The sequence below is a fragment of the Pseudomonas sp. GM48 genome, from assembly GCF_000282335.1.
Classification (GTDB): domain Bacteria; phylum Pseudomonadota; class Gammaproteobacteria; order Pseudomonadales; family Pseudomonadaceae; genus Aquipseudomonas.
This window is the reverse complement of record NZ_AKJM01000037.1, coordinates 1-57,671: the sequence shown is the minus strand read 5'-3', so window position 1 is coordinate 57,671 and position 57,671 is coordinate 1. Positions and strand designations below refer to the sequence as shown.

Annotated in this window: 50 protein-coding genes; 28 read left to right on the top strand and 22 right to left on the bottom strand. The window is 60.1% G+C overall.

The features are described 5' to 3' along the window. The first annotated feature begins 97 nt into the window (after positions 1-97). Positions 98-577, top strand: a complete 480-nt coding sequence (rimB, locus tag PMI28_RS23780) for a retropepsin-like aspartic endopeptidase RimB (RefSeq protein ID WP_007983163.1) — start codon at positions 98-100, stop codon at positions 575-577. Further along, complete coding sequence (rimK, locus tag PMI28_RS23785; RefSeq protein WP_007972871.1) at positions 574-1,479, top strand: 30S ribosomal protein S6--L-glutamate ligase; 906 nt, start codon at positions 574-576, stop codon at positions 1,477-1,479. The genes rimB and rimK overlap by 4 nt, the downstream gene beginning before the upstream one ends. Positions 1,480-1,644: 165 nt before the next feature. Here rimK and PMI28_RS23790 read toward each other — a convergent pair whose 3' ends face one another. Together PMI28_RS23790 and ompR are read right to left on the bottom strand one after the other, a co-directional pair. Further along, the gene (locus PMI28_RS23790; protein WP_007983159.1) at positions 1,645-2,958 is read right to left on the bottom strand and encodes an ATP-binding protein; all 1,314 of its coding nucleotides are present in this window, start codon (positions 2,956-2,958) and stop codon (positions 1,645-1,647) included. A 115-nt stretch (positions 2,959-3,073) separates the two neighbouring features. Then, the gene (ompR, locus tag PMI28_RS23795; RefSeq protein WP_007983158.1) at positions 3,074-3,814 is read right to left on the bottom strand and encodes an osmolarity response regulator transcription factor OmpR; all 741 of its coding nucleotides are present in this window, start codon (positions 3,812-3,814) and stop codon (positions 3,074-3,076) included. A gap of 361 nt (positions 3,815-4,175) precedes the next feature. On the opposite strand from ompR, the gene PMI28_RS23800 reads away from it, so the two are divergent. The 7 genes from PMI28_RS23800 to tauD all read left to right on the top strand — a co-directional run bounded on the left by PMI28_RS23800 (position 4,176) and on the right by tauD (position 12,641). Further along, a complete protein-coding gene (locus tag PMI28_RS23800; protein WP_007983156.1) occupies positions 4,176-6,500 on the top strand; it encodes a Tex family protein in 2,325 nt (774 codons plus the stop codon). Further along, positions 6,500-6,883 carry a PaaI family thioesterase gene (locus PMI28_RS0128315; RefSeq protein WP_007983154.1) on the top strand — a complete coding sequence of 128 codons (384 nt, stop codon included), beginning with the start codon at positions 6,500-6,502 and terminating at the stop codon, positions 6,881-6,883. The genes PMI28_RS23800 and PMI28_RS0128315 overlap by 1 nt, the downstream gene beginning before the upstream one ends. A 305-nt stretch (positions 6,884-7,188) precedes the next feature. Continuing rightward, on the top strand, positions 7,189-8,772 hold the full coding sequence (gene gshA / locus PMI28_RS23805) for a glutamate--cysteine ligase (protein WP_007983153.1): 1,584 nt from the start codon (positions 7,189-7,191) through the stop codon (positions 8,770-8,772). Positions 8,773-9,052: 280 nt separating this feature from the next. Then, positions 9,053-10,030, top strand: a complete 978-nt coding sequence (gene tauA / locus PMI28_RS23810) for a taurine ABC transporter substrate-binding protein (protein ID WP_007983151.1) — start codon at positions 9,053-9,055, stop codon at positions 10,028-10,030. A gap of 15 nt (positions 10,031-10,045) precedes the next feature. Continuing rightward, positions 10,046-10,840 carry a taurine ABC transporter ATP-binding subunit gene (gene tauB / locus PMI28_RS23815; protein ID WP_007983149.1) on the top strand — a complete coding sequence of 265 codons (795 nt, stop codon included), beginning with the start codon at positions 10,046-10,048 and terminating at the stop codon, positions 10,838-10,840. Further along, a complete protein-coding gene (gene tauC, locus PMI28_RS23820; RefSeq protein ID WP_007983147.1) occupies positions 10,837-11,670 on the top strand; it encodes a taurine ABC transporter permease TauC in 834 nt (277 codons plus the stop codon). Before tauB ends, tauC begins: the two co-directional genes overlap by 4 nt. A 128-nt stretch (positions 11,671-11,798) precedes the next feature. Continuing rightward, a complete protein-coding gene (gene tauD, locus PMI28_RS23825; protein ID WP_007983145.1) occupies positions 11,799-12,641 on the top strand; it encodes a taurine dioxygenase in 843 nt (280 codons plus the stop codon). Between the two features lie 143 nt (positions 12,642-12,784). Here tauD and mgrA read toward each other — a convergent pair whose 3' ends face one another. Next, positions 12,785-13,822, bottom strand: coding sequence for an L-glyceraldehyde 3-phosphate reductase (mgrA, locus tag PMI28_RS23830; RefSeq protein WP_007983143.1), 1,038 nt, complete (start codon positions 13,820-13,822; stop codon positions 12,785-12,787). A 237-nt stretch (positions 13,823-14,059) separates the two neighbouring features. Here mgrA and PMI28_RS23835 point away from each other — a divergent pair, with 237 nt between their 5' ends. Next, on the top strand, positions 14,060-14,320 hold the full coding sequence (locus PMI28_RS23835) for a hypothetical protein (RefSeq protein WP_007983141.1): 261 nt from the start codon (positions 14,060-14,062) through the stop codon (positions 14,318-14,320). Positions 14,321-14,344: 24 nt separating this feature from the next. Here the strand turns inward: PMI28_RS23835 and betT are convergent, their stop codons facing one another. Continuing rightward, positions 14,345-16,306, bottom strand: coding sequence for a choline transporter BetT (gene betT, locus PMI28_RS23840; protein ID WP_162130407.1), 1,962 nt, complete (start codon positions 16,304-16,306; stop codon positions 14,345-14,347). 430 nt (positions 16,307-16,736) lie between these two features. After that, entirely contained in the window at positions 16,737-17,663 is a 927-nt protein-coding gene (gene epsC, locus PMI28_RS23845; protein ID WP_007983137.1) for a serine O-acetyltransferase EpsC, read from the bottom strand. A gap of 190 nt (positions 17,664-17,853) precedes the next feature. Here epsC and PMI28_RS23850 point away from each other — a divergent pair, with 190 nt between their 5' ends. From PMI28_RS23850 to PMI28_RS23910, 13 genes are all read left to right on the top strand, one after another. Next, positions 17,854-18,852 carry a D-cysteine desulfhydrase gene (locus PMI28_RS23850; protein ID WP_007983135.1) on the top strand — a complete coding sequence of 333 codons (999 nt, stop codon included), beginning with the start codon at positions 17,854-17,856 and terminating at the stop codon, positions 18,850-18,852. A gap of 351 nt (positions 18,853-19,203) precedes the next feature. Further along, entirely contained in the window at positions 19,204-19,998 is a 795-nt protein-coding gene (gene tcyJ / locus PMI28_RS23855; protein WP_007983133.1) for a cystine ABC transporter substrate-binding protein, read from the top strand. Continuing rightward, on the top strand, positions 19,998-20,663 hold the full coding sequence (gene tcyL / locus PMI28_RS23860; RefSeq protein ID WP_007983131.1) for a cystine ABC transporter permease: 666 nt from the start codon (positions 19,998-20,000) through the stop codon (positions 20,661-20,663). The genes tcyJ and tcyL overlap by 1 nt, the downstream gene beginning before the upstream one ends. Before the next feature lie 4 nt (positions 20,664-20,667). Continuing rightward, positions 20,668-21,423 carry an L-cystine ABC transporter ATP-binding protein TcyN gene (gene tcyN / locus PMI28_RS23865; RefSeq protein WP_007983130.1) on the top strand — a complete coding sequence of 252 codons (756 nt, stop codon included), beginning with the start codon at positions 20,668-20,670 and terminating at the stop codon, positions 21,421-21,423. A 483-nt stretch (positions 21,424-21,906) separates the two neighbouring features. Beyond that, entirely contained in the window at positions 21,907-22,671 is a 765-nt protein-coding gene (locus PMI28_RS23870) for a hypothetical protein (protein ID WP_007983128.1), read from the top strand. Positions 22,672-22,902: 231 nt separating this feature from the next. Beyond that, on the top strand, positions 22,903-24,135 hold the full coding sequence (locus PMI28_RS23875) for an SfnB family sulfur acquisition oxidoreductase (protein ID WP_007983126.1): 1,233 nt from the start codon (positions 22,903-22,905) through the stop codon (positions 24,133-24,135). Positions 24,136-24,173: 38 nt separating this feature from the next. Continuing rightward, entirely contained in the window at positions 24,174-25,367 is a 1,194-nt protein-coding gene (locus PMI28_RS23880) for an SfnB family sulfur acquisition oxidoreductase (protein WP_007983124.1), read from the top strand. Next, positions 25,368-26,720: an LLM class flavin-dependent oxidoreductase gene (locus PMI28_RS23885; RefSeq protein WP_007983122.1), complete on the top strand. Its 1,353-nt coding sequence runs from the start codon at positions 25,368-25,370 to the stop codon at positions 26,718-26,720. A gap of 119 nt (positions 26,721-26,839) precedes the next feature. Then, positions 26,840-27,649 (top strand): MetQ/NlpA family ABC transporter substrate-binding protein, encoded by an 810-nt coding sequence (locus tag PMI28_RS23890; RefSeq protein ID WP_007983120.1) that lies wholly within the window; start codon positions 26,840-26,842, stop codon positions 27,647-27,649. Between the two features lie 2 nt (positions 27,650-27,651). Then, positions 27,652-28,773, top strand: a complete 1,122-nt coding sequence (locus tag PMI28_RS23895) for a methionine ABC transporter ATP-binding protein (protein ID WP_007983118.1) — start codon at positions 27,652-27,654, stop codon at positions 28,771-28,773. Continuing rightward, a complete protein-coding gene (locus PMI28_RS23900; protein WP_007983116.1) occupies positions 28,763-29,407 on the top strand; it encodes a methionine ABC transporter permease in 645 nt (214 codons plus the stop codon). Before PMI28_RS23895 ends, PMI28_RS23900 begins: the two co-directional genes overlap by 11 nt. 537 nt (positions 29,408-29,944) lie before the next feature. Then, the gene (locus tag PMI28_RS23905; RefSeq protein WP_007983112.1) at positions 29,945-30,301 is read left to right on the top strand and encodes a DUF6124 family protein; all 357 of its coding nucleotides are present in this window, start codon (positions 29,945-29,947) and stop codon (positions 30,299-30,301) included. Between the two features lie 196 nt (positions 30,302-30,497). Further along, the gene (locus tag PMI28_RS23910; RefSeq protein WP_007983110.1) at positions 30,498-31,124 is read left to right on the top strand and encodes a class I SAM-dependent methyltransferase; all 627 of its coding nucleotides are present in this window, start codon (positions 30,498-30,500) and stop codon (positions 31,122-31,124) included. A 113-nt stretch (positions 31,125-31,237) separates the two neighbouring features. Here the strand turns inward: PMI28_RS23910 and PMI28_RS23915 are convergent, their stop codons facing one another. Genes PMI28_RS23915 through PMI28_RS23925 form a run of 3 tightly spaced genes read right to left on the bottom strand, consistent with a single transcriptional unit; the run spans position 31,238 to position 36,449 of the window. Further along, complete coding sequence (locus PMI28_RS23915) at positions 31,238-34,288, bottom strand: efflux RND transporter permease subunit (RefSeq protein WP_007983108.1); 3,051 nt, start codon at positions 34,286-34,288, stop codon at positions 31,238-31,240. Continuing rightward, complete coding sequence (locus PMI28_RS23920) at positions 34,285-35,349, bottom strand: efflux RND transporter periplasmic adaptor subunit (RefSeq protein WP_007983106.1); 1,065 nt, start codon at positions 35,347-35,349, stop codon at positions 34,285-34,287. The genes PMI28_RS23915 and PMI28_RS23920 overlap by 4 nt, the downstream gene beginning before the upstream one ends. Beyond that, a complete protein-coding gene (locus PMI28_RS23925; protein ID WP_007983104.1) occupies positions 35,346-36,449 on the bottom strand; it encodes an efflux RND transporter periplasmic adaptor subunit in 1,104 nt (367 codons plus the stop codon). Before PMI28_RS23925 ends, PMI28_RS23920 begins: the two co-directional genes overlap by 4 nt. A gap of 176 nt (positions 36,450-36,625) precedes the next feature. Here PMI28_RS23925 and PMI28_RS23930 point away from each other — a divergent pair, with 176 nt between their 5' ends. Then, entirely contained in the window at positions 36,626-37,822 is a 1,197-nt protein-coding gene (locus tag PMI28_RS23930) for an AAA family ATPase (protein WP_007983103.1), read from the top strand. Between the two features lie 438 nt (positions 37,823-38,260). Here PMI28_RS23930 and PMI28_RS23935 read toward each other — a convergent pair whose 3' ends face one another. From PMI28_RS23935 to PMI28_RS23950, 4 genes are all read right to left on the bottom strand, one after another. After that, entirely contained in the window at positions 38,261-39,043 is a 783-nt protein-coding gene (locus PMI28_RS23935; protein ID WP_007983099.1) for a MetQ/NlpA family ABC transporter substrate-binding protein, read from the bottom strand. A 254-nt stretch (positions 39,044-39,297) separates the two neighbouring features. Next, positions 39,298-40,221: a sigma 54-interacting transcriptional regulator gene (locus PMI28_RS23940; protein WP_007983098.1), complete on the bottom strand. Its 924-nt coding sequence runs from the start codon at positions 40,219-40,221 to the stop codon at positions 39,298-39,300. Positions 40,222-40,288: 67 nt separating this feature from the next. Continuing rightward, a complete protein-coding gene (locus PMI28_RS23945) occupies positions 40,289-40,870 on the bottom strand; it encodes an alpha/beta hydrolase (RefSeq protein WP_007983096.1) in 582 nt (193 codons plus the stop codon). A 485-nt stretch (positions 40,871-41,355) separates the two neighbouring features. Beyond that, a complete protein-coding gene (locus PMI28_RS23950; RefSeq protein ID WP_007983094.1) occupies positions 41,356-42,429 on the bottom strand; it encodes a fatty acid desaturase in 1,074 nt (357 codons plus the stop codon). A 100-nt stretch (positions 42,430-42,529) separates the two neighbouring features. Here PMI28_RS23950 and PMI28_RS23955 point away from each other — a divergent pair, with 100 nt between their 5' ends. After that, on the top strand, positions 42,530-43,534 hold the full coding sequence (locus tag PMI28_RS23955) for an AraC family transcriptional regulator (RefSeq protein ID WP_007983092.1): 1,005 nt from the start codon (positions 42,530-42,532) through the stop codon (positions 43,532-43,534). Positions 43,535-43,742: 208 nt separating this feature from the next. Here the strand turns inward: PMI28_RS23955 and PMI28_RS23960 are convergent, their stop codons facing one another. After that, positions 43,743-44,429, bottom strand: coding sequence for a Crp/Fnr family transcriptional regulator (locus PMI28_RS23960; RefSeq protein WP_007983090.1), 687 nt, complete (start codon positions 44,427-44,429; stop codon positions 43,743-43,745). An 84-nt stretch (positions 44,430-44,513) separates the two neighbouring features. Here PMI28_RS23960 and PMI28_RS23965 point away from each other — a divergent pair, with 84 nt between their 5' ends. After that, complete coding sequence (locus tag PMI28_RS23965; protein ID WP_007983088.1) at positions 44,514-45,038, top strand: Mpo1 family 2-hydroxy fatty acid dioxygenase; 525 nt, start codon at positions 44,514-44,516, stop codon at positions 45,036-45,038. Positions 45,039-45,129: 91 nt separating this feature from the next. On the opposite strand, the gene PMI28_RS23970 is transcribed toward PMI28_RS23965, so the two are convergent. The 6 genes from PMI28_RS23970 to dibA form a co-directional block, all read right to left on the bottom strand. Continuing rightward, positions 45,130-46,119: a sulfate/molybdate ABC transporter ATP-binding protein gene (locus PMI28_RS23970; RefSeq protein ID WP_007983086.1), complete on the bottom strand. Its 990-nt coding sequence runs from the start codon at positions 46,117-46,119 to the stop codon at positions 45,130-45,132. Between the two features lie 3 nt (positions 46,120-46,122). Beyond that, positions 46,123-46,992, bottom strand: coding sequence for a sulfate ABC transporter permease subunit CysW (gene cysW, locus PMI28_RS23975; protein ID WP_007972954.1), 870 nt, complete (start codon positions 46,990-46,992; stop codon positions 46,123-46,125). Positions 46,993-47,004: 12 nt separating this feature from the next. Next, positions 47,005-47,823, bottom strand: a complete 819-nt coding sequence (cysT, locus tag PMI28_RS23980; RefSeq protein WP_007972956.1) for a sulfate ABC transporter permease subunit CysT — start codon at positions 47,821-47,823, stop codon at positions 47,005-47,007. 182 nt (positions 47,824-48,005) lie between these two features. Further along, positions 48,006-49,019, bottom strand: coding sequence for a sulfate ABC transporter substrate-binding protein (locus tag PMI28_RS23985; RefSeq protein ID WP_007983084.1), 1,014 nt, complete (start codon positions 49,017-49,019; stop codon positions 48,006-48,008). Between the two features lie 75 nt (positions 49,020-49,094). Continuing rightward, complete coding sequence (gene oscA / locus PMI28_RS23990) at positions 49,095-49,277, bottom strand: sulfur starvation response protein OscA (protein ID WP_007975618.1); 183 nt, start codon at positions 49,275-49,277, stop codon at positions 49,095-49,097. Between the two features lie 287 nt (positions 49,278-49,564). Continuing rightward, positions 49,565-51,505: a phosphodiesterase DibA gene (gene dibA / locus PMI28_RS23995; RefSeq protein WP_007983081.1), complete on the bottom strand. Its 1,941-nt coding sequence runs from the start codon at positions 51,503-51,505 to the stop codon at positions 49,565-49,567. Between the two features lie 147 nt (positions 51,506-51,652). On the opposite strand from dibA, the gene desA reads away from it, so the two are divergent. Then, positions 51,653-52,837, top strand: coding sequence for a delta-9 fatty acid desaturase DesA (desA, locus tag PMI28_RS24000; RefSeq protein WP_007983079.1), 1,185 nt, complete (start codon positions 51,653-51,655; stop codon positions 52,835-52,837). Positions 52,838-53,108: 271 nt separating this feature from the next. Next, positions 53,109-54,098: a GGDEF domain-containing protein gene (locus tag PMI28_RS24005; RefSeq protein ID WP_007983077.1), complete on the top strand. Its 990-nt coding sequence runs from the start codon at positions 53,109-53,111 to the stop codon at positions 54,096-54,098. Between the two features lie 125 nt (positions 54,099-54,223). Here PMI28_RS24005 and PMI28_RS24010 read toward each other — a convergent pair whose 3' ends face one another. The 3 genes from PMI28_RS24010 to PMI28_RS24020 all read right to left on the bottom strand — a co-directional run. Beyond that, a complete protein-coding gene (locus PMI28_RS24010; RefSeq protein WP_007983075.1) occupies positions 54,224-55,438 on the bottom strand; it encodes a response regulator in 1,215 nt (404 codons plus the stop codon). Between the two features lie 135 nt (positions 55,439-55,573). After that, complete coding sequence (gabT, locus tag PMI28_RS24015) at positions 55,574-56,851, bottom strand: 4-aminobutyrate--2-oxoglutarate transaminase (protein WP_007983072.1); 1,278 nt, start codon at positions 56,849-56,851, stop codon at positions 55,574-55,576. Positions 56,852-57,048: 197 nt separating this feature from the next. After that, positions 57,049-57,671 (bottom strand): aldehyde dehydrogenase family protein (locus tag PMI28_RS24020; RefSeq protein ID WP_007983070.1); only part of this gene is annotated, 623 nt, incomplete at its 5' end.

The window sequence follows — 57,671 nt, the reverse complement described above, 5'->3', positions numbered from 1 at the left end:
GGGCCGTAGATATCTGTCGCCTTTTAACCATTATTCTGCGTGAATACCGCGAATTCGGCCGCATGCGGTCGGAGCGGTTTCTACCGGTTGAGCACTTTTGAAGACATTTGACCATTTGACCGTTGTCGGTCTGCGCGAGTGGGTGGCGCTCCCGGATTTGGGAGTCGCGGGCCTTCGGGCAAAAATCGACACCGGTGCCAGTACCTCAAGCCTCCACGCTACCGAAATCGAGCCATTCGAGCGCGACGGCGAACAGTGGGTGCGCTTCACCGCGCACCTGGGCTCCGTCGTGCAACTGCGTCACCGGCGCTGCGAAGCGCCGCTGGTGACGATGAAAACCATTAAAAGCTCAAACGGTCACGCGCAGGTGCGATACGTGATCAGCACCACCCTGGCCCTCGGTGACCGGGTCTGGCGGGTCGAGTTCACACTCGCCTGCCGCAAGTCCATGCGTTATCGCCTGCTGCTCGGTTCCAAAGCCCTGATCCACGGCCAGTTGGTGGTCAATCCGGGCATCAAGTATGTACAAGACAAGCCGGTGTTCCCGGTATCTACCTCCTCCACAGGTGTTGCATGAAGATCGCTGTGTTGTCGCGCAATCCGCGTCTGTATTCCACCCGCCGCCTGGTCGAAGCCGGTACCGAGCGTGGCCATGAAATGGTGGTGGTCGACACCTTGCGCGCCTACATGAACATCGCCAGCCACAAGCCGCAGATCCACTACCGCGGCAAACCGCTGGAGGGTTTCGACGCGGTGATTCCACGGATCGGTGCGTCCGTGACGTTCTATGGCTGCGCGGTGCTGCGCCAGTTTGAAATGATGGGGGTATTTCCGCTCAACGAATCGGTGGCCATTGCCCGTTCGCGGGACAAGCTGCGCTCGCTGCAATTGCTGTCCCGCCGCGGGATCGGTTTGCCGGTTACCGGGTTTGCCCACTCCCCCGATGACATTCCCGACCTGATCGAAATGGTCAACGGTGCGCCGTTGGTGATCAAGGTGCTGGAAGGCACCCAAGGCATCGGCGTGGTGCTGTGCGAAACCGCCACAGCCGCAGAATCGGTGATCGAGGCGTTCATGGGCCTCAAGCAGAACATCATGGTTCAGGAGTACATCAAGGAGGCTGGTGGCGCAGACATTCGTTGCTTCGTCGTCGGCGACAAGGTGATTGCGGCAATGAAGCGCCAGGCCAAACCCGGCGAGTTTCGCTCCAACCTGCATCGCGGTGGCAGCGCGAGCCTGATCAAGATCACTCCGGAAGAACGCATGACGGCGTTGCGCGCAGCCAAGGTCATGGGGCTGGCGGTGGCAGGCGTGGACATCCTGCGCTCCAATCACGGGCCGCTGGTGATGGAAGTGAACTCGTCACCGGGGCTGGAAGGGATCGAGACCACCACTGGCAAGAATGTCGCAGGGATCATCATCGAGCATCTGGAGAAAAATGGCGGGCCGAATATGACGCGGACCAAGGGCAAGGGTTAACCCGACTCGGTCGCCTTGTGGCGAGGGAGCTTGCTCCCGCTGGAGGCCGGAGGACTCCCGATTCCGGCAACCGTGTTGTTTCATTGAATCACGGTTGCCTGGTTTTGCGGCGGCTACGCAGCCGAACGGGAGCAAGCTCCCTCGCCACAAAGGCCTCTGTGTTTGCTAAACAGCATCCCGCGGCAACATCAACCCCAACGGCAACCGCACCCGCGCTTCCAGTCCACCGCCCGAGCGGTTGCGCAGTTCAACGTTGCCGCCATGCATCGAAGCAATCCGCTTCACGATTGCCAATCCCAACCCGGTACCCTTGCCACCCCGGGCACGGTCACCGCGGGTGAACGGGTTGAAGATCGCTTCCAGTTCCGACGGATCAATACCGGCGCCACGGTCCATGACACTCAGCACCACATACGGTGCGGCGGTGTCACCCGAGACATACGCTGCCACTTCCACACCGCTACCGGCATGATGCAGCGCGTTACCGATCAGGTTGTTCAGCAACCGCTTCATCGATACCCGACGCAGCGGAAACGGCTGGATAGGCTCCAGACGCAATCGCACTTTTTCTTCGGTCTGGTTATATGGCGCGGCGACTTCGCGAACCAGGTCGCTCAGGTCAACCTCCTCCACCGATTCGTCACGCCCGTCGCGAATGAACGCCAGGAACTGATCGAGAATGGCGTCCATGTCTTCGATGTCGCGCACCATGTCATCGGTCAGGTCGGTGCGATCGCCCATCAGTTCCAGGGACAGGCGCAAGCGTGTCAATGGCGTACGCAAGTCGTGGGATACCCCGGCCAGCATCAATTCGCGCTCTCGACCTGCCTGTTCGACGTCTTCGGCCATCTGGTTGAAGGCGCGGTAAACCTCGGTCATCTCACTCGGCGTATCGCTGATTGGCAGGCGCACGCTACGACCCTGACCGAGTTGCCGTGCGGCATACACCAGGCGCTTCAAAGGTTGATTGAGCTGGCTGACGAAGATCCAGGCCGAAGCGGTGGAAAGCAGACCAATCGCGAGGAACCAGCCCAGCACGTTCCAGATTTTCTGGCCGCGCAACGGATGGGGATAAAGCGGTACTTTCAGCCAGCCATCGCCCAGGCTTGGCGCCCGGACCCACAGCGCCGGTGGCGAATGCATGCGTAACCGGACTTCCGTGTCGGCACCCAGCTCCGCCTGCATCTGCCGCTGGTAGATCTCGCTGTAGGGCCAGTGTTGTTCGCCTTCCGGCACGCCGGCACCCACCACCCGGATCAGGGTCGCGGCTTCGGCGATCTTGCCGCGGTTTTCTTCATCGGCAGCCCAATAGGCGCGCAGCGTCAGGGCGACGCCGTGGCTGTACTGGCGGTCCACCAGCACGTCTTCGTTCATCAGTAGATAAACCAGGGTCAGCGCCTTGGAGAACAGTACGACGATCAGCACCAGCCAAAGGGTGCGGGAGAAGAAGCTCTGGGGGAACCAAACGGGGGTTTTCATGGATAACCGTTAAACACTTGCAGGAGCGAGCGATGCTCGCATATTGCGGATCGCGAGTCTGCGGACAGGATCGATTGATCCGTTGTCCGCCTGACCCGCTCCTACAAATCGCCAATCACTTGGTGGCGGTACCATCCGGAACAAACACATAACCCACGCCCCAGACAGTCTGGATGTAACGCGGCTTGGACGGATCGGGCTCGATCATCCGGCGCAGACGGGAAATCTGCACATCGATGGAACGCTCCAGGGCATCCCACTCGCGGCCACGGGCCAGGTTCATCAGTTTGTCGCGGGTCAGCGGTTGACGCGCGTTCATCACCAGGGCCTTGAGCACTGCGAATTCACCGGTGGTGAGCATGTGCACTTCTTCGCCGCGCTTGAGTTCGCGGGTAGCCAGGGACAGCTCGTAGTCACCGAAGGTCACGCTTTCGTCTTCGCTGCCCGGAGCGCCAGGCACCGGAGCCGACTGGCGACGCAACACCGCTTTGACGCGGGCCATCAACTCATCCGGGTTGAATGGCTTGGCCAGGTAATCGTCGGCGCCCAGTTCCAGGCCCTTGATACGGCTCAGCTCATCGCCCTTGGCAGTGAGCATGATGATCGGGATCTGATTGTTCGCGCCGCGCAGACGGCGGCAGGCAGTCAGGCCGTCTTCGCCGGGCAGCATCAGGTCGAGGACGACCAGGTTGAACACTTCGCGCGCCAGCAGGCGGTCCATTTGCTCAGTGTTCGGTACAGCGCGGGCGCGGTAGCCCTTGCTGACGAAAAAACGCTCCAGCAGGCTGCTGAGCCCCGGATCGTCGTCAACGATAAGAATTTTTTCGCCTTCAGCAGTTTGTGCAGTGCTGCTCATTGGATGCTCCTTTGATCTCGGCGCGCATTATGGCGTAGCTGCCGTTATACGCACCGTGTGCATTGTTAGCAGATTTTTCCTTTAGTGCCAGAAAACCGGCCACTGCACCGGCAACCCGTGATGCCCCCGAACGACAGAACGCTGGTTATAATGCGCGGCCTTTTGTGTCAGGCAACATCAGACAGGTACTACAGACAGACGCCATTTATTTTCATGGCGTCGGCAGTAATTGTTCGATTTCACGGGTCAACGGGATACCTTTTGATCCAGGTAGCGGCGCAGGCCAGGCCGCTCAACCAGACTCGCCGAGCCCTTATCCTTGCGCCTGCGAGCCTGCTTTCACAATTTGTCAGGTGGTTTTATGGACAGCATCAACAGCCGCATCGCCGAGGAACTCGGCGTACGCCCACAACAGGTCGAAGCGGCCGTCGCGCTACTCGATGAAGGCTCTACCGTTCCCTTCATCGCCCGTTACCGGAAAGAAGTGACCGGCAGCCTCGACGATACGCAATTGCGTCATCTGGAAGAGCGCCTGCGCTACCTGCGAGAACTCGACGAACGGCGCATCAGCATCCTCGCCAGCATCGAAGAGCAAGGCAAGCTGACGCCGCAACTCGAACGCGACATCAAGCTCGCCGACACCAAGACCCGTCTCGAAGACTTGTACCTGCCGTACAAGCAGAAGCGCCGCACCAAGGGCCAGATCGCCCTGGAAGCCGGCCTCGGCGAACTGGCCGACGGCCTGTTCAACGATCCGTCCCTGAGCCCGGAAACCGAAGCCGCACGTTTCATCGACGCGGAAAAAGGCGTGGCCGATGTCAAGGCTGCCCTCGAAGGCGCCAAGTACATCCTGATGGAGCGCTTCGCCGAAGACGCCGGCCTGCTCGACAAGCTGCGCAACTACCTCAAGCAGGAAGCCACCCTCAGTGCCCGCGTCATTGCCGGCAAGGAGGAGGAAGGCGCCAAGTTCCGCGATTACTTCGAACACGACGAACCGCTGAAAAGCATGCCGTCGCACCGCGCACTGGCGATTTTCCGTGGCCGCAACGAAGGCATCCTCAGCTCCGCGCTGAAAGTCGGCGACGAACTGCCGGGCACCATGCACCCGTGCGAAGGCATGATCGGCCAGCATGTCGGCATCCAGAACCAGAACCGCGCCGCCGACAAATGGCTGGGCGAAGTGGTGCGCTGGACCTGGAAGGTCAAGCTCTACACCCATCTGGAAACCGACCTGCTGGGCGAACTGCGCGATGGCGCGGAAACCGAAGCGATCAACGTATTCGCCCACAACCTGCACGACCTGCTGCTGTCGGCCCCGGCCGGCCCGCGCGCCACGTTGGGCCTCGACCCAGGCCTGCGTACCGGGTGCAAAGTGGCCGTGGTTGATGCCACCGGCAAGCTGCTGGATCACGCCACGGTTTACCCGCACGTGCCGCACAACAAGTGGGACCAGACCATCGCGGTGCTCGCCGCCCTGTGCGCCAAGCACTCGGTGGACCTGATCGCCATCGGCAACGGCACCGCCAGCCGCGAAACCGACAAACTGGCCGCCGAGCTGATCAAAAAATATCCAGCGATGAAAATGACCAAGGTCATGGTTTCCGAGGCCGGTGCATCGGTCTACTCGGCGTCGGAACTGGCTTCCAAGGAATTCCCGGACCTCGACGTGTCGATTCGTGGCGCGGTTTCGATTGCCCGTCGTCTGCAAGACCCGTTGGCCGAGCTGGTGAAGATCGATCCGAAATCCATTGGTGTCGGACAGTACCAGCACGACGTGTCGCAGCTGAAACTGGCCCGTGGCCTGGATGCGGTGGTCGAGGACTGTGTGAACGCCGTCGGCGTGGACGTGAACACCGCTTCCGTGGCGTTGCTGGCACGGATTTCCGGTCTCAACGCGACCCTGGCGCAGAACATCGTCAGCCACCGCGACGAGCATGGCGCGTTCAAGACCCGTGCCGCGCTGAAGAAAGTCGCCCGCCTGGGCGAAAAAACCTTCGAACAGGCCGCCGGATTCCTGCGCGTGATGAACGGCGACAATCCGCTGGACGCCTCCGCGGTACACCCGGAAGCCTACCCACTGGTGCAACGCATCGCCGCCGAGACCGACCGCGACATTCGCTCACTGATCGGCGACAGCGGTTTCCTCAAGCGCCTTGATCCGAAGAAATTCACCGACGAAACCTTCGGTCTTCCGACCGTCACCGACATTCTCCAGGAGCTGGACAAGCCAGGTCGCGACCCGCGTCCCGAGTTCAAGACCGCCGAGTTCCAGGAAGGCGTCGAAGACCTCAAGGACCTGCAACTGGGCATGATCCTCGAAGGCGTGGTGACCAACGTGACCAACTTCGGTGCTTTCGTTGATATCGGCGTGCATCAGGACGGTTTGGTGCATATCTCTGCGCTTTCGGAGAAGTTCATCAAGGACCCACGCGAAGCGGTGAAGGCCGGTGACGTGGTTAAGGTGAAGGTCATGGAAGTCGACATTCCGCGCAAACGCGTGGGCCTGTCGATGCGCATGAGCGACACCCCGGGCGAGAAAATCGACGGCGCTCGCGGCGCGCGTCCGGGATCGGCGCCACGCCAATCCCAGAACACCGCACCGCGCAAGGAAACCACGGCTGCAGCCCCGAGCAACAACGCCATGGCTTCGCTGTTCGCCAACGCCAAGCAGTTGAAGAAACGCTGATGGACATTCCCGCCGGGCTGACCGAAAGCGCGTTTTTCAAGCTGCTGGGTTGCCGCTTGCACAGCCTGGAAACCGGGGTGGCGCAAGTCGCCCTGGCGCTAGAGCCCGGGCTGCGCAATCGCGGCGGCAAGCTGCACGGCGGGGCCTTGTTCAGCCTGGTGGACATTGCCATGGGGCTGGCCTGTTCCAGCACCCACGGCTTTGACCAGCAGAGCGCGACCATCGAGTGCAAGATCAACTACATCCGCGCCGTATCCGAAGGCGAGGTGATGTGCACGGCGCGGGTGATCCACCCGGGTCGCCGCACCTTGGTAGTCGAGGCTGATGTGATGCAGGGCGACAAACTGGTCGCAAAAGCACAAGGCACGTTCGCTGTCCTGTAGCTAGTCGTCATCAAATTGAGTTAATTTCGACGCTGTGATCGCAGCGTCGAGCTTTTCTGTGGGAGCGCCTGTGGCGAGGGGGCTTGCCCCCGTTTGAGTGCGAAGCACTCACAATATCTTGGAACATCAGAGATTTTGGGGCTGCTTCGCAGCCCAACGGGGGCAAGCCCCCTCGCCACAGGCCCGCTCCCACATTGATTGCGGCGAGTTCCAAAACCAGGCGAAAACGCCAGTTTTAACTTCACCCTTGTAGACCGTCTTGCCCACCCCCATATTGGGGCGACTGACGCGTGAAGGAATCCAACTTGAGCGAACTTCTCAACCGCCGCCTGGCTCTGCTCGGCGAGCGCGCTAACCTCTCTCTGCTCGAACAGTGCCTTCACGGCATCGAACGTGAATGCCTGCGCGTGACCGGCGAAGGTCGCCTGGCGCAAACGCCGCACCCGGAAGAATTGGGTTCCGCGCTGACAAACGAACAGATCACCACCGACTACTCCGAGTCGCTGCTGGAGTTCATCACTCCGGCCCTGCCCGACCCGGCGGATACGTTGGCGAGCCTGGACAGGATTCATCGCTTTGCCTACAGCAAGCTCGGCAACGAGTACCTGTGGAGCCCATCGATGCCGTGCCCGTTGCCGGCCGAGGAAGACATCCCGATCGCCTATTACGGCACGTCCAATATCGGGCAGCTCAAGTACGTGTACCGCAAGGGCCTGGCCCTGCGTTACGGCAAGACCATGCAGTGCATTGCCGGTATCCACTACAACTTTTCCCTGCCGGAAAAACTCTGGCCGTTGCTCAGGCAGGCCGAAGGCTTTGTCGGCACCGACCGCGATTTTCAGTCGTCGTCCTACATCGCGCTGATCCGCAACTTCCGCCGCTACAGCTGGCTGCTGATGTACCTGTTCGGTGCTTCACCTGCGCTGGACGCCGGATTCCTGCGGGGGCGTTCGCACCAGTTGGAACAACTGGACCCGCACACCTTGTACCTGCCGTACGCCACCAGCCTGCGCATGAGCGACCTGGGTTACCAGAGCAACGCCCAGGCCGGCCTGACGCCGTGCTACAACGATCTGAACAGCTACACCGACAGCCTGCGCAAAGCGGTGGCCACGCCGTATGCACCGTACGTCGAAGTCGGCACCCACCAGGATGGCGAGTGGGTACAGCTCAACACCAACATCCTGCAGATCGAAAACGAGTACTACTCCAACATCCGTCCGAAACGCGTGACCTACACCGGTGAACGCCCTATCCAGGCACTGATGGCCCGTGGCATCCAGTACGTCGAAGTACGCTGCCTGGACATCAACCCGTTCCTGCCGATGGGCATCGACCTCACCGAGGCGCGTTTCCTCGATGCATTCCTGCTGTACTGCGCCCTCAATGACAGCCCGCTGCTGACCAACACTAGCTGCGGCAACGCGACCTCGAACTTCCTCAGCGTGGTCAAGGAAGGTCGCCGTCCGGGCCTGCAATTGCAACGCGACGGGCATCCGGTTGACCTGAAGGAATGGGCGGGTGAGCTGCTGGAAAAAATCGCGCCGCTGGCGGCGATGCTCGACCAGAGCCATGGCGGCGATGCCCACAGCAAAGCGCTGGATGCCCAGATGGCCAAGGTCCAGGACCCGTCCCTGACGCCGTCGGCGCAGGTGTTGGCGGCGATGGCCGAGCACAAGGAGAGCTTTGCCCAGTTCTCCCTGCGCCAGAGCCAGGCCCATGCCGAGTTCTTCCGCAGTGAGCCGTTGGCAGCCGAGGAACAAACCCGGTTTGAAGAACTGGCACGTTCATCGCTGGCTCAACAGGCTGAGCTGGAACAGAACGAGGTTGGTGATTTCGATGTGTTTGTCGGGGCGTACCAGGCGAGCATTCTGGCAATCAGCAACTAAAAACGAACCTTTGTGGCGAGGGAGCTTGCTCCCGCTCGGCTGCGCAGCAGTCGCAAGTGCAGTGGCCGTGTTTAATCTGACACAACATCACTGCTGGATTGGGAGTCCTTCGGCCTCCAGCGGGAGCAAGCTCCCTCGCCACAAAAAGCGGTACGCGGTAACGCCCGTCTAAATTCTTCCCCTCATAAGCTAATTCGAAAAAGTTATTTATTTTCGAATTCTTAGATCATTTAGTCTCTTTCTCATGCCGACACTCGGTCGCCTGACAAGGAGCTTTCTGATGAAACTGACTTTCCCTCTACGCTTGCTGGCGGCCGCTTCCTTGGCTACCGCAAGTTTCTTTGCCCAGGCGGCCGGTGTCACCGTCGCCTACCAGACCACCGTTGACCCGGCGAAAGTCGCCCAGGCCGACGGCACCTACGAAAAAGCCACCAAGGCCGATATCAGCTGGCGCAAATTCGACAACGGTGCCGATATCATCGCCGCCATTGCCTCCGGCGACGTGCAGATCGGCTACCTCGGCTCCAGCCCCCTGACCGCTGCAATCACTCGCAAAGTCCCGGTAGAAACTTTCCTCATCGCCACCCAGATCGGCGCCGCTGAAGCCTTGGTTGCCCGCGATGGTTCCGGGATCAAGACCCCGCAAGACCTGATCGGCAAGAAAATCGCCGTGCCGTTTGTATCCACAGGCCACTACAGCCTGCTCGCTGCACTGAAGCACTGGAACATCGACCCGTCGAAAGTCACCGTTCTCAACCTGGCGCCACCCGCAATCATTGCCGCCTGGAAACGCGGTGACATCGACGCCACTTACGTCTGGGACCCGGCCCTCGGTGTCGCCAAGGAAAACGGCAAAGTGTTGATCACCTCTGGCGAGCTGGCCAAGTTCGGCGCACCGACGTTCGATGCCTGGATCGTGCGCAAGGATTTCGCCGAGAAGCATCCGGAGATCGTCACCGCCTTCGCCAAAGTGACCCTGGACGCCTACGCCGATTACCGCAAAGACCCACAAGCCTGGCTCGCCAACCAGGGCAACGTCGACAAACTGGTGAAGCTCTCCGGCGCCAAGGCCAGCGATATTCCGCTGCTGCTGCAAGGCAACGTCTACCCGCTGGCGGCTGACCAGGTGATCACTCTCGGCGCGCCAACCACCAAAGCCATCACCGACACCGCTGCGTTCCTCAAGGAACAAGGCAAGGTCGAGGCTGTGCTGCCGGACTACGCGCCGTACGTCAGCGCCAAGTTCATCACCAACTGATCGGGAGTCAATGCGATGGCCTTGCTACAGCTGGAGCGTATCAGCGCACAGTACCCCGGCAACCCGGAACCGGTGTTGGCGGATATCTCTCTGAGCCTCGGCCCCCGGCAATTGCTGGTCGCCCTCGGCCCGTCCGGCAGTGGCAAGACTTCGCTGTTGAACCTGATTGCCGGTTTCGTCGAGCCCAGCGCCGGGCGCATCAGCCTCGATGGCGTGCCAGTCAAAGGCCCGAGCGCCGAGCGCGGCGTGGTGTTCCAGGACGACGCGCTGCTGCCTTGGCAGGACGTGCTGGCCAACGTCGGCTTCGGCCTGGAGCTGGCCGGCATCGCCCGGGACCAACGCGAAGCTCGCGCCAGGGAAATGCTCGCCCTGGTCGATCTTTGCGGTTTTGAACAGCGCCGCATCTGGCAGCTCTCGGGCGGCCAGAAGCAGCGTGTCGGCCTGGCCCGTGCCCTCGCCGCCGACCCGCGCGTGTTGCTGATGGACGAACCTTTCGGCGCCCTCGACGCCTTCACCCGCGAGCAGATGCAGGAACTGTTGCTGCAAGTCTGGCAACGCACCGCCAAACCGGTGTTCCTGATTACCCACGACATCGAAGAAGCTGTATTCCTCGCCACCGACCTGATTCTGTTGGCGCCGAACCCGGGGCAAATCGTCGAGCGCCTGAGCCTCGATTTCGGTCAGCGTTACGCCGCCGGTGAGTCGGCTCGCTCGATCAAATCCGACCCGCGTTTTATCGAAACCCGCGAACACGTACTCGCCAAAGTGTTCTCCCAACGCAGCGCCGCCCAGCGGCAGGAGCGCGCATGAGCAGTTACGAAATTCCCGTCGCGGCGATAAAACCGGGCTCAGCCGTGATTCCGGTAAATCGTCACTTGAGTACTCGCTGGATCAGCGTGCTGACACTGGCCGCGCTCGTTGCCATTTGGTGGGTCGTTACGGCGACCGGTTTGATCGAGCCGCTGTTCCTGCCGCCGCCTTCTGCCGTGCTGCAAAAAGGCTGGCTGCTGGCGACCTCGGGTTATATGGATTCAACCCTGTGGCAGCACCTCGGTGCGAGTCTGGGCCGCATCGGCCTGGGACTCGGTTTTGCGATTCTCACCGCCGTACCGGTGGGAATCGCCATCGGCGCCAACCGTATCGCCCGTGGTGTACTCGATCCGTTGATCGAGTTCTACCGGCCGATTCCGCCGCTGGCCTACCTGCCACTGATCGTGATCTGGTGCGGCATCGGCGAATTGTCGAAAGTGCTGCTGATCTACCTGGCGATCTTCGCCCCGATTGCCATCGCCACCGCCACCGGCGTGCGCACGGTCGATCCGGCAAAATTGCGTGCCGCGCAGTCCTTGGGTGCCACTCGCGCGCAGTTGATTCGCCACGTGATTTTGCCGAGTGCCTTGCCGGACATTCTGACCGGTGTACGCATTGGCCTCGGTGTGGGTTGGTCGACGCTGGTCGCCGCCGAATTGATCGCCGCCACCAGCGGTTTGGGCTTCATGGTGCAATCAGCCGCGCAGTTCCTGGTCACCGATGTGGTGGTGCTGGGAATTCTGGTGATCGCGCTGATCGCCTTCGCCATGGAAATGGGCCTGCGCGCCCTGCAACGCAAACTGGTGCCGTGGCACGGCCAGGCCCACTGAAATCATAAATGTGGGAGCGGGCTTGCTCGCGAATGCAGAGTGTCAGGCAACTTTATTGAGACTGACACACCGCTTTCGCGAGCAAGCCCGCTCCCACAAAAAGCGCATCCGAATTCAAGAGAAACACCATGAGCGAGTTGACCATCACCCCTTTAAGCTCGGCCCTCGGCGCACAAATCAGCGGCGTCGACATCAGCCAGCCGCTGAGCGCGGAACAACGCGATGCCATTGAGCAGGCCCTGCTCAAGCATCAGGTCCTGTTCTTTCGCGACCAGCCGATCACACCGCAACAACAAGCACGATTCGCCGCCTATTTCGGCGACCTGCACATTCATCCGATCTACCCCAACGTGCCGGAACAACCGCAAGTGCTGATCCTCGATACCGCCGTCACCGACGTGCGCGATAACGCGATCTGGCACACCGACGTGACCTTCCTGCCGACTCCGGCGATGGGCGCGGTGCTCAGTGCCAAGCTGCTGCCGGAATTTGGCGGCGACACATTGTGGGCCAGCGGGATTGCGGCGTATGAAGCCTTGTCGGCACCGATGAAAACCTTGCTCGAAGGCCTGACCGCCACCCACGATTTCACCCGTTCGTTCCCGCTGGAGCGCTATGGCAACACGCCCGAGGCGCTGGTCCAGTGGGAAGAAGCACGGCGCAAGAATCCGCCGCTGGCGCACCCGGTGATCCGCACCCATCCGTTGAGCGGGCGGCGCTCGCTGTTCGTCAACGAAGGCTTCACCTCGAAGATCAACGAGTTGTCGGAAACCGAAAGCGAGGCGATTCTGAAGTTTCTGTTTGCCCATGCCACACGGCCGGAATTCACCATTCGCTGGCGCTGGCAGCAGGACGACATTGCGTTCTGGGACAACCGCGTGACCCAGCATTACGCGGTGGATGATTACCGCCCGGCGCGGCGGGTGATGCAGCGGGCGACGGTGTTGGGGGATGTGCCGTTTTTTCGCTAAATCCCTGACATTTTCATTGCCTGTTCAGGCCCCTTCGCGAGCAAGCCCGCTCCCACATGGGATTTGTGTCGACCACCAACCTGTGGGAGCGGGCTTGCTCGCGAAGAGGCCGGAACAGGCACCAAAAATCCAGTACCGATCACTTACTCCGCAGTCGAAGGCTTCTCCCAAAGATTGATCCCGCCCTCCTGGGCAAACCGGTCAATCTCCGCCAGTTCTTCCATGCTAAAGCTCAAATTCTTCAATGCCCCAACGTTCTCGATGATCTGCTCCGGCCGGCTCGCACCGATCAGCGCCGAGGTTACCCGAGGGTCGCGCAAGGTCCACGCCAGCGCCAGTTGCGCCAGGCTCTGACCGCGACGCCTGGCAATTTCGTTGAGCGCACGAACATGCGCGATGTTGGCCTCGGACAAGTGCGACGCCTGCAACGAGCCACCACCCGGACGGTTGACCCGCGCATCCGCCGGCACGCCGTTGAGGTATTTGTCAGTCAGCAAACCCTGGGCCAGTGGCGTGAAGGCAATCACGCCAGTGCCGAGTTCGTCGGTGGTATCCAGCAGGTCTTCTTCCACCCAGCGATTGAGCAGGTTGTACGCCGGTTGATGGATCAGCAACGGGACTTTCCATTCTTTGAGCAACGCGGCCATTTCACGGGTTTTCACCCCGGAATAAGACGAGATGCCGATGTACAGCGCCTTGCCCTGTTGCACCGCTGTCGCGAGTGCGCTGGCGGTTTCTTCCAGTGGCGTGTCCGGGTCGAATCGGTGGGAATAGAAGATGTCGACGTAGTCCACGCCCAGACGCTGAAGGCTCTGGTCGAGGCTGGCCAGCACATACTTGCGCGAACCGCCGCCCTGACCGTATGGCCCCGGCCACATGTCCCAACCGGCCTTGCTGGAAATGATCAGTTCGTCACGGTACTGCTTGAAGTCTTCACGCAGCAAACGACCGAAGTTGATCTCGGCGCTGCCATACGGCGGGCCATAGTTGTTGGCCAGGTCGAAATGGTTGATGCCCAGGTCAAATGCCGTGCGCAACAACGCGCGCTGGGTATCGATCGGCGTGCTGTCGCCGAAGTTGTGCCACAGGCCCAGCGACAGCGCCGGCAGCACCAGACCGCTGCGGCCCACGCGGCGGTAAGGGATGGCGTCATAGCGGTTTTCGGCAGCGGTGTAAGTCATCGAATCCTCTCTTGTCGGTTTTGAATCTGGTATCGACTGCTTCGCCAGTCGCCCAGCATACGCCCGGACGGACACCAAAAAACCCGGGATTCGACTAAATGCTGAAACGTTTCATAGAAATTTAATTTGCCCGGAGAATGGAACAAAACAGCGACAGGCTTGCGTGATCAGGGTCGACAGGAACAAAGTCGCCAAAGCAACGAAGAGGCGATACCTATCGCAAGGACGGAACCAGCCATGCACACCACAATCATCATCACCTTCGGCCTGGCCTTGCTCGCCCTGATGCTGTTCATCGGCGAGAAACTCGGCTTCAGCCGCCAGACACTCACCTATAGCTTCGTGATCCTGTGGCTGGCGCTGACAGTGATCAACGGCGCCATCGGTGTGGTGACCGCCGGCCAGTCGTTGAGTACGGAACTGGGGATCGGCACGATGGTGTTCAGCATTCCGGTGGCGGCGCTGGTGTTGTTCATGGTGCTGAGCGCCGAGAGCTGAAAAGCCCCGGCGCCCTGCCCGCGATCAACGCACCAGGTGCAGGAACTGCATGTGCCGTTCGTACTGGTCGAGGATGTCGTTGATGATCTGCTCCTTGGTGTACCCCATCAGATCGTAGTCCTGGCTGCCCTCGCTCAGATGCACTTCGGCCCGATAGTAACGGCGATTGTTGAGCTGCTTGGAACCCATGCCGCCCCGGGCAAAAGACGGCGTGAAATAGCCGCGCATCTGCACTTGATAAACGAACGGATGCTGATCGCCATGGCCGATCTCCAGACTGACGCTGTCATTGGCCGGGTCCGGGTGGGTCGCTACGTGCAAACCCTTTTCGATGAACACGGCCGACACTTCTTCAATCGCCGGGCGTACTGTCGTATCGAGGAAGCGATAGACCTCGTCCCGCGACGGAAAATGTACCGCCTGACTCAGGCGCTGACGCCAGCCGCCCTTGCCACGCAGGGAACCCGAGACCGGTGCCAGTGAGTGCATCTGCGCAATTTTTTTCTGCGATTCCAGATAAAACGCCTTGTGCAGCCCCCACATCATCAACAGCAAGATCAACGAGAACGGCAGCGAGGTCAGGACCACCGCCGACTTCAATGCATCGATGCTGCCGGAGAACAGCAATGCGCTTGTCACTAGCGCAGTCATTGCGCCCCAGAACACTCGCAGCCATTTCGGCCCGTCTTCATCGGGATTGCCGCCCTTGGCGGACAGCGTCGACAGCACCACGGTGCCGGAATCGGCGGAGGTGACGAAGAACACAAAACTGATGAACACCGTAACCGCGATGACGGTCTTGCTCCAAGGGTAGGTTTCCAGCAGCAGGTAGAGCGTCATCGACGGATTGTCGATGGCCGACATGCCGAGCGCACTCATGCCGTGGTTGAGCACTTGATCGATGGCGCTGTTGCCGAAAATCGACATCCACGCCAGGGTGAACCCGAGCGGAATCAGCAGCACGCCGAAAACGAATTCGCGGATGGTGCGGCCACGGGAAATCCGCGCAATGAACAAGCCCACGAACGGCGACCATGCGATCCACCAGGCCCAGTAGAACACCGTCCAGCCGCCCAGCCAGTCGCTGGGTTTGTCGTAGGCGTAGAGGTCGAAGCTCTTCATCGGCAAAGCGCCGAGGTAATCGCCGAGATTCTGGATCAGGGTATTGAGCAAATGCTGCGTGGGGCCGGCGAACAACACGAACAGCAACAACGCACAGGCCAGCAGCATGTTGATGTCAGACATCACCCGCACGCCTTTATCGACGCCGGACACCGCAACGATGATCGCCGCGCCCATCATCAACGTGATCAGACCGATCTGGATCCATTGGGTGTGGGCGATGCCGAACAGGTAGTCCAGGCCCGAATTGAGGTGCAACACGCCGAAGCCCATGTCGGCACCGAGGCCGAACACCGTGGCGATGATGCCGAAACCGTCCACTGCGTAACCGATGGGGCCGTTGATGCGCTTGCCGATCAGCGGATACAACGCCGAACGCAGGGCCAGTGGCAGGTTATGCCGGTAGGCGAAGTAGGCCAGCGCCATGCCGACAAAGGCGAACACGCCCCAGCCATGCAGGCCCCAGTGCAGAAACAGGATCTGCATCGCCTGACGCGCCGCATCCGCCGTACCGGCCTCGCCCTGGGGCGGTTGCAACATGTGGGTCAGCGGCTCGGACACGCAAAAGAAAAACAGGGTGATGCTGATCCCCGCGGCGAACAGCATGCCGGCCCAGGACAGATAGCTGAATTCGGGTTCGTCGTGGTCGGCACCGAGCTTGATCTTGCCGTAGCCGGACAAGGCGGTGACCACCACGAAGACCAGATACAGAGTCATTGCCAGCATGTAGTACCAGCCGACCGTGTTGGCGGCCCAGTTTTGCGCCGCCAGCAACCAGGCACCGGCCTGTTCGGGCATGGCGATGACAACGACACCAAACCACAGAATGAAACTCGCCGAGAACCAGAACACCGGCGGATTCATGCGGATCAAACCGCTTGAAGGGATGGACGATGCACTCATGTACGGTGCACCTCGAAGGGGTAAAACGTGGCTGTGGAAATCGGACTCAGCAAAGGCAAGCCTCCTGTTGTGAGCGGGCAGCGAACCGCCGGTTTAACTTGAATGAACGTTCAAGTTAAACATGGATAGGGTGCTAAGGACTAATCGCAGGGCTCGGCGGTACTGCTCGTACGCTAGCTCAAGGATGTTATGAGGCGGGGTTTGCGGGAATTTGTGGAGTGGTTGCACAGATCAAATGTGGCGAGGGAGCTTGCTCCCGCTGGGCCGCAATGCGGCCCCAAAACCTGCACCCCATTTTTTCAGTTAGATCAAGGTGACAGGCTTTTGCGGCTGCTGCGCAGCCGAGCGGGAGCAAGCTCCCTCGCCACAGAAAAACTCTGCATTGCCGAGCCTACTTCTGCGCCCCATCATCATGCTGCAGATTCGCCTGGGTCAGGTTGCTGCCCGCCGGCACGCTGCGGGTCAGCCAGACGTTGCCGCCAATGGTCGAGCCCTGGCCGATGGTGATCCGCCCGAGAATCGTCGCCCCGGCATAAATCACCACGTCATCCTCGACAATCGGATGCCGCGGCTGGCCTTTCTGTAACTGCCCGTCTTCGTCTGCCGGGAAGCGCTTGGCGCCCAATGTCACGGCCTGATAAATCCGCACGCGCTCGCCGATGATCGCGGTTTCGCCAATCACCACGCCAGTACCATGGTCGATGAAGAAACTGCGGCCGATCTGCGCGCCGGGGTGAATGTCGATACCCGTGGCCGAATGGGCGATTTCCGCGCTGATACGCGCCAGCAACGGCAGCCCGGCACGGTACAAATGGTGGGCCAGGCGATGATGAATCACCGCCAGAATCCCCGGGTAGCACAACAGCACTTCATCGACACTGCGCGCCGCCGGGTCGCCGTGATAGGCCGCCAGCACGTCGGTGTCCAACAGGCTGCGCAACCCCGGCAGCGCAAGGGCGAAGTCCTGAATGATCTGGATGGTTTTGGCTTCGACCTCAGTATCGGCCTGGGCACTGTGGCGCGCGGCGTAGCGCAATTCGAGCCGCGCCTGGGCCAACAGCGCATTCAACGCCACATCCAGCGTGTGACCGACGTAGAAGTCTTCGCTCTCTTCGCGCAGGTCCACCGGCCCCAGGCGCATCGGGAACAATGCCCCGCACAAGGCTTCGAGAATCTCCGCCATGGCCGCCCGGGAGGGCAGCTCGCGACCGCCCTGCTCGGTACTGGCCCGGCCATTTTGCGCTCGCCACTGTTCACGTGCGGTGCGCAGCTGGCTGACGATGGTCTGCAATTGCCAATGGCTGGAACGCTCACTCACGGTAAAAACTCCTCACGGGCGACCGGACTGTCTGGCCGCACTGACGGCGTTTACTTTACGGCAAGGGTCGCAAAGCAAATTAAGAACCAATAATGCTGTGCTCATTACGATTGGCTATAAGCGATTGGCGGTTGCCCCGGCTTTTGGGCGTGCCTATAGTCCTGAGATCTTCAACGGCCAGTACGGACCCATGATCAAACAACAGCTCGCCCGCTTTAACCGCCTCGACCTGCTCGGTCAGCCCACCGCCCTGGAAAAACTCGAACGCCTGTCGACCTGGCTGGGCCGCGACGTGTATGTCAAACGCGATGACCTGACACCGCTGGCGATGGGCGGCAACAAGCTGCGCAAACTCGAATACCTGGCCGCCGATGCCCTGGCCCAGGGTGCCGACACCTTGATTACCGCCGGCGCATTGCAATCGAACCATGTACGCCAGACGGCCGCTATTGCCGCCAGGTTGGGCCTGGGCTGCGTAGCCCTTCTGGAAAACCCCCTCGGCACCGATGACAGCAATTACACCGGCAATGGCAACCGACTGCTGCTCGATCTGTTCGATGCCAAGGTCGAGCTGGTGGAAAACCTCGATAACGCCGACGAGCAACTGCAAGCCCTGGCCGGCCGACTGCGCAACAACGGCAAGAAGCCGTATCTGGTGCCGATCGGTGGTTCCAATGCCCTGGGCGCCCTGGGCTACGTGCGCGCCGGGCTGGAACTGGCCGAACAGATCAAGGACACCGGCCTGACCTTCTCCGCCGTGGTTCTGGCTTCTGGCAGCGCCGGTACTCACAGCGGCCTGGCACTGGCCTTGAGTGAAGCACTGCCGGATCTGCCAGTGATCGGCGTGACGGTTTCGCGCAGCGACGAAGACCAGCGGCCGAAGGTTCAAGGTTTGGCTGAGCGCACTGCGGAGTTGTTGGGGGTGAGTCTGCCGGCGGCATTCAACGTCGAACTGTGGGATGAATATTTCGCCCCGCGTTATGGCGAGCCGAATGCCGGGACACTGGCGGCGGTGAAGCTGCTGGCGAGTCAGGAAGGCTTGCTGCTCGACCCGGTCTACACTGGCAAGGCCATGGCGGGGTTGCTGGACGGGATCGGGCGTCAGCGTTTCGACGAAGGTCCGATTATCTTCCTGCACACTGGTGGGGCGCCGGCGTTGTTTGCCTACAAAGACTATCTGGCAGGCTGAACCATTTATCTTGGATAGGGATTGTCTGTGGCGAGGGAGCTTGCTCCCGTTGGGGCGCGAAGCGCCCCCCTGCATTCTTGGGCCATTTGGGGTTCCCGGATTTACGACTGCTGCGCAGCCGGACGGGAGCAAGCTCCCTCGCCACAATGGATCGCCCTTATATTCAATTTGCGCATAACAAATAGAATATTTATTATTTTCCTATCTAACGGCGGCGTCTTATATTCACGCCGCAGGCGAATTTGCAGCGAGACGCATAAGCTGCATTAGGGCAGGATATCGCAGTCGTCCAATTCCCGAATTTGCCAACTTTCCTAAAGCGTCTTCCATAAGAAAACACAGGGGCTTGTCATGAATTTTTCCGCACTACGTCGCAATCTGCTGGTGGGCTCGCTGGGCCTGGCACTCAGCGCCGGTCTGATCGGCCAGGCGGTTGCCGGTGAGCAACTGCAACAAATCAAGGACAAAGGCGTGATCAACGTCGGCCTGGAAGGCACTTACCCACCGTTCAGTTTCGTCGACGCCGACGGCAAACTGGCCGGCTTCGAAGTCGAGTTCTCCGAAGCCCTGGCCAAAGAGCTGGGTGTCAAAGTCAAACTGCAACCGACCAAATGGGACGGCATCCTCGCGGCGCTGGAATCCAAACGTCTGGACGCGGTGATCAACCAGGTGACCATCACCGAAGAGCGCAAGAAGAAGTACGACTTCTCCACGCCTTACACCGTTTCCGGGATTCAGGCGCTGACCCTGACTAAAAACAAAGACACCATCAAGACCGCCGCCGATCTGGCCGGCAAGAAAGTCGGCGTAGGCCTGGGCACCAACTACGAGCAGTGGGTGAAAGAGAATGTGCCTAAGGCGGACATCCGCACCTACGAAGATGATCCGACCAAGTTCCAGGACCTGCGTGTCGGTCGTATCGACGCCATTCTGATCGACCGCCTGGCCGCGCTGGAATACGCCAAGAAGGCCAAGGACACCTCCGCCGCCGGTGATGCGTTCTCCCGTCAGGAAGCCGGCATTGCCCTGCGCAAAGGCGAGCCTGAACTGCTGGCTGCAGTGAACAAGGCGATCGACAAGCTGCGCGCCGATGGCACCCTGAAAAAGCTCTCGGAAAAATACTTCAACGCTGACGTCACTCAATAATGGAAGAAGCTTTCCAACTCGCACTGGACTCCGCGCCCTTCCTGCTCAAGGGCGCGTACTACACGGTGATCCTCAGCCTGGGCGGGATGTTCTTCGGCCTGGTGATGGGATTCGGCCTGGCGCTGATGCGCCTGTCGCGCTTCAAACTGGTGAGCTGGATCGCCCGCATCTACGTGTCGTTCTTTCGCGGCACGCCGTTGCTGGTGCAACTGTTCGTGATCTATTACGGCTTGCCGCAATTGGGTCTGGAACTTGATCCGCTGCCGGCGGCCCTGATCGGCTTTTCGCTGAACATGGCCGCCTACGCCTGTGAAATCCTGCGTGCCGCGATCAGCTCCATCGAGCGCGGCCAGTGGGAAGCGGCTGCCAGTATCGGCATGACCCGCGCGCAGACCCTGCGCCGGGCCATCCTGCCGCAAGCGATGCGCACGGCTTTGCCGCCGCTGGGCAACAGCTTCATTTCGCTGGTCAAGGACACCGCGCTGGCCGCCACCATCCAGGTGCCGGAACTGTTCCGTCAGGCGCAACTGATCACCGCCCGTACTTTCGAAATCTTCACCATGTATCTTGCCGCCGCACTGATCTACTGGGTCCTGGCCACGGTGCTGTCGCACCTGCAGAACCAGTTGGAAGCGCGGGTCAATCGGCACGACCAGGAGTCCTGACCCAATGATTGTCGTGGAAAAACTGACAAAGCAGTTCAAGGGTCAAGTCGTGCTCAACGGCATCGATCTTGAGGTCAAGGAAGGCGAGGTAGTCGCGATCATCGGCCCTAGCGGTTCGGGCAAGACCACCTTTCTGCGCTGCCTGAATTTCCTGGAAGAACCCACTAGCGGCCGGATCAAGGTCGGTGATATCGAGGTCGATACCAGCCGTCCCCTGAACCAGCAGCAGAGCCTGGTGCGGCGTTTGCGCCAGCACGTGGGCTTCGTGTTCCAGAACTTCAACCTGTTCCCCCATCGCACCGCCCTGGAAAACGTCATCGAAGGCCCGATCATCGTGAAGAAGATCCCGCACGCCGACGCCGTTACCCTGGGTAAGAAGCTGTTGGCCAAGGTTGGTCTGGCGGGCAAGGAGGACGCTTACCCGCGTCGCCTCTCCGGTGGTCAGCAGCAGCGCGTGGCGATTGCCCGGGCGCTGGCGATGGAGCCGGAAGTGATCCTGTTCGATGAACCGACCTCGGCACTCGACCCGGAACTGGTGGGAGAGGTGCTGGCGACCATCCGCGGCCTGGCCGAAGAGAAACGCACCATGGTGATCGTCACCCACGAAATGGGTTTTGCCCGGGACGTGGCCAACCGTGTGGTGTTTTTCGACAAGGGTGTGATCGTCGAGCAAGGCGAAGCGAAGGCGTTGTTTGCCAACCCGAAAGAAGAGCGAACGAAGCAGTTTCTCAGCAAGTTCCTGAATAACGCCCACAACTAATAAGCCTGCGCAACAACAGTCAACTTCCACGGATGGAAGTGACACCCCCTCAAAAAACCACCTCAACAATATCAAACTAAATTTATATATTCGCCACGCCTGCTTTGTAGTCGCGTGCGGTACATATATATGCTTCGCAACAATTCAGTCGTGCTATTCAACTCGGTCGCCTATCGCATGGAATGACCGGCCACTTGCCACGAAACGCCCGCACAACGCGACTCTCAGCAGATAAAGTCGACACAGCGACATGGTTTACTTACTTGTCACCGTAGGAACTTTCTGAATAGCATCAAACATCACCAACAACTAACAAATCTCATTGACACTGGTTATCCATAACTCTTATCTAGTCTCCAGCCAGCGACACTCATTACGCTCAAATCATTATTTCAATTCAAAGTAATGAATGGTTTTGCTGTTCGATATTTAGTTTTTGACTTTCCAGAAACGGACATCGTTGCAAGACTTCAAGGAGACTTCATGAAAAGCACCTCGAACAAACCCGGGCTTGTAGCCCCAACCTTGGCACAATCCAACAAGACCGGCATCAACATTACTTGCGCGGCTCACCTGCTGATCGAGGTAGCGCCCTACCCCGCCATGGACAAGAACGACCTGATCGAACTGTTCTGGGACAACTGCTACGTGGCCTCCCGCGTGCTGACGGCCAGCGATGTCGGCCAACCGGTGCAATTGCGGGTACCTGAAAGTTTTGTCGCCAACGGCACTTCGCGCATTCACTACCGGGTCATGCAAGTTGGCCGGGGTCCGGCGGTATCGGCCAGCCGCAACGTGCAAATCAAACTCGATTGTCCAGGCGGTCAACCCTCCGCGCTGTGCGGCGATGAAAACCAGCGCCTGGCGCCGGTGAGCATTCCCGAGTCGATTCGCCGTCAGGGGGTCAATTCGAGTCAGGTCAAACGCGGTGTTCCCTTGACCATCGAGCCCTACCTGAACATGGCCGCCGACGACGAAATCACCCTGCGCTGGGGCGATGTGCGCATGGACCTGCCGCGGCTCAAATCCGCTGATGTGGGTCAGCCGATTCAGGTCTGGATACCGCCGGCCATCATCCTCGAAGCCGGCGAAGACCTGCGGCTGGAAGTGACTTACTGCATCCTCGACCGGGTGGGCAACAATTCGCGCTGGGCGCCGGCCCGGACGTTGAAGATTGGTTGTGCCAATCCTTATCTGAAAGTCCCCCCGAAAAAAGTGCTCAAGGCTGCCGAATCCCGCAAGCAATGAACACAGGGGTCGGTGCACACCAGCGGAATCATCCTTCTATGTATATTCCTAAAAGTTAGTTAATAAATTATTTATACGCGTTTAGGGTATATAAACCGGACCACCGGACATTCTTGTTTTCGTTCGCCGCCATTCGCGGCTTTCCATGAGATGTGAGGTAGGTATGGTCCGGAACACAATCACCCCAGTGCAGATCGCCAGGGCATTGCGTGCAGCCAAGGAGCGGCACTGATGTCCAGTCTGGCAGATGCAATCGTCCAGAGTGACCTGGACATCGCCCCGCTGTTGTTGCCCGCACAAGTCTTGCGCAACGATGCTCAAGCCATCAAAGCGGCTCACGAACTGGCGCAAGTCGCCCGCCTGCAAGCGGCCAAACGCGACCGGCAGCGCAAGCTGCCGTGGGCCGAAATAGAACAGTTCACCCGCAGCGGCCTGGGCAGCATTTCCATCCCCCGCGAGCACGGTGGTCCGCAGGTTTCGTTTGTCACCCTGGCCGAGGTCTTTGCGATCATTTCCGCAGCCGACCCGGCACTCGGACAGATCCCGCAAAACCAGTTCGGCATTCTTAACCTGGTGCTCGGCAGCGCCACCGAAGTGCAGAAAAAACAACTGTTCAAAAGCGTCCTCGATGGCTGGCGCATCGGCAATGCCGGGCCTGAGCGCGGCACCAGAAACACCCTGGAACTGAAGGCACGCATCACTGCTGACGGCGTCCTCAACGGCCAGAAGTTCTATTCCACCGGTGCACTGTTCGCCCACTGGGTCGCAGTCAAAGCATTGAATGACGATGGCAAGCAAGTGCTGGCGTTCATCCGGCGCGGCACACCGGGTTTGCGCATTGTCGATGACTGGTCCGGATTTGGTCAGCGCACCACCGCCAGCGGCACGATTTTGCTCAACAACGTGCAGGTCGATCCCGAACTGGTGGTGGATAACTGGCGGATCAACGACACGCCGAACATCCAGGGTGCCGTCTCGCAACTGATTCAAGCAGCCATCGACGCCGGTATCGCCCGAGGCGCCATCGACGACGCCATCGACTTCGTGAAAACACGCGCCCGGCCATGGATCGACGCCAAGGTCGAACGGGCCAGCGATGACCTGTACGTGATCGCCGACATCGGCAAGTTGAAAATCGAATTGCACGCCGCCGAAGCATTGTTGCGCAAGGCCGGGCAAGTACTCGATGAAGTCAGCGCCGCACCACTCACCGCCGAGTCCGCCGCCCGCGCCTCGATTGCCGTGGCCGAAGCCAAAGTGCTGACCACCGAGATTTCGTTGCTGGCCAGCGAAAAGCTGTTCGAACTGGCCGGCAGCCGCGCGACCCTCGCCGAATTCAACCTCGACCGCCACTGGCGCAATGCCCGGGTGCACACGCTGCACGACCCGGTGCGCTGGAAGTACTACGCCGTCGGCGCCTATCGCCTCAATGGCACGCTGCCGGCTCGGCATTCCTGGATCTGACGACCAGAACCCTTCTTACCAGAGCTCTGGAGAAACACATGACAAGTTCTCACCCCGTCGCGGTCATCACCAGCGATGAGCAAGCCCTGATCGTCGCCAGCGATCTGGCCGAAGATTTCAAACGCGACAGCGCCACACGCGACCGTGAACGCCGTTTGCCACACCCGGAACTGGAAGTGTTTTCCCGCTCGGGCCTGTGGGGCATCAGCGTGCCAAAGGAATATGGCGGCGCCGGTGTTTCCAACGTCACCCTGGCCAAGGTCATCGCCCTGATCGCCCAGGCCGACGGTTCACTGGGGCAAATTCCGCAGAACCATTTTTATGCACTGGAAGTCCTGCGGGTGAACGGCAGTCACGAGCAGAAACAACGTCTTTATGCCGAGGTGCTGGCCGGCCAGCGCTTCGGCAATGCGTTGGCCGAGCTGGGCACCAAAACCGCACACGACCGCGTCACAAGCCTGACTCGCGATGGCAGTGGCTATCGCATCAACGGCCGCAAGTTCTACGCCACGGGTGCGATTTACGCCCAGCGCATTCCGACTTCAGTGGTGGATGAAAACGGCGTACAGCAACTGGTATTCGTACCGCGCAACAGTAAAGGCCTGACGGTGATCGACGACTGGAGCGGCTTCGGCCAGCGCACCACGGGCAGCGGTTCGGTGGTGTTCGAAGACGTGTACGTCGCTGCCGAGGATGTGGTGGCGTTTCAAAGCGCCTTCGAGCGCCCAACCCCGGTCGGTCCGCTGGCGCAGATTCTTCATGCCGCCATCGACACCGGCATCGCCCGCGCCGCGTATGAAGATGCACTGCACTTCGTGCGCACGAAAACCCGGCCGTGGATCGACGCCACTCACGAAAAAGCTACAGACGATCCGCTGACCCTCAAGAGCTTCGGTCATCTGAGCATTCGCCTGCACGCGGCCGAGGCACTGCTGGAGCGTGCCGGTGAATACCTCGACAAGGCCCAGGCCGACACACACACCGAGAGCGTCGCGGCCGCGTCGATTGCCGTCGCCGAAGCCCGCGCCCTCAGCACCGAAATTTCCCTGGCCGCCGGCAGCACGCTGTTCGAACTGGCCGGCAGTCAGGCGACCTTGACCGAACACGGACTCGACCGTCACTGGCGCAACGCCCGGGTGCACACCCTGCACGATCCGGTGCGCTGGAAGTACCACGCCGTCGGCAACTACTACCTCAACGATGAAAACCCGCCACTGCGGGGGACCATCTAGATGGCTAAAAAGAAAATCCTGCTCAATGCCTTCAACATGAACTGCATCGGGCACATCAACCACGGTCTGTGGACGCACCCGCGCGACACATCCACCCGCTACAACACCCTCGAATACTGGACCGAACTGGCGCAGCTGCTGGAGCGCGGGTTGTTTGACGGCCTGTTCATCGCCGACATCGTCGGGGTCTACGACGTCTACCAGAACTCGCTGGACGTGCCGCTGAAAGAGTCGATCCAATTGCCGGTCAACGACCCGCTGCTGCTGGTGTCGGCCATGGCGGCGGTGACGAAAAACCTCGGTTTCGGCCTGACCGCCAACCTCACCTACGAAGCGCCGTATCTGTTCGCCCGACGCCTGTCGACGCTGGATCACCTGAGCCGTGGGCGGGTCGGCTGGAACATCGTCACCGGCTACCTGGACAGTGCAGCCAAAGCCATGGGCCTGAGCGAACAGGTCGAGCATGACCGTCGCTACGACCAGGCCGACGAATACCTGGAGGTGCTCTACAAACTCTGGGAAGGCAGTTGGGAAAACGGTGCGGTGCTGAACGATCCGCAGCGGCGGATCTACGCGCAGCCTGAGAAAGTGCACAAGGTCGAGCACAAGGGCGAGTTCTATCAGGTCGATGGTTATCACCTTTGCGAGCCGTCGCCGCAGCGCACACCGGTGCTGTTCCAGGCTGGCAGTTCGGATCGCGGGCTGCTGTTCGCCGGGCGGCATGCCGAATGCGTGTTCATCAGTGGCCAGACCAAGGCATCGACCAAGGCGCAGGTGGACAAGGTCCGTGCCAGTGCCGTCGAGGCCGGGCGCAACCCCGAGGACATCAAGGTGTTCATGGGCTTGAACGTGATCGTTGGCGCCACCGAGGAGTTGGCCTGGGCCAAGCATGCCGAGTACCTGAGCTACGCCAGTGCCGAAGCGGGCGTGGCGCATTTTTCGGCGTCCACCGGCATCGACTTTTCCGAATACGAAATTGACGAGCCGATCCAGTACGTGAAGAGCAACGCTATTCAGTCCGCCACTAAACACCTGCAAAACAACGACTGGACCCGCCGTAAATTGCTCGAACAACACGCGCTTGGCGGTCGCTACATCACCGTGGTCGGCTCGCCTGAACAGGTGGCTGATGAGCTGGAATCGTGGATCGCCGAAACCGGGCTGGATGGCTTCAACCTGACCCGCATCGTCACCCCGGAAAGCTATGAGGATTTCATTGAACTGGTGATTCCCGAGTTGCAGCGCCGTGGGTCGTACAAGACCGCTTATGACAGCGGGACCTTGCGTCAAAAGCTGTTTCGCGAAGGGGCGTTTTTGCCTGAGCAACATACCGGTTCGGCTTACCGCCGCTAAAAGCTTCGCGAGCAAGCCCGCTCCCACAGGGGAATGCGTTCCAAATGTGGGAGCGGGCTTGCTCGCGAAGAGGCCCCACCAGACACCAAAAAATCAATGCACTGACTGGATAACTCATTATGAAAAAGTACTACCTCTCTCACCCAGTCAAAGCACTGGCCCTGGCCTTCGGCCTGTTCAGCTCTGCGGTTTTCGCCGCCGACGCGCCGTTGAAAATCGGCACCACCGCCGCTTTCGCCATTCCCCTGGAAGCGGCCGTCGAAGAGGCTTCAAAACAAGGCCTGAAAGTCGAGCTGGTGGAGTTCAGCGACTGGATTGCGCCGAACGTCAGCCTCGCCGCCGGCGACATCGACGTGAACTACTTCCAGCACATCCCGTTCCTGGAAAACGCCAAAGTTGCCTCGGGTTTCGACCTGGTGCCGTTCGCACCGGGCATCATCAACAACGTCGGCCTCTACTCGAAGAAATACAAAAGCTTCGACGAACTGCCGCAAGGTGCCAGCGTGGCCATCGCCAATGACCCGATCAACAGTGGTCGCGGCTTGCAACTGCTGGCCAAGGCCGGCTTGATCACCCTCAAGCCCGGTGTCGGCTACAAGGCCACCGAAGAAGACATCGTCACCAATCCGAAGAACATCAAGATTCTCCAGGTCGAAGCCGTACAACTGGTGCGCGCCTATGACGATGCCGATCTGGTACAGGGCTACCCGGCCTACATTCGCTTGTCGAAAACCTTCGACGCCGGCTCCGCGTTGCTGTTCGACGGCCTCGATCACAAGGAATACGTGATCCAGTTCGTGATCCAGCCGAAGAGCAAAACCGACCCGCGCCTGATCAAGTTCGTCGACATCTACCAGCACTCACCCGCGGTGCGTGCCGCACTGGATAAGGCCCACGGCAAACTCTATCAAGCCGGTTGGGAAAGCTGAGCATGACCGCCGCCATCCAACGGCGACTGGAGATTCCAGAGCCACATAGTGCTGAACGCACTGAGCTGCATCCCGACCTGAACCATGCCCACGTACGCTTCATCGGCCTGGGTAAAACCTACAACGGCCAGCAAGGCCCGGTGGCCGCGTTGCACGGCATCGACCTGGCGATCCAGCGCGGCGAAGTGTTCGGCATCATCGGCCGCAGCGGCGCCGGCAAGTCGTCGCTGATCCGCACCATCAATCGCCTGGAACAACCGAGCAGCGGTCGGGTGTTGATCGATCAGGTCGACATCGGCGAGTTCGACGAAGACCGGTTGGTGGCTTTGCGTCGGCGCATCGGCATGATCTTCCAGCACTTCAACCTGATGTCGGCCAAAACTGTTTGGCAGAACGTCGAGCTGCCGCTGAAAGTCGCTGGCGTGCCGAAGGAGAAACGCGAGCAAAAAGTCCGCGAGCTGCTGGAACTGGTCGGTTTGCAGGCCAAACACAAGGCTTACCCCGCGCAGTTGTCTGGTGGGCAGAAACAGCGCGTGGGCATTGCCCGGGCGCTGGTGCATGACCCGCAAATCCTGCTGTGCGACGAAGCCACCTCGGCACTGGACCCGGAGACCACGCAATCGATTCTCGGCCTGCTGCGCGAGATCAATCAACGCCTGGGCCTGACCATTGTGCTGATCACCCACGAGATGGCGGTGATCCGAGAGATCTGTGATCGCGTAGTCGTCCTCGAACGCGGGCGCATCGTCGAGCAGGGGCCGGTGTGGGAAGTCTTCGGCAATCCACAACATGAGGTCAGTAAGACGTTGCTGGCGCCATTGCAACACGCATTGCCGGAAGAACTGCAAAGCCGTCTGTTGGCGCAATCGAATGCCTCCGACGCCGCCGTGGTCCTGCGCTTGCAGTTCACCGGCAGCCAGCACGACGAACCGGACCTGGCGGCACTGTTCAGCGCCCTCGGTGGCCGCGTGCGGCTGTTGCAAGGCGGCGTGGAACGGATTCAGGGGCATGCGCTCGGGCAACTGCTATTGGCGGTGACGGGCTCAGCCCTCGGTGCCGAAGAATTGCGTCAGCGCGCCGGCCAATGGGCGCAACAGGTGGAGGTACTGGGTTATGTGGTTTGATCGCTTGCTGCAGGGTTTTATCGACACGTTTTTAATGGTCGGTGTGTCGTCGTTGATCGCGCTGTTGGCGGGCATTCCGCTGGCAGTGATCCTGGTCACCAGTTCCAAGGGTGGCATCTACGAAGCTCCGGCGCTGAACCGCGCACTGGGCGGGTTCGTGAACCTGTTTCGCTCGATTCCGTTTCTGATTTTGATGGTGGCGCTGATTCCGTTCACCCGGTTGATCGTCGGCACCACCTACGGCGTGTGGGCCGCCGTAGTGCCACTGACCATCGCCGCTACCCCGTTTTTTGCGCGCATCGCCGAGGTCAGCTTGCGCGAAGTCGATCACGGCTTGATCGAAGCGGCGCAAGCCATGGGCTGCCGGCGCTGGCACATCGTCTGGCATGTGTTGCTGCCTGAAGCGCTGCCCGGGATTGTCGGCGGGTTCACGATCACGCTGGTGACGATGATCAATTCGTCGGCTATGGCCGGGGCGATTGGTGCGGGGGGGTTGGGGGACATTGCGTATCGGTACGGGTATCAGCGCTTTGATAGCCAGATCATGTTGACGGTGATTGTGCTGCTGGTGGTGCTGGTGGCGGTGATTCAGTTGGGTGGGGATCGGTTGGCGCGGGGCCTCAACAAGCGGTAGGCATGTTGTGAACACTCTTTGTGGCGAGGGGGCTTGCCCCCGTTGGGGCGCGAAGCGGCCCTAAAACCATTCGATGAGGTGTGTCAGAAAAAACGAGGCCGCTGGTTTTACGACTGCTGCGCAGTCGAACGGGGGCAAGCCCCCTCGCCACAAAAGCTCCCTTGCCACAGGTCATCATTGGACTTCGGAGGGAAGTTTTCGTACAGGGAAATCAGCGGTTTTGCAGGCTCGTTCCCTTTCATTTGCAGGACATTTCCTAGATCATTTCGCTCGCTTGCGCCTGCCATTTTCCGTGGCTAGTCTCGGTCCGTCACTGCTCATCAGTGATCGGGTTTAGTCGCCCGGATCTTTCCAGGCGCACAGCGCTACCTCATTCCAGGTGTTTTCATTGCCTGAAAGTTATGGTGGCTGTGCGCAGGGCACCCTCGGGTGCGCCGGTGTTGCCTGGAGACCGGTCGACTAACCTGCGTGCAGCCGCCACCCCATTCGTTTAGTCGCGATATCGGTTGGCTCCAGTTAATTCCAGGAGTTTTACCAATGGAAAAGTCCGTACCCGATCCACCTCCCGAAAATGCCAACAACGAAACCAGCACTGAAGACCCTCTCAGGGATCGATCAGCGCTATATCGCGCTATCGATTTTTACCTGACCGGCAATCAACCCTCACCACCCGATGAACTGCGCTTCTACAACGTCAGCAAGGACGTGAGTTTCGAAGACACCCAGCTCTATGTCGCCGATCTGCTGCGTTGTGCCTCGGTCACGGCCTATCAGTGCGGCGACCATCTCAAGGGTGCCGACCGGGCGATGGTGTTTTCGATCTGGCATTTGCTGGAGATTGCCAAGGCGATGGTGGATCACTCCATTGAATGTTTGGGGATGAAAAAAAGTTGAGTCAGACTTTAGTAATCCGTTGTCAGTGATACAGCTTTCGCGAGCAAGCCCGCTCCCACACTTGGTTTCTGGCGAATACAAGCCATTTGTTCGACGCGGTTAAGTGTGGGAGCGGGCTTGCTCGCGAATGGCTGCGAAGCAGCCCCATACCTGATGGCGTATATTCGGCACATCCCACTTGCTTGCGTAGCCGACCATGAAACAGACGCCCGACGACCTCGAACAGATCACCGCCACAACCCTGGGCCACTACAACTCGGTGGCCGAAAGTTTCCGTGAAGGCACGCGAGATCACGATGTCAGCCAGAACATCGATGCCCTGTTGCGGCATATTCAGGGCGAAGCGCCTTTTGACATTCTCGATTTCGGCTGCGGGCCGGGCCGCGATCTGCAAACCTTCACCCGTATGGGCCACACAGCGATTGGCCTCGACGGTTCGGAAAAATTCGCGCAGATGGCCCGTGAGGACAGTGGTTGCGAGGTCTGGCAGCAGGACTTTCTGAAGCTCGATCTACCGGCCGAGCGCTTCGACGGGATTTTTGCCAATGCGGTGTTGTTTCATGTTCCGCGTCAGGAATTACCACGGGTGCTGAAGCAGTTGTGGGGAACGCTGAAACCGGGTGGGGTGTTGTTCAGTTCCAATCCCCGTGGCGAGAATCAGGAAGGCTGGAACGGACCGCGTTATGGGGCGTATCACGACCTGGCGGCATGGCAGCAGTTGCTGACCGAGGCGGGGTTTGTGGAGCTTGAGCATTACTACCGGCCGGCAGGGCTGCCGCGGGAGCAGCAGCCTTGGTTGGCGAGTGTCTGGCGTAAGGTGTAATGCCGACAAATTTGCAGCGTTTGTTCTGACGCCTTCGCGAGCAAGCCCGCTCCCACAGGGAACCGAGTGTTGCTGAACAACTCGGTCAACTGTGGGAGCGGGCTTGCTCGCTTTTAAGCCACCTCTTTCTTCGGCTCGCGAATCTTGTACCAGGCCACATACAGCGCCGGCAGAAACAGCAGCGTCAGCAAGGTGGCGATAACGATCCCGCCAATCATCGCGTAGGCCATCGGCCCCCAGAACACTTCCCGGGCAATCGGAATCATCCCCATGCTCGCCGCCGCAGCGGTCAGCAGGATCGGCCGACGTCGATGCTCGGTGGCCTGCACTACCGCATCCCACGGCGCATAACCCTTCTGCTCGTATTCTTCGATCTGGGTCACCAGGATCACCGAGTTACGGATGATGATACCGATCAACGCGAGAATCCCGAGGATCGCCACGAAGCCCATTGGCGTACCCGTAGGCACCAGCGCGATCACCACGCCGATCAGTCCCAGCGGCGCGACGCTGGCCACCAGGAACAGCTTCTGCACGCTATGCAACTGGATCATCAGGAAGGTCGCCATCAGGAACAGCATCAACGGCACTACCTTGGCAATCGGTCCCTGAGCCTTGCCGCTTTCCTCCACCGTACCGCCCGTGGCGACCTTGTAGCCCGCCGGCAATTTGGCTGCGAAAGCGTCGATGGACGGCTTGAGGATTTTCACCAGGTCCGTCGGCTGGATCTCGTCGCGGATCGTCGCCTTGATGGTGATGGTCGGCAGGCGATCGCGACGCCACACCAGCGGCTGCTCCAGTTCGTAGCGCACCGTGGCGAACGCCAGCAGCGGAATCGATGTGCCGCCAGGCGTGACGATTTGCAGGTTCTGCAGGGTTTCCGGCGTACCACGCTCGGAATCCACCGCACGACCGACCACGTTGATCAGATAAATATCGTCGTCAACCTGGGTCACCGACTGGCCGCTGACGATACCGTTCATCAAATTGGCCACATCCTCGGAAGACAACCCCAACTGTCGCGCCTTGTCCTGGGCGATGTCGATCCGCAGCACTTTGCCCGGTTCGTTCCAGTCGTAGATGATCTCGCCAATGTGCGGGTTCTTGTCCAGCTCAGAGGCCAGGTCGATGGCATGTCGGCGCACCTGGTCGATGTCTTTGCCGCTGACCCGGTACTGGATCGGACGCCCTACCGGCGGGCCCATTTCCAGCGCCTGGACATAACCGCCGATGCCGACAAAGTCGTTGCGCAAGCGCTCGCTGATCTTCTGCATCATGGCCTCACGGGTATGGCCTTTGCTGACGATCACCAGCTGCGCGTAGAACGGGTTTTGCAGTTGCTGGTCCAGTGGCAGATAAAAACGGATGGCGCCCTGACCGATGTAAGTGCTCCAGCGCACGATGTCCGGATCGTCCTTGAGCGTGGCTTCGAGGCGGTCGACGGCCCGGCGGGTTTCGTCGATCGAGGCGTTTTGCGGCAGGTTCAGGTCCACCAGGATTTCCGGTCGATCCGAAGACGGGAAGAACTGGTTCTGCACGTAGCGCATGCTGAACACCGCCAGTACAAAGCACAGTACGGTGATGCCAATGGCCCACCAGCGATTGCGCATGCACCACAGCAGCCCGCCGTTGAACGCCTTGCCGATACGCCCGGGTTCAGCTTCATGGGGTTTCACGTTGGCACTGAGAATGTGCACGCCAATCACTGGCGCAAACAGAACCGCCACCACCCATGACACCAGCATCGCGCAGGCAATCACCGCAAACAGGGTGTAGGTGTATTCACCGGCCGAGCTGGCGTTCAAGCCGATCGGCACGAACCCCGCCACCGTCACCAGCGTACCGGTGAGCATGGGGAACGCCGTGGAGGTGTAGGCGAAGGTCGCGGCCTGTTCCTTGGTCTCGCCCAACTCCAGGCGCGTGACCATCATTTCCACGGTGATCATGGCATCGTCCACCAGCAGGCCGAGGGCGATGATCAGTGCACCGAGGGAAATCCGCTGCATGGTGATGCCGCTGTACTCCATGAATACAAACACCATCGCCAGCACCAGCGGGATCGAGCAGGCCACCACCAGCCCGGCGCGCACGCCAAGGCTGACGAAGCTGACCAGCAGCACGATTACCACCGCCTCGAACAGCGCGCTGGTAAAGCCGCCGACCGCCTCTTCGACCACCACGGCCTGGTCGGACACGTTGTAAATGCCAACGCCCACCGGCAGGTCGGCGGTCAACTCGTCAATACGGGCGTGCAAGGCCTTGCCGAACGCCTGGACGTTGCCACCCTTCTGCATGGCAATCGCCAGGCCGATGGCCGGTTTGCCGTTGAAGCGGAATTCCGGCGAGGCCGGATCGACGTAGCCACGGCTGATCTCGGCAATGTCGGCCAGACGATAGTAGCGGTCGTTGAGCTTGAGGTTGACCTCGGCCAGGTCTTTCTCCGAAGCGAACTTCCCTGAAGTGCGCACCGAAATCCGCTCCGGTCCGGCCTCGATGACACCCGCCGGGGTCACCGCGTTCTGGGATTGCAGGCTCTGCACCACCTGACGCTCATCGATACCCAGCGCTGCGAGTTTGCGCGTGGAGAAGTTCAGGTACAGCACTTCGTCCTGCTGGCCGACCATTTCGATCTTGCCCAGCCCCGGCACGCCACGAATTTCCATGCGGGCCTGTTCCACATAGTCGCGCAACTGACGCATGGTCAGGCCGTCGGCGGTGAAGGCGTAGATCGACCCGAAGACGTCACCGAACTCGTCGTTGAACGACGGCCCCTGTATGCCTTGCGGGAACTGGTACTTGATGTCGTTGATCTTCTTGCGCACCTGGTACCAGATTTCCGGGATGTCCTTGGCACTGGTGGTGTCGCGCAGGTACACGTACACCGTCGATTCACCGGGGCGCGTGTAGCTTTTCACATAGTCGAGGGAGTCGAGCTCTTCGAGCTTTTTCTCGATCCGGTCGGTGATCTGCTTGAGGGTTTCCTCCTGAGTCGCCCCCGGCCATTTGGTCTGGATCACCATGGTTTTGATGGTGAACGAAGGGTCTTCTTCGCGCCCCAGATTGAAATACGAGAACACACCCATCAACAACGCGACGAACATCAGATACCAGATGAACGACTGATGCTTGAGGGCCCATTCCGAGAGGTTGAAAGGCCCTTTCATTGACTGTCCTCGTCGATTTTCACTTGCTGCCCCGGTTTGAGGCTGTTCACACCGGCACTGACCACCCGCTCGCCGTTCTTCACACCGCCGGCCAGCACCACGGTGCTGTCGGTGCGGCTGATCACCGTGATGTCACGGGGGGAGACGGTTTTACTCTGTGCATCGATCACCCAGATCCGTGGCTTGCCATCGACCTCTTGCAGCGCGGTGACAGGCAGCTCGATGCGCGGCTTGATCGCCGAGCTCAGGGTGACGCTGATGGCCGTACCCAAGCGAAAGCCCGGTGGCGTTTCGGCCAGGGTCAGGCGGGCGCGACGGGTGCGTGTGGCGCTTTGGGCCTGAGGTTCGATTTCGCGAATCACGGCGGTGGTGTTGATGCTCGGATCAAGTTGCGCAGCGACCAGAAACACCACATCGCTGGGCAGTTGATCGGCCAGGGTATCCGGCAGGTCGATCACCGCTTCCTTGATGTCCGGTTGTGCCAGGGTCACCACTTGCTGACCCGCCGTCACCACTTGCCCGGCCTCGGCGCTCCATGCGGTGACTACGGCTTTATGGTCGGCGCGCAACTCGGTGTAGCCCAGTTGGTCCTTGCTCTGGTTGACGGCCGCCCGGGCCTGATCGAGGGAGGCCTGGGTGGTTTTCAGGTACGTATTGGCCTGGTCCAGTTGCGCTTGCGCACCGACCCCGCGATCAAACAAGGCTTGCTGACGCTGGGCACTGGCCTTGGCATTGATCAGTTGCGCCTGGATTTTCGACAGGTCGCCCTGGGCCGAACGCAACTGGTTCTGCTGATCGGAAGGATCGAGGGTGGCGAGCAGCGTGCCCTTCTCCACTGCGGCTCCGACATCGACGTTACGACTGGCGATGCGCCCGCCCACGCGAAAACCGGTATTGCTTTCATAGCGTGCCTGGATGCTGCCGGCGAAGCGGCCCAGGTCCTCTTCGCTCAAGGCCTTAATCTTGATCGACAACACTGGCCGTACCGGCGTCGGCGGCGGTTCGCTCTTGGAACAGGCGCTCAGCACCAGCCCGATGGACAACACCCATAAAGGCTTCATGGCTTAGCTCCCCAAGTCAGATCCTTGTAAGTGTTTTCGGCAATCTCGACTTCCATGCCCGGGTGCAAGAGTTGTCCGCCCGCGATGATGACTTTGTCGCCGTCTTTCAACCCGGCGCTGATGATGACTTTGCCGGTCAGGTAGCGGCTGACGGTGACCGAATGCAACTGGGCCTTACCCTGGTCATCGACAATCCAGACCGCAGGTTCACTGATGTTTTTGGTCAGCGCCGACCACGGCAATTCGATGACCGACTTGCCCGACCCCCTGGCCGTGGCACTCACCACCGAGCCCAGTTGCATGCCGTCGGGCAGACTGTTGAGGCCGACCTTGACCTGCACGGTACCGGATTGTGCCGACACCGACGGGGTGATTTCGCGCACGGTGCCGGTGGTTTTGATCGACGGGTTGTCGAGCAGGCTCAGGACAATGGTTTCATCCCTCGGCTTCTCGGCCAGCAGCGATTCATAGACATTGAACACCGCATCCCGGTCGCCGTCCCGGGCCAGGCTGAAGATCGGCATCGTCGCCTGAACCACCTGGCCGACTTCCGCCTGACGCGCGGTAATGATCCCCGGCGCATCGGCGATCAGCGCCGTATAGCTCAACTGATCCCTGGCATTGGCCAACTGCGCCTGGGCTGCGCTCAAGGCGCTCTGGCTGCTGCGCAAGGCTGCCTGGGCCGAGTCGAATTCGCTCTGGCTGGTGTAGCCCTTGGGCAAGAGTTTTTGCTGGCGCACGAACGCCGCCGCGCTCTGCGTCACTCGGGCCTGTTCAGCCAACACTTGTGCCTGGGCCGAGTCGACGTTGGTCTGCAAATCCTTGGGGTCGAGCCGGGCCAGCACTTGCTTGGCTGTCACGCGATCACCGACGTCCACCGAGCGCTGGATGATCTTGCCGCCCACGCGAAAAGAAAGCTCTGTCTGTACCCGTGCCTGGATATCACCGGTGAGGGTAACCGAGGCCGCGTAATCCGCTGGCTTGACGACTTGCACGAACACCCGTGGCAGGTATTCCTGCACAGGCTTTTTCTCCTCACAAGCGGTCAGCAGGGTGACGACACTCAAGGCCATTACGACTTTCAATCCAGGAACCGCCATGCACACTCCTTGGCCTTTTTTATGGACAACTCGACAGAGAGCTTAGAACAGTATTCCAACCGTGCACGCCCCCCTTATGAAGAAACAAACCGCAACGTTTAACGCCTGAAACACTTGGCATAGACGGCTGCGCGTGCCTGACAATGAGCTCCGTCGATACCGTTTCAGGAACCCACATGCTCAAGATCCTCGCGGTGGCCAATTACCGCTCGATCAACAAACTGGTGATCCCGCTGGGTCAGCTGAATCTGATCACCGGCCCCAATGGCAGCGGCAAATCCAACCTTTACCGTGCTCTGCGCCTGCTGGCGGAAACCGCTCAGGGCGGCGTGGTCAATGCCCTGGCCCGTGAAGGCGGGCTGAATTCAACCTTCTGGGCCGGCCCGGAAACCATCACCCGGCGCATGCGCAACGGCGAAGTGCCCATCGAAGCCACGATGCGCCAAGGCGCCAAACGCCTGCGAATGGGGTTTGTCGGTGAAGATTTTGGTTACTCGATCAGCCTGGGGATACCCGAATCCAATGGCCATTTCATGCTGCCCGGGCACAGTTTGCCCATACAGTCACGTTTCAGCCTCGACCCGCAGATCAAGCGCGAATGCCTCTGGGCCGGAGCGTTCTATCGCCCGGCGAGTCTGCTGGTCGATCGTGACGGTCCAATGATCCGTGCCCGCGCCAATCGCAGCTGGGATGTGCTGGCCCAGCACACGCCGACTTTCGACAGCCTGTTCGATCAGGTCGGCAGCCTGCGCGGTTCGCCGGAAGTGCTGGAGATGCGCGAGTTCATCCGCCGCTGGCGCTTTTACGATCACTTTCGCAGCGACGCCGACGCCCCGGCGCGGCAACCGCAACTGGGCACCCGAACGCCGGTGCTGCATCACGACGGACGCGATCTGGCGGCGGCCTTGCAAACGATCATCGAAATCGGCGACCCCGAGGCATTGTGGGCCGCGATCAGCGACGCCTTTCCCGGTGCACGACTGCACATCGAACCCTTGCCGGGCGGGCGCTTCACTATCGAGTTCTTTCAGGAAGGTTTGTTGCGGCCGTTGTCGGCCGCCGAATTGTCGGACGGAACATTGCGCTATTTGCTGCTGGTTGCAGCGCTGCTGACGCCACGGCCGCCAACCCTGATGGTGTTGAACGAACCGGAAACCAGTCTGCACCCGGATCTGCTGCCGGCGCTGGCACGCTTGATTATCCGTGCATCAGAACAGTGCCAGGTGTGGGTGGTGTCCCATGCCCGACGCTTGATTTCGGCATTGCAGCAGGCCCCCCAATGCAACTGCATCGTGCTGGAAAAAAATTTCGGCCAGACCGGAATCGTGGGCCAGCGCATGCTGGATGAGCCGGCATGGTATTGGCCGGATTGAATGGCAGGTGATTTGCCGGGACGATGGAAGACGTCTATTTTCCCCAGCGTCGTAGGAAGGATCTTTTTTTCGCAGTACATCTCCAGGGACGAAGCACTTTTGGCCAGACTCCCGGCCAACACCTCACAAGGACGAGAACATGGCAGACGTACAAACGCCGCACCGGCTGGATCCGCAGGACATTCTGAAATTATTGATGGCGTTGCGCAGGGCCTTGAAGGCCGGGCCGGCCTGAAGGCTTTTGATCTTGTGGCGAGGGAGCTTGCTCCCGCTGGGGTGCGAAGCGGCCCTAAAAATGGGACTGCTGTGCAGTCCAACGGGAGCAAGCTCCCTCGCCACAAAAGCTCCCTCGCCACTGGTAAACCGACACACATAAAAAAACGCCGACGCTAAATCAGCCGTCGGCGTTTGAAACCTTGAAGGGGTTTACTTCGCGAATCAGAACGCAGGCAATACCGCGCCGCTGTACTTCTTCTCGATGAATGCTTTCACTTCTGGGCTGGTCAGGGCCTTGGCCAGTTTCTGGATGGCAACGCTGTCCTTGTTGTCCGGACGGGCCACCAGGAAGTTCACGTAAGGCGAGTCGGCACCTTCGATCACCAGGGCGTCTTTAGCCGGGTTCAGACCCGCTTCCAGCGCATAGTTGGTGTTGATCATGTCCAGGTCGACCTGATCCAGCACACGCGGCAACATAGCGGACTCAAGCTCTTTGAACTTGAAGTTGTGCGGGTTCTTGGCGATGTCTTTCGGCGTGGCCAGGGCGTTTTTCGGGTCTTTCAACTCGATCAGGCCAGCCTTCTGCAGCAGGATCAGGGCACGGCCGCTGTTGCTGCCTTCGTTCGGGATGGCAATGGTCGCGCCGTCTTTCAACTCAGCCAGGGTTTTGACTTTCTTCGAGTAGCCGCCGAACGGTTCGACATGCACGCCGATCACGGTTTCCAGGTGAGTGCCTTTGCCTTCGTTGAAGCTCTTGAGGTATGGCAGGGTCTGGAAGTAGTTGGCGTCCAGACGCTTCTGGTCGACCTGCACGTTCGGCTGAACGTAGTCGGTGAAGACTTTGATTTCCAGGTCCACGCCTTCTTTGGCGAGGGTTGGCTTGATCAGCTCAAGAATCTCGGCGTGTGGAATCGGGGTTGCCGCAACCACTAGTTTTTCGCCAGCCTGGGCCAGGCCCGCGGTCAGGGCAGCCGCCAGTGCGGTGAACAACAGAACCTTTTTCATGCAGTGTCCTTATCGAAAATCACAGTCGCTTATGGCGACGGCTTGAAGATGAGAGTGCCAGTGAAGTGCTATCGCTGGCGTGAAGCGGACAATACCGGGATTTTTTATTCCCGAACAATAACGTTTATTCAGCTTCATATTCCATTTTGTTCATACAGCTGTAGGAGCGAGCTTGCTCGCGATGTTCGTGAACGAAAACGCGTAAAACCTGATGCCCAACGGCGTCTGCGGGTTTCTCGCGAGCAAGCTAGCTCCTACAGAAATCCAGCGCTTGCGAGCAGTTGTTTCAAGGCGTCTTTTTCGGCATCGGAACCGTTGCCAAGAATCTGCTTGAGCTGCTGTTCGATCCGTCCCAGACCTTCATCAGGCAAATTCAGATGCTCCGGTAAAATCTCGTCACCTGTACTCACCAACAGCGCAAAGTGAATGACGTTTTCCAGCTCCCGGGTATTACCCGGCCAACTGTGGCGTTCCAGCACAAGTTGCGCCGCTTCGCTGATCAATGGCACCGGCAGGCCGAGGCGTTGGCTGTAGATGCCGAGAAAGTATTCGGCCAGCGACAGGATGTCACCCGTGCGCTCGCGCAGTGCCGGCAGTTCGAGCGGGCCTTCGCTGAGGTAGTGATAGAGCCGCTCGTGGAATTTTCCGGCGGCGACGGCCTGGGCAAGATCGATGCTGGTGGCCGCCACCAGCCGCACATCCACCGGGCTCGGTTGCTGAGCGCCGACGCGGGTGACTTCGTGGTTCTCCAGGGCGGCAAGCAGCTTGATCTGGATCGGCAGCGGCAGGTCGCCGATTTCGTCCAGGTACAGCGTGCCGCCATTGGCCGAGCCGAACCAGCCTGCACGACTGCTCGCCGAACCGCTGTAGCCGCCCGCCGCATAGCCGAACAACTCGGCGTCGGCGTAGGTCGGGCTGATCGCGCCGCAGTTGACCGACACGAACAACCCGCCGCGATCACTGGCGCGGTGGATATGCCGCGCCAGCAATTCCTTGCCGGTCCCGGTTTCGCCACGAATCAGCACCGAGACTGAACGCGTGGCCAGTTGCTCCAGCTCCTCACGCAACTTGCGCGAACGCGGATCGACAAACACCAACGCCTTGGCGCGGATGCTCAGGGGACTTTTTTCGGCATCGGGAAAGGTCAGCAGCGGCTGACCGAAGGTTTCAAAACTCATGGCAGACTCCCGCCCAAAACCGCCGGGAGACGGGGGCGTATTTACAGAAAAAGAAAACTCAAAGGGTTCAGGCACGGCGCAGGGCGTGGTGTTCCATGCGGTTTTGCAGGCGATAGAGATAGGCAAAACCCTGCTCCCAGCGCTGGTGACCGGACTTCACATTGATATGCCCCGCTCCCGCCAGAATCCCTGCCTCAGCACCCCAGTGGCGCGCCAGTTCCAGGGCGCGCGGCGCACTGACGGCGCTGTCGTTGTCGGAGCTGACGACCTGGCTCGGGAAGGGCAGCAGATCCGTCGGGATCGGCGCGAAGTTGCGCAAGGCCGGCGCGCAGGCCGGACGTTCGACATCCGCCGGTGCGACCAGCAGGGCACCGCGCACCTGACGCAAGAACTGCACGGGTGCGGTCGCCGCCCAATGGGCGACAGTGATGCAGCCCAGGCTATGGGCGATCAGAATCACCGGCGTGCTGTCGGCGGCAATCGCCTCGGCCAGCGCCGCGACCCAGTCTTCGCGACGCGGCGTCAACCAGTCGGCCTGCTCCACCCGCGCACTGTTCGGCAGGCTGTTCTGCCAGTGGCTTTGCCAATGATCTTCTGGCGATCCTTGCCAGCCCGGCACAATCAGGTAGCGAATTGATTCGTTGCGCATGGGGGAGCTCTCCTGCTGCGTGTCTGTTCCCGGTCGAGTATAGGGAGGAGAGATATATTCGTTAAGGAATAAGAAGCTATTTGTTAATGCGATAATTGAATATGCAACACACTTAAATGTGGGAGCGGGCTTGCTCGCGAAAGCGCTGTGTCAGTTGAAATTGATATACCTGACCTGACGCCTTCGCGAGCAAGCCCGCTCCCACAGGGATCAAATCCAGTCCAAAAAAAGGGGCCGCACCCTGCCAAGGAGACGGCCCCGGAAACTCAGAATCTGTCAGCGCTGATCAACAACCCTTGAGCCGATGATTGGCGAAATTGGTTATCCAATAAAGGAATATTTAATTACTTTAATAGACCCAAATCACATATATCATCCCCACACTCATGATCAGGCGCCGTCCCTGGCTTGCGTCATACCGTAGCGTCGCTTTGGGTCAAATTGATGACTGGCTTCTTCACATCCGAGTTTCCTGCGGCATTTGCTCAGGCCTGAGCGGCACGCACCTGTTGCGGCTCTGCCGTTTCCTTGGTCACGAACCGGTTGGCCCGGCCAAACGTGCCGATATCGTTGAAGCGCACGCCCATTTCGCGCATCACTTTATGCGCCACCGGCGCGGTCATCTGGCGGATGTAAAACGGTTCCTTCACCACGAAGTGATGGATGCCGTGGGTGCTGCCGAAGTTGAAGCAGAACGCCTGCAACGGCCACAACCACCAGGCGTTCAGTACCTGGGTCTGCTGCATCACGTTGCCCGGCTCCACGTCGCCGTAGTAATGCATGTTCGAGCTGATGAAGTGCAGGCAAAAGGTACGCAACACGTTCGGGCCGATGATCACCACCGCTGCGATATCGATGACCTGCATCACCGACAGCGTGGTCGCCGACCACTCAATCGGTGCGCCCATCAAATGAGCAATGCCGTTGGCCGCATGGAAACCGAGAAACACATACCACGCGCCCCAATGCATCAGCGCCAGTGGCGCGTAGGCCTTCAAGGTACGAGTGATGATGCTGAGTTTGAGGGCCCAGGTTTTCGCCCGCAGCATGCGGATGAAAGACGACATGATGTTATCGCCAACCATCAACAGCCGCGCGATGCCCCACGGCTCGCCGTTGGTGATGGCGCGCTCTTCCAGATCGGCCTCGGAACCCGACACCTTGTGGTGATTGAGATGCAGGTGACGGCGAATCCATGGGTTGATCGTGCTCGGGCGCGCCAGCCAGACCAGGCCCATCATCAGGTTGTGTGGCACCCGCTGTTTGCGAAAGTACATGCTGTGAATAAGGTCGTGTTCCAGTTCGTGGGTCAGCGAAGCGAAAAACGCGTTGAGCAACAGGCACGCCCACCACGCCATATGCCCTGTCAGGTAAAGCGCCGCCGAGCCGATCATCCCGGCCAGCGCGAAAGCCAGAATGCCCGCGCCGATGGCATCCTGATGCTTGAGAATCGGGTATTGCTCGCGCAACTCGACGCCCTTGGCTAACACCACTTCACGAATATGCGCTGATCGTTGAGTTGCATTCAATCGCTGGGGACTTGCAGAAGTACCGTGCATGCTTCCATCCTCTGGTTATCGATGGTTGCATCCTGCCTTGCGAACCCTCGCAACGCGGTAGCCGAGAACGCCAACCTGTTGACTGGAAGCGCCAATCAGCATGACCGAACCGACCTCCCTCGCCAGCTGGACCCGCGCCCTGCGCAAGCAACTCGATGCCCTGGGCATCGACAGCACCGCCCTGTGCCATCAAGCAGGGCTCGACCCGTTGTTGATGGACGACCCGAACGCGCGCTACCCGCTGTCGGGCACCACGCACCTGTGGGAACTGGCGGTGCAGGCCAGCGGCGATCCGGCGATTGGTTTGCGCGTATCACGCTTTGTCAGCCCGACCACGTTTCATGCGCTGGGTTATGCGCTGGTCGCCAGCGGCAGCCTGCGCGAAGTGTTCGAACGCATCGTGCGTTATCACCAGGTGGTCAGCGATGCCCTGGAACTGGAGCTGACCCGCGACGAGGATCGCTACCGTTTCCGGCTGAAAATTCCTTCCGGCAACCCGGCCCCGGCCTTCGAAGCCATCGATGCGTTCATGGCGATTTACGTACGCACCTGCCGCAATCGCCTGGGTCGTGATTACGCGCCGTTGGCCACCTACCTGCGCCGCCCGGAGCCGGAAGACGCGCATCAATGGCACAAAGTCTTTCGCTCGCCGGTACATTTCGGCGCCGACGAAGATCGGCTGGAATTCGCCTTCGTCGACTTCGACAGCCATCTGGACGATGCCAACCCGGAACTGGCCGAACATAACGAAACCGTACTCAAACGCACCCTGGCGCAACTCAAGCCACTGACCTGGGAACGCAAGGTCCGCGATGCCATTGAAGAACAACTGCCCGAAGGCGAACCCAGTGCCGAACACATCGCCAAGGCCCTGCACCTGAGCCTGCGCAGCCTGCAACGGCACCTGGCCGATGAAGGCTGCCGGTTCGATACGCTGCTCAACGAAAGCCGCGAAAACCTCGCGCTGTTGCACCTGCGCGACCCGCAGGTGTCGCTGAGCGAGATCAGCTATTTGCTCGGGTTTGCCGACACCAGCAGCTTCAGTCGCGCGTTCAAGCGCTGGACGGGAATGACGCCTGGGCAGTTTCGGGATGGGTTGCGGTGACGGATCCCGGAGGTGGGTTGCCTGGACCGGCCTCTTCGCGAGCAAGCCCGCTCCCACAGGGTTATTCGGTTAACCACAAAGATGAAGTTCACAACAATCCAGTGTGGGAGCGGGCTTGCTCGCGAAAGCGGTGTGTCAGTTGAAATTGATATACCTGACCTGACGCCTTCGCGAGCAAGCCCGCTCCCACAATGGTTCGTGCCAGCCGTCAGATTGTGGCCAGTGTTCGCAACCGCACGGCATCGAGGATTTCGATTTCGCCGTAACTCAGTCCGATTATCCCCTGCCCCTGTAAATCCTTGAGAATCTGGTTGGTGGTCTGGCGCGACAGCGACAACATGGCGGCAAGCTGCTCCTGGGGGAGTTGCAGGACGCGGCGCGGCGGGGCGGTCTCGCCATAGCCTTCGGCGATCATCAGCAAACGGTGCGCCAGCCTTGCCGGGGCCGGCAACAGGCTCAATTGCTCGAGGTTGATGAAGGTCATGCGCAACTTCTGGCTCATCAGCAACGCCAGTTGCCGCCAATGCTGCGGATGCTCGTCAAGCAACGCCAGCAACGTGTTCTGGGGAATGTGCAGCAGCGTGCACTGGCCCACGCCGTAGGCATCGTGGGTGCGTGGCTGGCCGTCGAACAGGCAGATTTCGCCGAACCAGTGCGGCGGTTCCACCAGGCTCAGCAAGGCTTCCTTGCCCTGCTCGCTCACGGCACCGACGCGCACCGCGCCTTCAAGTACCGCGTACAGGCCACAGGGCGGATCGCCACGCTTGAACAGCCGCTGGCCCGGGGACAAGCGCCGCACCCTGGCCACCGACAGCAGACTATCCTGTAGGGAAACAGGCAAATGGCTGAACCACTGACCGCTCATCAGGCGTGGACGCCAGACCTGCATATCCATGAAAACTCCTAGAGATTGTCGCCTGGCTGACAGAGCGGGAAGTGGCCCCGGGGGATGATCAATCACCCCCACAGGAGAACAACAATGAAAAGCCTCGTCGACCACCTCAGTCAATACGCCGCCTACCACCGTGACCCGCGCAACATTGCCTCGCACTTTATCGGCATTCCGCTGATCGTGGTGGCCGTCGCGGTGTTGTTGTCCCGGCCGCAGTGGTCGCTGGGCGGCCTGTGGATGTCACCGGCGGTGCTCGTTTCGCTGGCATCGGCGTGGTTTTACCTGCGCCTGGAATTGCGCCTGGGTGTGTTGATGACGGTTTTGCTCGGGCTGTGCGTCTGGGCCGGTCATGCGCTGGCTCAGCAAAGCACGCTGGTCTGGCTGAGCAGCGGCGTGGCGATGTTCGTGATCGGTTGGGCGATCCAGTTTGTCGGCCATCACTACGAAGGGCGCAAACCGGCATTTGTCGATGACGTGACCGGATTGATTGTCGGGCCGTTGTTTGTGGTGGCTGAGTTGGCGTTCATGCTCGGGATGCGGCATGAACTCAAAGATCAGATTGAGGCGCGAGCGGGGGGTGTGCGGGTCAATCCGAAGCGTGCAGCTGTCTAGATCGCATTCGCGGGCAAGCCCGCTCCCACACTGGGTCTATGGTGTACATAGAACCCCTGTGGGAGCGGGCTTGCTCGCGAAGCTTTTGATGTTAAATATTCGCGACCTTCTGCCAGACCTTCGGCTTGAAGAACAGCGTTTCACCCTTCGCCAACCCGATCAGGCTGTCGTGATCCTTGACCACTTCGGCCTCAATCAGATCGCTTTGCCCTTCGACCTTCAGCGTCACCCGCGTCGTCGCACCCAGCGGTCGAATATCGCGCACTTCTGCCGCGTGGTGGTCTTCCAGTTCATGCCGCGACAGCGAAACCTCGTGCGGACGGAACAGCACGTGGTTGTCTTCGCCCAGGTGCAGACGGTTCGAATCACCGAGGAAGTGATAGACGAAATCACTGGCCGGGTTTTCGTAGACGTCACCCGGTGAGCCGATCTGCTCGATCACACCCTTGTTCATCACCACGATACGGTCGGCGACTTCCATCGCTTCTTCCTGGTCGTGGGTCACGAACACCGAGGTCAGGTTGATGTCTTCGTGCAGGCGCGCCAACCAGCGGCGCAGCTCTTTACGGACCTTGGCGTCGAGGGCGCCGAAGGGTTCGTCGAGCAGCAGCACTTTCGGCTCCACCGCCAAAGCACGGGCCAGGGCAATGCGCTGACGCTGACCGCCGGAGAGTTGCTCCGGGTAGCGATCCGAGAGCCAGTCCAGTTGCACCATGTTCAACAGTTCGTGAACCTTGGTCGCGATCTGGCTTTCGCTCGGGCGCTGGTTTTTCGGCTTCATGCGCAGGCCGAAAGCGACGTTGTCGAACACCGTCATGTGGCGGAACAAGGCGTAGTGCTGGAACACGAAACCGACGTTGCGATCGCGCACGTCATGGCCGGAAACGTCTTCACCGTGGAACACGATGTTGCCTTGGTCCGGGGTTTCCAGGCCGGCGATGATCCGCAGCAACGTGGTCTTGCCGCAACCCGACGGACCGAGCAATGCGACGAGTTCGCCGCTCTGGATATCCAGGCTGATGTTGTCCAGCGCCTTGAACGCGTTGAAATTCTTGCTGACGTTACGCACTTCGATCGACATGAATTATTCCTCCGCGGCGCTGGCGCGCAGGCGGTTAATACGGTTTTCGCTCCACTGCTTGAGCAGCAGGATGAAGAGCGCCAGGATCAGCAACAGGCTCGCCACGGCGAACGCGGCCACGTGGTTGTATTCGTTGTAGAGGATCTCGACGTGCAACGGCAGGGTGTTGGTCACCCCGCGAATGTGCCCGGACACCACCGACACCGCACCGAACTCACCCATGGCCCGCGCAGTACACAACACCACGCCGTAGATCAGGCCCCATTTGATGTTGGGTACGGTGACGTGCCAGAACATCTGCCAGCCGTTGGCGCCGAGCAGGCGCGCGGCCTCCTCTTCCTGAGTGCCTTGCTCCTGCATCAGCGGGATCAGTTCGCGGGCCACGAACGGCACGGTGACGAAAATCGTCGCCAATACGATGCCCGGCAGGGCGAAGACGATCTGGATGTCGTGATCCTGCAGCCATGGGCCGAACAGGCCCTGGGCGCCGAACATCAGCACATAGACCAGACCGGCGATCACCGGCGACACCGAGAACGGCAGGTCGATCAGCGTTACCAGCATGCTCTTGCCGCGGAACGAGTACTTGCTCACGCACCACGCGGCGCTGACGCCGAACACCAGGTTCAGCGGCACCGAAATCAGCACGGCGATTACCGTGAGTTTCAGCGCCGACAGGGCGTCCGGTTCAAAGATCGCGGTGAAGAACGCACCGAGGCCAAGCTTCAGCCCCTGGGACACCACGATGAACAGCGGCAGCAACAGGAACAGCGCAAAAATCAGCCAGCCGAGGCCGATCAGGATTCGCCGCGAAGTCGCACTGCCACGGCGGGCAGCGTTCGAGGAAGCGGCAGCAATAGACGATTGGGACATGTGTGCGCCTCCTTATGGGGTTTCGATGCGCCGCTGCAACAAGTTGATCAGCAGCAACAGGACGAAGGAAACCACCAGCATCAGTACACCAATGGAGGTAGCGCCGGTGTAATCGTATTGGTCGAGTTTGACCATGATCAGCAGTGGCAGGATCTCGGTTTTCATCGGCATGTTGCCGGCGATGAAAATCACCGAACCGTACTCGCCGACCCCACGGGCAAAGGCCAAAGCGAAACCGGTGAGCCATGCCGGCAGCAGCGCCGGCAGCAGGATATGGCGGAAAACCTGCAACGGCTTCGCCCCCAGGCACGCCGCCGCTTCTTCGACTTCACGAGGAATGTCCGCCAGCACTGGCTGTACGGTACGTACTACGAATGGAAGTGTCACAAAAGTGAGGGCAAGGGTGATGCCCAAGGGGGTGTAGGCGATCTTGAAACCCAGATCCGCTGCAAACTGACCGACCAGGCCGGTAGGGGTGTACAACGCGGTTAGCGCAATACCGGCCACTGCCGTGGGTAGTGCGAACGGCAGGTCGATCATGGCGTCGATGACTTTGCGTCCAGGGAAGGTATAGCGCACTAATACCCAGGCCAGCAGCGTGCCGATGATGCCGTTGATGATCGCGGCACACAGGGCGGTGCCGAAGCTGAGCTTCAGCGCCGCCAGCACCCGTGGCGCCGAGATGATTGCCCAGAACTGATCCCAGGTGAGTTGAGCGGCATGCACGAACATCGCCGCCAGTGGTATGAGCACAATCAGGCTGAGGTACACCAAGGTGTAGCCCAGCGTCAGCCCGAAGCCGGGTATGACGGGGGAGATACGACGCGACATAAAAGTCCTTGGTTAAAAAAGCGATCAGCTAAACCCACTCATGTGGGAGCGGGCTTGCTCGCGAAAGCAGTGTGTCAGTCAACGTTAATGCCGCCTGATACACCGTATTCGCGAGCAAGCCCGCTCCCACATGTTAAGCACCTTAGCTGACTTGCATTGGGGCTCGTAGTGGCTATTTAAGATTACTGCGCCTGATAGATCTGGTCGAACACCCCGCCATCATTGAAGAATTTCGGCTGCGCGGTTTTCCAGCCGCCGAAGTCCTTGTCGATGCTTACCAACTCCAGTTTCGGGAACTGCTGGGCGTACTTGGCGGCCACATCCTTGTCACGCGGGCGATAGAAATTTTTCGCCGCGATTTCCTGGCCGGCCGGGCTGTACAGGTGCTTGAGGTAGGCTTCGGCGATCTGCTCGTTGCCCTTTTTCTCGGCATTTTTGTCAACCACCGCCACCGGCGGCTCGGCGAGGATCGACAGCGAAGGCACGACGATGTCGAACTTGTCGGCGCCGCCCTCTTCTTTCAGGGCCAGGAAGGCTTCGTTTTCCCAAGCCAGCAATACGTCGCCCTGACCGTTGTTCACGAAGGTAATGGTCGAACCGCGAGCGCCGGTATCCAGCACTGGCACGTGCTTGAACAGTGTTTGTACGTATTCCTTGGCCTTGGCTTCGTCACCGCCATTGGCTTTCAGGCCATAGGCCCACGCCGCGAGGAAGTTCCAGCGCGCACCGCCGGAGGTTTTCGGGTTCGGCGTGATCACCGAGACGTCATTCTTGATCAGGTCACCCCAGTCCTTGATCCCTTTAGGGTTGCCCTTGCGCACCAGGAACACGATGGTCGAGGTGTAAGGCGTGCTCGCGTCCGGCAGGCGTTTTTGCCAGTCAGTTGGCAGGCTTTTGCCGAGCTTGGCGATTTCGTCGATATCACCGGCAAGGGCCAGGGTCACGACGTCGGCACGCAGGCCATCGATCACCGCACGCCCCTGCTTGCCCGAGCCACCGTGGGATTGCTGGACCTTCACGGTGTCGCCCGCGTGGTCTTTCTGCCAGAACTTGATGAATTCGGCGTTGTAGTCCTGATAGAGCTCGCGGGTCGGGTCGTACGACACGTTGAGCAACTCGTAGTCCTTGGCAACTGCAGAACCGGCAAAAAGGGCGCTGGCCAGGGCGGCCAAAGCGAAATGACGAATCGACGACATGGTGAAAGCTCCTGGAATTCTTGGTTTATTGGCTTTTTCTTATGGGATATCGGAAATCGCGGTGCCTGATTCGCCTCAGCCCGGCTTGTTGCCCGGCTGCTGCAAACGGAATTTTTCTTTACGCTCGATCTGCACCACCTGGGCGTTGTGCACGGTGATCTCCACGGCACCAAAGCGCAGGTCGCGCAGGGCACTCTGGATTTCACGCAGGATGGTGGCTTCGTCTTGACCGTCGACGCTACGCAGGGATGCGCTCATATTGCTGCTCCTTCAACTGAGAGGTTGCCTGGCAGTGGCAGCACTGCTTGCGGCGTGAGAGCAATAGTAGAGAGGCACAGATATTCTTAAAAAGACTATTTAAGAATGTTTATATAACCATAAGACATTAATTGGAGGGACAAGGGCTTGAGGCGAATCGCCCTCTTCCAGGCACACCAAAAACCCTGTGGGAGCGGGCTTGCTCGCGAAGAGGCCGGCACATTCAACATCCCTGTTGCCAGACAGTCCGCCTTCGCGAGCAAGCCCGCTCCCACAGGTTTTGTGTATCAGCAAAGCGGTGAGGTAACTGCTCCGATCACCGGCGCATGAGCCCAGTTCAACTGCCCTGCCGGCACCGGCCGCCCAAACCAGTAGCCCTGCCCCAGATCGCAACCGTGTTCAAGAAGGAACGCCGCCTGCTCAACCTGCTCGATTCCCTCGGCATGCACCTGCATGCCCATGCTCTGCGCCAAGGCAATGATCACCCGCGAAATCGCCGCATCGTCCTCATCCCACGGCAACCCGGCCACGAAGCCCTGGTCGATTTTCAGCTTCTGCACCGGCAGGCGCTTGAGTCGCAACAGCGATGAATAACCCGTGCCGAAGTCGTCAATGGCCAGGCGCACTCCCAACTCGCGCAACCGATGCATCTGCTCCAGTGCGACTTCGGGGTCCTCCATCACCGCACTTTCGGTCACTTCCAGTTCCAGAAAGGCCGGTTCCAGCCCGGTTTCGCGCAGTACCTGCGCCACCTGCTGATACAACTCACGACGGGCGAACAGCCGTGAAGATACGTTGACCGCAACAAACGACAGCACCACCCCGCCCTGCTGCCACAGGCACATCTGCCGGCACGCCTGCGCCATGACCCAGGCATCGATTTCGGCGATCAGACCGGTTCGTTCGGCGACCGGAATGAACTCCGCCGGCGACACCAATCCCCGCTGCGGATGCTGCCAACGTACCAGCGCCTCGACACCCATCAGGCGACTGGTCTTGAGGTCGTGAACCGGCTGGTAATGAACCCGCAGTTCTTGCCGGTCCAGGGCGCGGCGCAATTCGAAGGCGATCTCGACTCGTTGCTGCACGTGGGCCGTCAGCTCTTCGGTGTACAGGGCATAATCATTGCGCCCCGTGCTTTTGGCCTTGAACAGCGCAGAGTCGGCATTACGCAGCAGTTGCTCGACGCTCAAGGCATCGCTGGGGAACAGGCTGATGCCGATGCTGGTGTTGATGAACAGCGGGTGCCCATCGATGAGGAACGGCTCTTTGAGGCCATCGATAATCCGCTGGGCCAACGCAGCGGCCTGAACCAGTTGCGGACAGCTTTCGGCGAGTACCGCGAACTCATCCCCGCCCAAGCGCGCCAGGGTGATGCCCGGGCCGAACATGGCGCCCAGGCGCTCGGCCACAGCCTTGAGCAACTGATCGCCAACGCTATGCCCGAGGCTGTCGTTGATCATCTTGAAGTGATCGAGGTCGATCATCAGCAGCGCGCAACCACGCTTGTGAACCTGCGCCGAAGCCAGGGCCTGTTCGGCACGGTCGGTGAACAACAGGCGGTTGGGCAGGTCGGTCAGCGGGTCGTGGTGCGCCAGGTACATCAACTCGTGTTCGGAGTTCTTGATCGCACTGATGTCGGAAAACACCGCCACGAACTGGCTCGGCTGGCCGTTGTCGTCGTGGATCAGGCGGATCGTCTGCCATTGCGGGTATATCTCGCCGCTTTTGCGCCGGTTCCAGATTTCCCCGCTCCACTCCCCGGTGCTTTCAAGCGCGGCGAACATCGCCCGATAGAAATCGGGCGGATGACGTCCGGACTTGAACATGTCGGGCCGCTGGCCCTGCACGTCCTCACTCCCGTAGCCCGTGATTTCCATGAACGCCCGGTTCACATGGATGATCACGCCTTCCCGATCGGTGACCAGCACGCCTTCGCGGGTGCAGTCGAACACCGCAGCCGCCTGGCGCAGGCGTTCGCGGTTGGTACTGCGCTCGTGCAAAGTGGCGCCGATCCCCAGGCACCGCAACAGCCGCGCCCGGGCAATGAAGATCAACCCGGCGCTGAATAGCCCCCAAACGTAACCGTTGATCAGTTGCCATCGCAGTCGCTCGACGGAGCTATCGAAGAAACTGTTCAATAAATAGCCACTGATCTGCAGCCAAACCACAGAAAGCAACAGATAGAGCAGCGCTGTGCGCAAGGCATCGCGATAGGTGGCAGACATCCGGCAATCCATGTCCCTACAAAAAGGTTGGAATTATAGTTTAAAGACACATCCAGCCACTCTTATCTGAAAGGGCGACTGGTTTTCTGTGTGGGCTTAGTGATAATGCAACGGCTGTTTTTTTCTTTATCGAGGGCCCTATAGCCTATGTGGTACGAAGGTTTTCTTGGCTTGTCGCCCTGGTCACTGGTAGCAGTCACCCTGCTGATGACCCATGTCACAATCATTGCTGTCACGGTCTATCTGCACCGTTACTCGGCCCATCGCTCCCTGGAGCTGAATGGGGGCCTCAAGCATTTTTTCCGTTTCTGGCTGTGGCTGACCACGGCGCAGAACACCCGCGAGTGGACCGCCATCCACCGCAAGCATCACGCTAAATGCGAGACCGTCGATGATCCGCACAGCCCGGTCATCAAGGGTTTGTCCACCGTGCTGCGCAAAGGCGCCGAGCTGTACCGCGCCGAAGCGGAAAACCCCGAGACCCTGCGCATCTACGGCAAGAACTGCCCCGAAGACTGGATCGAGCGCAACCTCTACAGCCGCTTCCCGCTGCTGGGCATCGCGATCATGGGCGTTATCGACCTGCTGCTGTTCGGCACCATCGGCATCACCATCTGGGCTATCCAGATGATGTGGATCCCGGTGTGGGCCGCCGGCGTGGTCAATGGCCTGGGCCATGCCATCGGCTACCGCAACTTCGAATGCCGCGATGCGGCGACCAACCTGGTGCCGTGGGGCATCCTGATTGGCGGCGAAGAACTGCATAACAACCATCACACCTACCCTAACTCGGCAAAACTGTCGGTGAAGAAGTGGGAATTCGACCTGGGCTGGGCATGGATCAAAGTCTTCAGCTTCCTACGCCTGGCCAAGGTTCAACGGGTTGCGCCGATTGCCCATCGCGTCGAAGGCAAGGGCAACCTGGACATGGACACTGCCATGGCGATCCTCAACAACCGCTTCCAGATCATGGCCCAGTACCGCAAATTGGTGATCGGCCCGCTGGTCAAGCAAGAGCTGGAAAAAGTCGATCACTCGGTACGTCACCAGTTCCACCGGGCCAAACGCCTGCTTTCGCGGGAGACCAGCCTGCTGGATGACAAACACCACGTGCGCATCCAGAACATGCTCGAGCACAGTCAGGCGCTGAAGGTAATTTACGAGAAACGCCTGGCCCTGCAGCAGATCTGGGTCAAGACCAGCTCAAATGGTCACGACATGCTGGCGGCCATCAAGGATTGGGTACACGAAGCCGAAGCCAGCGGGATTCAATCCCTGCGCGACTTCGCCGACCAGTTGAAAACCTACTCCCTGCGCCCTGCCGCCGTCTGAAAAAACTGTGGGAGCGGGCTTGCTCGCGAAGGGGTCGTGTCAGTCGACATAAAAGGTGACTGACACGACCCCTTCGCGAGCAAGCCCGCTCCCACATTGATTTATGACCGCAAAAACACGTCGCCAGTACCGCCCGGCGGGAGCCGGCTCCCTCGCCACAAACGGCGGGAACTTCATCCAAAAACCCCTATCTCAAAGACACTTCGCCATCCCGGCGGGCTTGGTGTTGGCCGCTATCGAACTCGCGGCATGCCCTTTGAGATTTGTGTCGATGGCCCCAAAAAACCTGCAAGACTCATCTGCGCCCCATTGGCCCGAGGCCGCGCAAACCCTGCTGGCGCTGATGCAAGCCCAAGGCGAAGTCGCACGCCTGAGCGAACGCGAACAGTTGTTCAGCACCTTGCTGGGGAGCGTCAACGCGGTGCTGTGGGCATTCGATTGGGAATCGCGCCGGGTGCTTTACGTCAGCCCCGCCTATGAACGGATCTTCGGCCGCTCGGCCGATCTGCTGCTGGCCGACTGCAATCAATGGCGCGACAGCATTTACCCTGACGACCTGGATTATGCCGAACGCAGCCTGGCCGAAGTGCTGGACAAAGGTGCCGTGGAAGACCGCGAGTATCGAATCATTGCCGCCGACGGCCAGGTGCGCTGGCTCCGCGACAAATGCTTCATCAATCGCCAGGCCGAGCCGGGTCAACCGGTGATCATCGTCGGCATCGCCGAAGACATCACCGACAAGAAGCAGATGGAAACCGAGCTGCATCGCCTGGCCACCACCGACGCGCTGACCCAGAGCAGCAATCGCCGTCATTTCTTCGAATGCGCTCACCGCGCGTTCGAACACGCCCGGCAACAGGGCGAGCCGCTGTCGTTCCTGATGCTGGACATCGATAACTTCAAAACGATCAACGACACCTACGGCCACCAGGAAGGCGACAACGTGTTGCAACGCATTGCCGAAAGCGGCCGCGCAGCGTTGCGCCGTCGCGACCTGTTCGGGCGCATTGGCGGTGAGGAGTTCGCAGCGGTGTTTCCCGGCTGTACGCCACAGATGGCCCTGCAAGTGGCTGAACGCTTGCAACGGCAGATTCAGCAATTGAGTTTCAACCATGAAGGCCAGTCGTTCGGCATCACCGTCAGCCAGGGCCTGACCAGCCTGACCGCCAAAGACGAAAACGTGGAGAACCTGTTTTCCCGGGCGGATGCAGCGATGTATCAGGCCAAGCGTGAGGGCAAGAACCGGATTGTTACTGCCTGACAGGCCACCACAAAACCAATGTGGGAGCGGGCTTGCTCGCGAAGGGGCCGCGTCAGTCACCTTTTATGTCGACTGACACTCCGCTTTCGCGAGCAAGCCCGCTCCCACAGGGAATTGCGTGAAACTTACTTTTTGCGCAGGCGCATCAATTCAGGCAAGCCGATTTTGAGTAACCGCGCCGTCCGACTTTTTGCCAGCTCTTCGATGCCCTCATGCTCAGTCAGGCGCGCCATCTGCGCCGCCATGTTCATCACCAACGCTTCGCGGGAGTAAACCCCGCCACCGAGCTGGTAGGCCGCGGCAATCAGCTCCCGCAACTCCAGCGGCAGGCGCCAGCGCGTGCGCAGGGCCGAACCATAGGCCGCGCCATACTCGGCCAGCGCTTCGCCCACTTCCTCCAACTCGTCCAGTTCGCCACCGGCCTGTTTCCATTCCTGCAAACAGCGCAGCAATGCCAGATCGCCGAGACGATGCAACATACCCGCGCAATAGCAGCGCTCCTGATCCAGATCGAGCAGCCGCGCCAGTGTCCGGGCATATTCGGCGGTGTGCAGCGACAGATCCCAGTAACGCTCGGCATAGTCGGCCAATTGCGGATCGCTGAGCCGGGCACTGCGCTTGAGCGCCAACCCGAGAATCAGGTTCATGCTCTGCCCGGTACCCAGGCGATGCAGCGCCTGGGACAGGGTTTGCACAGCGGCACCGTGGTGCTGGGCCGCGCTGTTGGCCGCGGCGATCAGTACAGCGGTAACCTGCGGGTCAGTACGGATTTCGTCTTCCAGTACCGTCAGATCAAGGCCATTGGGGTTGAGGCTGCGCTTGACCGCCACCTGCACGTCGGTCATCAGCGGCGCGCCGTCGGCCAATTCGCGTCGACGCTCCAGATACACCGGCAACGTCATGCCCGACGCCAGCAACGGTACTTCGCACGAAACCTCTTCATCGGCGTTGAGTAACAGAGCCTGCAGGCGCTGGGTCAGGCTTTCCATGTTCAGGGGCTTGGTCAGGTACGCGGCCGGCGCCAGCGGCAAGGCTTCACGCACACTGGCGCTGTCGTTGCGGCTGCTCATGAGGATAAAGGACAGCGGCGGATTGCGTTTGCGCTGACGAATACTGCGCAGGACATTCAGGCCATCGACGCCAGGCAACTCCCAGTCGGCGATCACCAGGTCATAGGGGTTGGCCGCCAACAGCTCCAGCGCTTGCTGACCATCGGCGCACAAATCCAGCCGCGCATCGCAGCGTACGCTCAACAACACTTCCTTGAGCAGATCCCGGGACCAGGGGTCGGCCTCGGCGATCAGGACTCTCGGAACCGCGGGTAAAATGACAGTTGTCATACAGCTCTCCCTGGCAATGCAGGAACCTTAGCCAATGCAGGCCATTCGATACAGCGCTAATGCGCGGGATGTGTTTCAAGGGGCATGAAAAAACCCGCCGAAGCGGGTTTTTGTGGATCAGGTCACACTGGATGATCAGAGCTCGGAGAAGCACTCTTCGATGATCGCCAGGCCTTTGTCCAGTTGCTCGTCCGGCGAGGTCAGCGGTACCAGGACGCGCAGAACGTTGCCGTAAGTGCCGCAGGACAGCAGGATCAGACCCTTGTCGCGAGCCTTGGCCACAACCGATGCCACAGCGGCAGCGTTTGGCTTGTGGCTGTCGCCGTTTTCGAACAGCTCGACAGCGATCATCGCGCCCAGGGCACGGACTTCACCGATCACCGGGTACTTGGCCTGGATGGCCTTCAGGCCAGTCACCAGACGCTCGCCAACAGCCTTGCAACGATCCAGCAGGTGCTCTTCTTCGAACACTTCCATCACGGCCAGGGCCGCGGCGCAAGCGATCGGGCTACCGGCGTAGGTGCCGCCCAGGCCGCCTGGAGCGATGGCGTCCATGTATTCGGCCTTGCCGCACACACCGGCCAGCGGGAAGCCGCCAGCGATGGATTTGGCGAAAGTGGTCAGGTCGGCAGCAACGCCCATCTGTTCCATGGCGAAGAAAGTACCGGTACGGCCAGCGCCAGTCTGTACTTCGTCAGCGATCAGCAGGATGCCGTGCTGGTCGCACAGGGCACGCAGACGCTTCATGAATTCTTTCGGAGCGACGTAGAAACCGCCTTCGCCCTGAACCGGCTCAATGATGATCGCAGCGATGTCTTTCGGCTCGGCGTCGTTCTTGAAGATGCGTTCGATGGAAGCGATCGAATCGTCGATGCTCACACCGTGCAGTTCGTTCGGGTACAGCGCGCGGAAGATGCCGCCTGGCATCAGGCCCATGCCGGCCGAGTAAGGCACGACTTTACCGGTCAGGCCCAGGGTCATCATGGTGCGACCGTGGTAAGCGCCGGTGAAGGCGATCACGCCAGCACGGCCAGTGGCGGCACGGGCGATCTTGATCGAGTTTTCCACGGCTTCGGAACCGGTGGTCACCAGCAGGGTTTTCTTGGCGAAATCACCTGGCACCTTGGCGTTGATTTTTTCGCACACTTCTACGTACGGCTCGTAGGCCAGCACCTGGAAGCAAGTGTGGGTCAGCTTGTTCAGCTGCTCGGTCACGGCGGCGATGATTTTCGGGTGCACGTGGCCGGTGTTCAGCACGGCGATACCGCCGGCGAAGTCGATGAACTCACGACCTTCAACGTCGGTCACGGTCGCGTTCTTCGCGGACTCGGCGAAGATCGGGTGAATCTGGCCAACACCACGTGGAACAGCAGCGGTACGGCGGGCCATCAAATCAGCGTTAGTCTTGCTCATACAGTCCTCATTCACCGCTCATCGGGCGGCGTGGTTCAAGGATAAAGCGACGGGGAACAACAGCGGCAGCATGCGATGATCGACTGCCACTGCGTTCCCGGTCACCGAGAATATTCCAGTTTGAAGCGGCGCAAAGGGACAGCGCTCTCGTGCCCTTTGCGTTTCAAGCAATGCCTTCCCGGCTTATACCTTCGAGCTTAGATGCCCAGGCAGAGGTATTTGATTTCCAGGTAATCTTCGATGCCGTACTTGGAGCCTTCACGGCCCAGGCCCGAGGCCTTGATGCCGCCGAACGGCGCGACTTCGTTGGAGATCAACCCGGTGTTGACGCCGACCATGCCGTATTCCAGGGCTTCTGCCACACGGAACACACGACCCAGGTCGCGAGCATAGAAGTACGAGGCCAGACCGAATTCGGTGTCGTTGGACATCGCGATCACGTCGGCTTCGTCTTTGAAGCGGAACAGCGGAGCCAGTGGGCCGAAGGTTTCTTCCTTGGCCACGGCAGCATTATTCGGCACGTTGGTCAGGATGGTCGGCTCGAAGAAGTTGCCTTCCATCGACTTGCCACCGGACAGTACGGTAGCGCCTTTGGAAACAGCGTCAGCAATGTGCTCTTGCACCTTGGCCACGGCTTTTTCGTCGATCAGCGGGCCAGTGGTGGTGCCTGCTTCCAGACCGTTACCGATCTTGAGCTTGGCCACAGCAGCCTTGAGCTTCTCGGCGAATGCGTCGTAGACCGAGTCCTGAATGTACAGGCGGTTGGCGCAGACGCAGGTCTGACCGTTGTTGCGGTACTTGGAAATGATCGCGCCTTCGA

Coding starts and splice junctions, on each gene's coding strand:
- oscA (WP_007975618.1), bottom strand. CDS start 49,277: ATGAGCGCATCCCTGCGTAGCGTCGACGGTCAAGACGAAGCCACCATC.
- PMI28_RS23850 (WP_007983135.1), top strand. CDS start 17,854: ATGATCAAACAACAGCTCGCCCGCTTTAACCGCCTCGACCTGCTCGGT.
- cysW (WP_007972954.1), bottom strand. CDS start 46,992: ATGTCCCAATCGTCTATTGCTGCCGCTTCCTCGAACGCTGCCCGCCGT.
- PMI28_RS23960 (WP_007983090.1), bottom strand. CDS start 44,429: ATGGATATGCAGGTCTGGCGTCCACGCCTGATGAGCGGTCAGTGGTTC.
- tcyN (WP_007983130.1), top strand. CDS start 20,668: ATGATTGTCGTGGAAAAACTGACAAAGCAGTTCAAGGGTCAAGTCGTG.
- PMI28_RS23910 (WP_007983110.1), top strand. CDS start 30,498: ATGAAACAGACGCCCGACGACCTCGAACAGATCACCGCCACAACCCTG.
- desA (WP_007983079.1), top strand. CDS start 51,653: ATGTGGTACGAAGGTTTTCTTGGCTTGTCGCCCTGGTCACTGGTAGCA.
- PMI28_RS23940 (WP_007983098.1), bottom strand. CDS start 40,221: ATGAGTTTTGAAACCTTCGGTCAGCCGCTGCTGACCTTTCCCGATGCC.
- PMI28_RS23965 (WP_007983088.1), top strand. CDS start 44,514: ATGAAAAGCCTCGTCGACCACCTCAGTCAATACGCCGCCTACCACCGT.
- ompR (WP_007983158.1), bottom strand. CDS start 3,814: ATGAGCAGCACTGCACAAACTGCTGAAGGCGAAAAAATTCTTATCGTT.
- PMI28_RS23800 (WP_007983156.1), top strand. CDS start 4,176: ATGGACAGCATCAACAGCCGCATCGCCGAGGAACTCGGCGTACGCCCA.
- PMI28_RS23955 (WP_007983092.1), top strand. CDS start 42,530: ATGACCGAACCGACCTCCCTCGCCAGCTGGACCCGCGCCCTGCGCAAG.
- tauD (WP_007983145.1), top strand. CDS start 11,799: ATGAGCGAGTTGACCATCACCCCTTTAAGCTCGGCCCTCGGCGCACAA.
- tcyJ (WP_007983133.1), top strand. CDS start 19,204: ATGAATTTTTCCGCACTACGTCGCAATCTGCTGGTGGGCTCGCTGGGC.
- cysT (WP_007972956.1), bottom strand. CDS start 47,823: ATGTCGCGTCGTATCTCCCCCGTCATACCCGGCTTCGGGCTGACGCTG.
- gabT (WP_007983072.1), bottom strand. CDS start 56,851: ATGAGCAAGACTAACGCTGATTTGATGGCCCGCCGTACCGCTGCTGTT.
- PMI28_RS23945 (WP_007983096.1), bottom strand. CDS start 40,870: ATGCGCAACGAATCAATTCGCTACCTGATTGTGCCGGGCTGGCAAGGA.
- tauC (WP_007983147.1), top strand. CDS start 10,837: ATGAGCAGTTACGAAATTCCCGTCGCGGCGATAAAACCGGGCTCAGCC.
- mgrA (WP_007983143.1), bottom strand. CDS start 13,822: ATGACTTACACCGCTGCCGAAAACCGCTATGACGCCATCCCTTACCGC.
- PMI28_RS23905 (WP_007983112.1), top strand. CDS start 29,945: ATGGAAAAGTCCGTACCCGATCCACCTCCCGAAAATGCCAACAACGAA.
- PMI28_RS23870 (WP_007983128.1), top strand. CDS start 21,907: ATGAAAAGCACCTCGAACAAACCCGGGCTTGTAGCCCCAACCTTGGCA.
- PMI28_RS23970 (WP_007983086.1), bottom strand. CDS start 46,119: ATGTCGATCGAAGTGCGTAACGTCAGCAAGAATTTCAACGCGTTCAAG.
- PMI28_RS24010 (WP_007983075.1), bottom strand. CDS start 55,438: ATGACAACTGTCATTTTACCCGCGGTTCCGAGAGTCCTGATCGCCGAG.
- PMI28_RS23930 (WP_007983103.1), top strand. CDS start 36,626: ATGCTCAAGATCCTCGCGGTGGCCAATTACCGCTCGATCAACAAACTG.
- PMI28_RS23925 (WP_007983104.1), bottom strand. CDS start 36,449: ATGGCGGTTCCTGGATTGAAAGTCGTAATGGCCTTGAGTGTCGTCACC.
- tauA (WP_007983151.1), top strand. CDS start 9,053: ATGAAACTGACTTTCCCTCTACGCTTGCTGGCGGCCGCTTCCTTGGCT.
- PMI28_RS23900 (WP_007983116.1), top strand. CDS start 28,763: ATGTGGTTTGATCGCTTGCTGCAGGGTTTTATCGACACGTTTTTAATG.
- PMI28_RS23935 (WP_007983099.1), bottom strand. CDS start 39,043: ATGAAAAAGGTTCTGTTGTTCACCGCACTGGCGGCTGCCCTGACCGCG.
- PMI28_RS23835 (WP_007983141.1), top strand. CDS start 14,060: ATGCACACCACAATCATCATCACCTTCGGCCTGGCCTTGCTCGCCCTG.
- tcyL (WP_007983131.1), top strand. CDS start 19,998: ATGGAAGAAGCTTTCCAACTCGCACTGGACTCCGCGCCCTTCCTGCTC.
- PMI28_RS23885 (WP_007983122.1), top strand. CDS start 25,368: ATGGCTAAAAAGAAAATCCTGCTCAATGCCTTCAACATGAACTGCATC.
- PMI28_RS23875 (WP_007983126.1), top strand. CDS start 22,903: ATGTCCAGTCTGGCAGATGCAATCGTCCAGAGTGACCTGGACATCGCC.
- tauB (WP_007983149.1), top strand. CDS start 10,046: ATGGCCTTGCTACAGCTGGAGCGTATCAGCGCACAGTACCCCGGCAAC.
- PMI28_RS23950 (WP_007983094.1), bottom strand. CDS start 42,429: ATGCACGGTACTTCTGCAAGTCCCCAGCGATTGAATGCAACTCAACGA.
- PMI28_RS23790 (WP_007983159.1), bottom strand. CDS start 2,958: ATGAAAACCCCCGTTTGGTTCCCCCAGAGCTTCTTCTCCCGCACCCTT.
- betT (WP_162130407.1), bottom strand. CDS start 16,306: ATGAATCCGCCGGTGTTCTGGTTCTCGGCGAGTTTCATTCTGTGGTTT.
- PMI28_RS23895 (WP_007983118.1), top strand. CDS start 27,652: ATGACCGCCGCCATCCAACGGCGACTGGAGATTCCAGAGCCACATAGT.
- dibA (WP_007983081.1), bottom strand. CDS start 51,505: ATGTCTGCCACCTATCGCGATGCCTTGCGCACAGCGCTGCTCTATCTG.
- rimK (WP_007972871.1), top strand. CDS start 574: ATGAAGATCGCTGTGTTGTCGCGCAATCCGCGTCTGTATTCCACCCGC.
- PMI28_RS23920 (WP_007983106.1), bottom strand. CDS start 35,349: ATGAAGCCTTTATGGGTGTTGTCCATCGGGCTGGTGCTGAGCGCCTGT.
- PMI28_RS23985 (WP_007983084.1), bottom strand. CDS start 49,019: ATGTCGTCGATTCGTCATTTCGCTTTGGCCGCCCTGGCCAGCGCCCTT.
- PMI28_RS23915 (WP_007983108.1), bottom strand. CDS start 34,288: ATGAAAGGGCCTTTCAACCTCTCGGAATGGGCCCTCAAGCATCAGTCG.
- PMI28_RS24005 (WP_007983077.1), top strand. CDS start 53,109: ATGGCCCCAAAAAACCTGCAAGACTCATCTGCGCCCCATTGGCCCGAG.
- PMI28_RS23880 (WP_007983124.1), top strand. CDS start 24,174: ATGACAAGTTCTCACCCCGTCGCGGTCATCACCAGCGATGAGCAAGCC.
- PMI28_RS23890 (WP_007983120.1), top strand. CDS start 26,840: ATGAAAAAGTACTACCTCTCTCACCCAGTCAAAGCACTGGCCCTGGCC.
- PMI28_RS0128315 (WP_007983154.1), top strand. CDS start 6,500: ATGGACATTCCCGCCGGGCTGACCGAAAGCGCGTTTTTCAAGCTGCTG.